The sequence below is a fragment of the Chryseobacterium gossypii genome (assembly GCF_041361455.1).
GTDB lineage: Bacteria > Bacteroidota > Bacteroidia > Flavobacteriales > Weeksellaceae > Chryseobacterium > Chryseobacterium gossypii.
The window spans coordinates 1-57,671 of sequence record NZ_JBGCUR010000010.1 but is presented as its reverse complement, the minus strand read 5'-3'; the positions used below and the strand labels follow the sequence as shown (position 1 = coordinate 57,671).

At 40.0% G+C, this 57,671-nt stretch carries 54 protein-coding genes, 1 tRNA gene and 1 pseudogene; 30 read left to right on the top strand and 26 right to left on the bottom strand.

Annotated elements, in window-relative coordinates:
* Nucleotides 1-72: 72 nt before the first annotated feature.
* On the top strand, nucleotides 73-1,293 hold the full coding sequence (locus ABMQ40_RS07725; protein WP_370898223.1) for a TCR/Tet family MFS transporter: 1,221 nt from the start codon (nucleotides 73-75) through the stop codon (nucleotides 1,291-1,293).
* Between the two features lie 55 nt (nucleotides 1,294-1,348).
* Here ABMQ40_RS07725 and ABMQ40_RS07720 read toward each other — a convergent pair whose 3' ends face one another.
* Complete coding sequence (locus tag ABMQ40_RS07720; protein WP_370898221.1) at nucleotides 1,349-2,296, bottom strand: hypothetical protein; 948 nt, start codon at nucleotides 2,294-2,296, stop codon at nucleotides 1,349-1,351.
* Nucleotides 2,297-2,645: 349 nt separating this feature from the next.
* On the opposite strand from ABMQ40_RS07720, the gene ABMQ40_RS07715 reads away from it, so the two are divergent.
* Nucleotides 2,646-2,816 carry a hypothetical protein gene (locus ABMQ40_RS07715; RefSeq protein ID WP_370898219.1) on the top strand — a complete coding sequence of 57 codons (171 nt, stop codon included), beginning with the start codon at nucleotides 2,646-2,648 and terminating at the stop codon, nucleotides 2,814-2,816.
* Nucleotides 2,817-2,940: 124 nt separating this feature from the next.
* Here ABMQ40_RS07715 and ABMQ40_RS07710 read toward each other — a convergent pair whose 3' ends face one another.
* Complete coding sequence (locus ABMQ40_RS07710; protein ID WP_370898216.1) at nucleotides 2,941-3,648, bottom strand: LytR/AlgR family response regulator transcription factor; 708 nt, start codon at nucleotides 3,646-3,648, stop codon at nucleotides 2,941-2,943.
* A 5-nt stretch (nucleotides 3,649-3,653) separates the two neighbouring features.
* Complete coding sequence (locus tag ABMQ40_RS07705; RefSeq protein ID WP_370898214.1) at nucleotides 3,654-4,688, bottom strand: sensor histidine kinase; 1,035 nt, start codon at nucleotides 4,686-4,688, stop codon at nucleotides 3,654-3,656.
* Between the two features lie 149 nt (nucleotides 4,689-4,837).
* On the opposite strand from ABMQ40_RS07705, the gene ABMQ40_RS07700 reads away from it, so the two are divergent.
* The 7 genes and pseudogenes from ABMQ40_RS07700 to ABMQ40_RS07670 all read left to right on the top strand — a co-directional run bounded on the left by ABMQ40_RS07700 (nucleotide 4,838) and on the right by ABMQ40_RS07670 (nucleotide 11,372).
* The gene (locus tag ABMQ40_RS07700) at nucleotides 4,838-7,642 is read left to right on the top strand and encodes an outer membrane beta-barrel family protein (RefSeq protein WP_370898212.1); all 2,805 of its coding nucleotides are present in this window, start codon (nucleotides 4,838-4,840) and stop codon (nucleotides 7,640-7,642) included.
* 9 nt (nucleotides 7,643-7,651) lie between these two features.
* The gene (locus ABMQ40_RS07695; RefSeq protein WP_370898210.1) at nucleotides 7,652-8,425 is read left to right on the top strand and encodes a GLPGLI family protein; all 774 of its coding nucleotides are present in this window, start codon (nucleotides 7,652-7,654) and stop codon (nucleotides 8,423-8,425) included.
* A 148-nt stretch (nucleotides 8,426-8,573) separates the two neighbouring features.
* Nucleotides 8,574-8,783: a hypothetical protein gene (locus ABMQ40_RS07690; RefSeq protein WP_370898208.1), complete on the top strand. Its 210-nt coding sequence runs from the start codon at nucleotides 8,574-8,576 to the stop codon at nucleotides 8,781-8,783.
* Nucleotides 8,784-8,894: 111 nt separating this feature from the next.
* Nucleotides 8,895-9,180, top strand: a pseudogene (locus ABMQ40_RS07685) (transposase); the annotation flags it as partial.
* A 482-nt stretch (nucleotides 9,181-9,662) separates the two neighbouring features.
* Nucleotides 9,663-9,992, top strand: a complete 330-nt coding sequence (locus ABMQ40_RS07680; protein WP_370898206.1) for a Sec-independent protein translocase subunit TatA/TatB — start codon at nucleotides 9,663-9,665, stop codon at nucleotides 9,990-9,992.
* Nucleotides 9,993-9,996: 4 nt separating this feature from the next.
* Nucleotides 9,997-10,563 carry a phosphatase PAP2 family protein gene (locus tag ABMQ40_RS07675; RefSeq protein ID WP_370898204.1) on the top strand — a complete coding sequence of 189 codons (567 nt, stop codon included), beginning with the start codon at nucleotides 9,997-9,999 and terminating at the stop codon, nucleotides 10,561-10,563.
* The gene (locus ABMQ40_RS07670) at nucleotides 10,560-11,372 is read left to right on the top strand and encodes a tetratricopeptide repeat protein (RefSeq protein WP_370898202.1); all 813 of its coding nucleotides are present in this window, start codon (nucleotides 10,560-10,562) and stop codon (nucleotides 11,370-11,372) included. Before ABMQ40_RS07675 ends, ABMQ40_RS07670 begins: the two co-directional genes overlap by 4 nt.
* A gap of 4 nt (nucleotides 11,373-11,376) precedes the next feature.
* Here the strand turns inward: ABMQ40_RS07670 and ABMQ40_RS07665 are convergent, their stop codons facing one another.
* Nucleotides 11,377-11,850 carry a 23S rRNA (pseudouridine(1915)-N(3))-methyltransferase RlmH gene (locus tag ABMQ40_RS07665; protein ID WP_370898200.1) on the bottom strand — a complete coding sequence of 158 codons (474 nt, stop codon included), beginning with the start codon at nucleotides 11,848-11,850 and terminating at the stop codon, nucleotides 11,377-11,379.
* Between the two features lie 271 nt (nucleotides 11,851-12,121).
* Between ABMQ40_RS07665 and ABMQ40_RS07660 the strand changes: the two genes are divergently transcribed.
* Nucleotides 12,122-13,138, top strand: coding sequence for a YihY/virulence factor BrkB family protein (locus tag ABMQ40_RS07660; RefSeq protein ID WP_370898198.1), 1,017 nt, complete (start codon nucleotides 12,122-12,124; stop codon nucleotides 13,136-13,138).
* Nucleotides 13,139-13,145: 7 nt separating this feature from the next.
* Here the strand turns inward: ABMQ40_RS07660 and nhaA are convergent, their stop codons facing one another.
* From nhaA to ABMQ40_RS07600, 12 genes are all read right to left on the bottom strand, one after another.
* Nucleotides 13,146-14,315, bottom strand: a complete 1,170-nt coding sequence (gene nhaA, locus ABMQ40_RS07655) for a Na+/H+ antiporter NhaA (protein ID WP_370898196.1) — start codon at nucleotides 14,313-14,315, stop codon at nucleotides 13,146-13,148.
* 2 nt (nucleotides 14,316-14,317) lie between these two features.
* The gene (locus ABMQ40_RS07650; RefSeq protein WP_370898194.1) at nucleotides 14,318-16,528 is read right to left on the bottom strand and encodes a RelA/SpoT family protein; all 2,211 of its coding nucleotides are present in this window, start codon (nucleotides 16,526-16,528) and stop codon (nucleotides 14,318-14,320) included.
* Between the two features lie 109 nt (nucleotides 16,529-16,637).
* Nucleotides 16,638-17,003 (bottom strand): hypothetical protein, encoded by a 366-nt coding sequence (locus tag ABMQ40_RS07645; protein WP_370898192.1) that lies wholly within the window; start codon nucleotides 17,001-17,003, stop codon nucleotides 16,638-16,640.
* A gap of 229 nt (nucleotides 17,004-17,232) precedes the next feature.
* A complete protein-coding gene (gene acs / locus ABMQ40_RS07640) occupies nucleotides 17,233-19,143 on the bottom strand; it encodes an acetate--CoA ligase (RefSeq protein WP_370898190.1) in 1,911 nt (636 codons plus the stop codon).
* 56 nt (nucleotides 19,144-19,199) lie between these two features.
* Nucleotides 19,200-21,086: an AMP-binding protein gene (locus ABMQ40_RS07635; protein WP_370898188.1), complete on the bottom strand. Its 1,887-nt coding sequence runs from the start codon at nucleotides 21,084-21,086 to the stop codon at nucleotides 19,200-19,202.
* Nucleotides 21,087-21,237: 151 nt separating this feature from the next.
* Complete coding sequence (locus ABMQ40_RS07630; protein ID WP_370898186.1) at nucleotides 21,238-21,609, bottom strand: response regulator transcription factor; 372 nt, start codon at nucleotides 21,607-21,609, stop codon at nucleotides 21,238-21,240.
* A gap of 8 nt (nucleotides 21,610-21,617) precedes the next feature.
* The gene (locus ABMQ40_RS07625) at nucleotides 21,618-24,320 is read right to left on the bottom strand and encodes an ATP-binding protein (RefSeq protein ID WP_370898312.1); all 2,703 of its coding nucleotides are present in this window, start codon (nucleotides 24,318-24,320) and stop codon (nucleotides 21,618-21,620) included.
* Nucleotides 24,313-24,507, bottom strand: coding sequence for a hypothetical protein (locus ABMQ40_RS07620; protein WP_370898184.1), 195 nt, complete (start codon nucleotides 24,505-24,507; stop codon nucleotides 24,313-24,315). The genes ABMQ40_RS07625 and ABMQ40_RS07620 overlap by 8 nt, the downstream gene beginning before the upstream one ends.
* Before the next feature lie 76 nt (nucleotides 24,508-24,583).
* Nucleotides 24,584-24,811 carry a DUF6814 family protein gene (locus ABMQ40_RS07615; protein WP_370898182.1) on the bottom strand — a complete coding sequence of 76 codons (228 nt, stop codon included), beginning with the start codon at nucleotides 24,809-24,811 and terminating at the stop codon, nucleotides 24,584-24,586.
* 44 nt (nucleotides 24,812-24,855) lie between these two features.
* Nucleotides 24,856-26,436 carry an MFS transporter gene (locus ABMQ40_RS07610; RefSeq protein WP_370898180.1) on the bottom strand — a complete coding sequence of 527 codons (1,581 nt, stop codon included), beginning with the start codon at nucleotides 26,434-26,436 and terminating at the stop codon, nucleotides 24,856-24,858.
* A 49-nt stretch (nucleotides 26,437-26,485) separates the two neighbouring features.
* Nucleotides 26,486-27,865 (bottom strand): porin, encoded by a 1,380-nt coding sequence (locus ABMQ40_RS07605; protein WP_370898178.1) that lies wholly within the window; start codon nucleotides 27,863-27,865, stop codon nucleotides 26,486-26,488.
* Nucleotides 27,866-28,117: 252 nt separating this feature from the next.
* Entirely contained in the window at nucleotides 28,118-28,534 is a 417-nt protein-coding gene (locus tag ABMQ40_RS07600) for an IS1/IS1595 family N-terminal zinc-binding domain-containing protein (RefSeq protein ID WP_370898176.1), read from the bottom strand.
* 161 nt (nucleotides 28,535-28,695) lie between these two features.
* Here ABMQ40_RS07600 and ABMQ40_RS07595 point away from each other — a divergent pair, with 161 nt between their 5' ends.
* The 8 genes from ABMQ40_RS07595 to argH all read left to right on the top strand — a co-directional run bounded on the left by ABMQ40_RS07595 (nucleotide 28,696) and on the right by argH (nucleotide 37,119).
* Nucleotides 28,696-29,373, top strand: coding sequence for a GNAT family N-acetyltransferase (locus tag ABMQ40_RS07595; RefSeq protein ID WP_370898174.1), 678 nt, complete (start codon nucleotides 28,696-28,698; stop codon nucleotides 29,371-29,373).
* The gene (gene argG / locus ABMQ40_RS07590; protein ID WP_370898172.1) at nucleotides 29,345-30,541 is read left to right on the top strand and encodes an argininosuccinate synthase; all 1,197 of its coding nucleotides are present in this window, start codon (nucleotides 29,345-29,347) and stop codon (nucleotides 30,539-30,541) included. The genes ABMQ40_RS07595 and argG overlap by 29 nt, the downstream gene beginning before the upstream one ends.
* A gap of 66 nt (nucleotides 30,542-30,607) precedes the next feature.
* Nucleotides 30,608-31,573 (top strand): N-acetyl-gamma-glutamyl-phosphate reductase, encoded by a 966-nt coding sequence (argC, locus tag ABMQ40_RS07585; protein WP_370898170.1) that lies wholly within the window; start codon nucleotides 30,608-30,610, stop codon nucleotides 31,571-31,573.
* Between the two features lie 63 nt (nucleotides 31,574-31,636).
* The gene (locus ABMQ40_RS07580) at nucleotides 31,637-32,785 is read left to right on the top strand and encodes an aspartate aminotransferase family protein (protein WP_370898168.1); all 1,149 of its coding nucleotides are present in this window, start codon (nucleotides 31,637-31,639) and stop codon (nucleotides 32,783-32,785) included.
* A 45-nt stretch (nucleotides 32,786-32,830) separates the two neighbouring features.
* Nucleotides 32,831-33,808 (top strand): Rossmann-fold NAD(P)-binding domain-containing protein, encoded by a 978-nt coding sequence (locus ABMQ40_RS07575; protein ID WP_370898166.1) that lies wholly within the window; start codon nucleotides 32,831-32,833, stop codon nucleotides 33,806-33,808.
* 52 nt (nucleotides 33,809-33,860) lie between these two features.
* Complete coding sequence (gene argB, locus ABMQ40_RS07570) at nucleotides 33,861-34,658, top strand: acetylglutamate kinase (RefSeq protein ID WP_370898164.1); 798 nt, start codon at nucleotides 33,861-33,863, stop codon at nucleotides 34,656-34,658.
* On the top strand, nucleotides 34,630-35,712 hold the full coding sequence (locus tag ABMQ40_RS07565) for a M20 family metallo-hydrolase (RefSeq protein WP_370898162.1): 1,083 nt from the start codon (nucleotides 34,630-34,632) through the stop codon (nucleotides 35,710-35,712). The genes argB and ABMQ40_RS07565 overlap by 29 nt, the downstream gene beginning before the upstream one ends.
* A gap of 102 nt (nucleotides 35,713-35,814) precedes the next feature.
* Complete coding sequence (argH, locus tag ABMQ40_RS07560) at nucleotides 35,815-37,119, top strand: argininosuccinate lyase (RefSeq protein WP_370898160.1); 1,305 nt, start codon at nucleotides 35,815-35,817, stop codon at nucleotides 37,117-37,119.
* Nucleotides 37,120-37,138: 19 nt separating this feature from the next.
* Here argH and ABMQ40_RS07555 read toward each other — a convergent pair whose 3' ends face one another.
* Complete coding sequence (locus ABMQ40_RS07555; RefSeq protein ID WP_370898158.1) at nucleotides 37,139-37,600, bottom strand: Lrp/AsnC family transcriptional regulator; 462 nt, start codon at nucleotides 37,598-37,600, stop codon at nucleotides 37,139-37,141.
* Between the two features lie 237 nt (nucleotides 37,601-37,837).
* Between ABMQ40_RS07555 and ABMQ40_RS07550 the strand changes: the two genes are divergently transcribed.
* From ABMQ40_RS07550 to ABMQ40_RS07535, 4 genes are all read left to right on the top strand, one after another.
* Entirely contained in the window at nucleotides 37,838-38,737 is a 900-nt protein-coding gene (locus ABMQ40_RS07550) for an aspartate carbamoyltransferase catalytic subunit (RefSeq protein WP_370898156.1), read from the top strand.
* Between the two features lie 79 nt (nucleotides 38,738-38,816).
* Nucleotides 38,817-39,890 carry a carbamoyl phosphate synthase small subunit gene (locus ABMQ40_RS07545; RefSeq protein WP_370898154.1) on the top strand — a complete coding sequence of 358 codons (1,074 nt, stop codon included), beginning with the start codon at nucleotides 38,817-38,819 and terminating at the stop codon, nucleotides 39,888-39,890.
* Nucleotides 39,891-40,044: 154 nt separating this feature from the next.
* On the top strand, nucleotides 40,045-43,227 hold the full coding sequence (carB, locus tag ABMQ40_RS07540; RefSeq protein WP_370898152.1) for a carbamoyl-phosphate synthase large subunit: 3,183 nt from the start codon (nucleotides 40,045-40,047) through the stop codon (nucleotides 43,225-43,227).
* 103 nt (nucleotides 43,228-43,330) lie between these two features.
* A complete protein-coding gene (locus ABMQ40_RS07535) occupies nucleotides 43,331-43,774 on the top strand; it encodes a GNAT family N-acetyltransferase (protein WP_370898150.1) in 444 nt (147 codons plus the stop codon).
* A 117-nt stretch (nucleotides 43,775-43,891) separates the two neighbouring features.
* Here the strand turns inward: ABMQ40_RS07535 and ABMQ40_RS07530 are convergent, their stop codons facing one another.
* Complete coding sequence (locus ABMQ40_RS07530; RefSeq protein WP_370898148.1) at nucleotides 43,892-44,734, bottom strand: hypothetical protein; 843 nt, start codon at nucleotides 44,732-44,734, stop codon at nucleotides 43,892-43,894.
* A 55-nt stretch (nucleotides 44,735-44,789) separates the two neighbouring features.
* On the opposite strand from ABMQ40_RS07530, the gene ABMQ40_RS07525 reads away from it, so the two are divergent.
* Genes ABMQ40_RS07525 through ABMQ40_RS07510 form a run of 4 tightly spaced genes read left to right on the top strand, consistent with a single transcriptional unit; the run spans nucleotide 44,790 to nucleotide 46,853 of the window.
* Complete coding sequence (locus ABMQ40_RS07525) at nucleotides 44,790-45,320, top strand: methylated-DNA--[protein]-cysteine S-methyltransferase (RefSeq protein ID WP_370898146.1); 531 nt, start codon at nucleotides 44,790-44,792, stop codon at nucleotides 45,318-45,320.
* A gap of 27 nt (nucleotides 45,321-45,347) precedes the next feature.
* Nucleotides 45,348-45,953 carry a DUF2911 domain-containing protein gene (locus tag ABMQ40_RS07520; RefSeq protein WP_370898144.1) on the top strand — a complete coding sequence of 202 codons (606 nt, stop codon included), beginning with the start codon at nucleotides 45,348-45,350 and terminating at the stop codon, nucleotides 45,951-45,953.
* The gene (locus tag ABMQ40_RS07515) at nucleotides 45,953-46,495 is read left to right on the top strand and encodes a GNAT family N-acetyltransferase (RefSeq protein WP_370898142.1); all 543 of its coding nucleotides are present in this window, start codon (nucleotides 45,953-45,955) and stop codon (nucleotides 46,493-46,495) included. The genes ABMQ40_RS07520 and ABMQ40_RS07515 overlap by 1 nt, the downstream gene beginning before the upstream one ends.
* Entirely contained in the window at nucleotides 46,482-46,853 is a 372-nt protein-coding gene (locus tag ABMQ40_RS07510; protein WP_370898140.1) for a cupin domain-containing protein, read from the top strand. The genes ABMQ40_RS07515 and ABMQ40_RS07510 overlap by 14 nt, the downstream gene beginning before the upstream one ends.
* 82 nt (nucleotides 46,854-46,935) lie before the next feature.
* Here the strand turns inward: ABMQ40_RS07510 and ABMQ40_RS07505 are convergent, their stop codons facing one another.
* The 3 genes from ABMQ40_RS07505 to ABMQ40_RS07495 form a co-directional block, all read right to left on the bottom strand.
* Nucleotides 46,936-47,679: a dienelactone hydrolase family protein gene (locus ABMQ40_RS07505; RefSeq protein ID WP_370898138.1), complete on the bottom strand. Its 744-nt coding sequence runs from the start codon at nucleotides 47,677-47,679 to the stop codon at nucleotides 46,936-46,938.
* 209 nt (nucleotides 47,680-47,888) lie between these two features.
* Nucleotides 47,889-48,503 (bottom strand): HAD family hydrolase, encoded by a 615-nt coding sequence (locus tag ABMQ40_RS07500; RefSeq protein ID WP_370898136.1) that lies wholly within the window; start codon nucleotides 48,501-48,503, stop codon nucleotides 47,889-47,891.
* 63 nt (nucleotides 48,504-48,566) lie between these two features.
* Nucleotides 48,567-48,998, bottom strand: coding sequence for a type I restriction enzyme HsdR N-terminal domain-containing protein (locus ABMQ40_RS07495; RefSeq protein WP_370898134.1), 432 nt, complete (start codon nucleotides 48,996-48,998; stop codon nucleotides 48,567-48,569).
* Between the two features lie 7 nt (nucleotides 48,999-49,005).
* Between ABMQ40_RS07495 and holA the strand changes: the two genes are divergently transcribed.
* From holA to ABMQ40_RS07475, 4 genes are all read left to right on the top strand, one after another.
* Entirely contained in the window at nucleotides 49,006-50,043 is a 1,038-nt protein-coding gene (gene holA, locus ABMQ40_RS07490) for a DNA polymerase III subunit delta (RefSeq protein ID WP_370898132.1), read from the top strand.
* 174 nt (nucleotides 50,044-50,217) lie between these two features.
* Complete coding sequence (gene trxB, locus ABMQ40_RS07485) at nucleotides 50,218-51,159, top strand: thioredoxin-disulfide reductase (protein WP_370898130.1); 942 nt, start codon at nucleotides 50,218-50,220, stop codon at nucleotides 51,157-51,159.
* Nucleotides 51,160-51,419: 260 nt separating this feature from the next.
* Nucleotides 51,420-51,504: transfer RNA gene (locus tag ABMQ40_RS07480), tRNA-Ser, on the top strand.
* Nucleotides 51,505-51,771: 267 nt separating this feature from the next.
* The gene (locus ABMQ40_RS07475) at nucleotides 51,772-52,983 is read left to right on the top strand and encodes a site-specific integrase (protein ID WP_370898128.1); all 1,212 of its coding nucleotides are present in this window, start codon (nucleotides 51,772-51,774) and stop codon (nucleotides 52,981-52,983) included.
* Nucleotides 52,984-53,303: 320 nt separating this feature from the next.
* Here the strand turns inward: ABMQ40_RS07475 and ABMQ40_RS07470 are convergent, their stop codons facing one another.
* The 5 genes from ABMQ40_RS07470 to ABMQ40_RS07450 all read right to left on the bottom strand — a co-directional run bounded on the left by ABMQ40_RS07470 (nucleotide 53,304) and on the right by ABMQ40_RS07450 (nucleotide 57,593).
* Nucleotides 53,304-55,472: a peptidase domain-containing ABC transporter gene (locus ABMQ40_RS07470; protein ID WP_370898126.1), complete on the bottom strand. Its 2,169-nt coding sequence runs from the start codon at nucleotides 55,470-55,472 to the stop codon at nucleotides 53,304-53,306.
* Complete coding sequence (locus ABMQ40_RS07465) at nucleotides 55,472-56,554, bottom strand: HlyD family secretion protein (RefSeq protein WP_370898124.1); 1,083 nt, start codon at nucleotides 56,552-56,554, stop codon at nucleotides 55,472-55,474. The genes ABMQ40_RS07470 and ABMQ40_RS07465 overlap by 1 nt, the downstream gene beginning before the upstream one ends.
* An 11-nt stretch (nucleotides 56,555-56,565) precedes the next feature.
* Nucleotides 56,566-56,871 (bottom strand): CPBP family glutamic-type intramembrane protease, encoded by a 306-nt coding sequence (locus ABMQ40_RS07460; RefSeq protein WP_370898310.1) that lies wholly within the window; start codon nucleotides 56,869-56,871, stop codon nucleotides 56,566-56,568.
* A 207-nt stretch (nucleotides 56,872-57,078) separates the two neighbouring features.
* Nucleotides 57,079-57,246 carry a hypothetical protein gene (locus ABMQ40_RS07455; RefSeq protein WP_370898122.1) on the bottom strand — a complete coding sequence of 56 codons (168 nt, stop codon included), beginning with the start codon at nucleotides 57,244-57,246 and terminating at the stop codon, nucleotides 57,079-57,081.
* Nucleotides 57,247-57,419: 173 nt separating this feature from the next.
* Nucleotides 57,420-57,593 (bottom strand): hypothetical protein, encoded by a 174-nt coding sequence (locus tag ABMQ40_RS07450; protein WP_370898120.1) that lies wholly within the window; start codon nucleotides 57,591-57,593, stop codon nucleotides 57,420-57,422.
* Nucleotides 57,594-57,671: the final 78 nt, after the last annotated feature.

The window sequence follows — 57,671 nt, the reverse complement described above, 5'->3', positions numbered from 1 at the left end:
TAATTATGAGGTAGGCCTTTTTATATAATTTAGAATCATTATTTTTTCTTATTTCTTTATTTTTGCAGCATTATGGAAAATTCAAAGAAAAAAGCTGCCATCGGCTTCATTTTTATAACATTATTAATTGATATCACTGGATGGGGGATCATTATTCCCGTAGTACCGAAACTGATCGAGGAACTCATTCACAGCGATATAAGTGAAGCTGCCAAATATGGTGGATGGCTGGGATTTGCCTATGCCTTTACACAATTTATATTTTCCCCGGTTATTGGCAATCTGAGTGATAAATATGGAAGAAGACCTATCATTCTGATCTCGCTTTTCGGTTTTGCGGTTGATTATATTTTCCTTGCATTGTCTCCGACCATCTGGTGGCTTTTCCTGGGAAGGGTTATTGCCGGTATTACCGGAGCCAGTGTTACTACGGCCAGTGCCTATATTGCAGATATTTCCACGGATGAGGACCGTGCTAAGAATTTTGGGCTCATCGGGGCTGCTTTTGGATTAGGATTTATCATAGGCCCTGTTCTGGGAGGTGTGCTGGGACATTACGGTTCCAGAGTACCTTTTTATGCCGCAGCAGGTCTTTGTCTGTTAAACTTCCTGTATGGTTATTTTATTCTTCCTGAAAGTTTGGATAAAGACAAAAGAAGGGAGTTCAGCTGGAAAAGGGCTAACCCAGTTGGTTCATTTAAATTCCTGGGGAAGCATCCTGAGATTTCAGGGATGATAGTTGCCCTTATCCTGATCTATATTGCAGCCCATGCCGTACAGAGCAACTGGAGCTTTTTTACCATGTATAAATTCAACTGGACCGAGAGAATGGTCGGGATTTCCCTTGGAGTAGTAGGAGCCCTGGTAGGATTGGTTCAGGGTGGACTGATAAGATGGACCACGCCGAGATTGGGTGAAGAAAAAAGTATTTATTACGGGCTTGCACTCTATGCACTCGGAATGTTACTCTTCGCTTTTGCTTCTCAGGGATGGATGATGTTTGTTTTCCTGGTGCCTTATTGTTTGGGGGGAATCTGCGGGCCGGCACTTCAGTCTGTCATTACAAAGAGTGTTCCGTCTAATGAGCAGGGAGAACTTCAGGGATCCCTGACCAGCCTGATGAGTGCCACCTCTATCATAGGACCTCCACTGATGACCAACTTATTTTACTTTTTTACTCATGATGAGGCTCCGTTTAAATTCTCAGGAGCGCCGTTCTTTTTAGCGTTCATTTTAATGACGATAAGTGTAATCATCACTTATTATGGCTTTCAGAATAAGAAAAAAATCTAGACAATAAAAAACGGGGAATCAAATTTGATTCCCCGCTTTGTTGAAAGAATATAATTTATGGATATAGTGATTTTGTTCCGTTGCTTACAACATTGCTTCCCAGTCCGGAGAAGGATACCGTGAAGTTGCTTGTATTAAAGCTTAGAGAGCCTAACGGCGTACAAAGTCCCAATGCGTATCTGCATTGTCCGTAGGCACCAGTGCTTTTAAGGATCTTACTTTCGCTCTTTGCCTTACCTAGGCTGATGCTTCCCCAGTCGCTCACATCAGTATTAGACACTGTAGATCCGGAATAATAGATAGTGATCTTATAGCCAATCTCACCTCGTTTGGAACCCCACAGCCAGTTTGCTGTCCACCATTGTTTAGACCATTTGGAAGAAACCTTTGCCATAGGATTGCCGGAAGTTGAGGTCTCGGTATTGCCTCTTGTGTCCATCATGATCAATCCTCCCAGAACATTATCCCAGATGATCCCTGAATCATTGAAAAAACATAGGGTGGTGAATTGAGTTTTATTATTTTTCCAGGTAATTTCAATAACACCCATATCAGGTTTGATTTCCTTTTCCGCCAATTCTCTCAGTCCGGACTGAGCGATGGACAGTGCATTTCCCGAATAAAGCTCGTTCATCTTTCCGGTTTTTACAGATGCCGGATCTGTAATATTTCCGAAAGCTATATAACCTTCTTTTTCTGAAATTAATTTTTTTGAGATCTCAATACTCTGAGGTGTGCCTAGCCGGCCTAAAATAGTGACACCGGTGATCTGCAGGTCATTTCGCAGGTATTTTCCAAGGTTCACTTTTGAATCCTCCAATTGTGTCTGAACTACTTTTGGCAGTTCCTGTAAACCCGGGGTAATCTCTTTCTTCAGGTCAGATACAGATACTGTTTTTGAAACCTGATCCTGTGGAATTTCAATGTTTTCATCCTGGCAGCTGTTCAATGCTAAAACGGATAGTACAGCGAACAGCTTAAATGCGGTTACTAATTTTCTCATAATTATATTTAAATGGTTCGCTAAAAATAATAAAAAAAACAATAAGTCATTTTATTGTGAATTAATTATTTGTTAATTAACATCCGAAAGTTTCAAACGAAGTTGTCTAAAGTAAAAAAGAAAGGATGATATTTTGCTTTAAAAGTTGTACTATCCTTTCAAAAAAAGTTTGAAAAGTAAAGACTCGGAAGCTCCCAATCTTTGACTTATTTTTTTATATAATTTTATAAAAACAGTTATGAGAAAGATTATAAAAAGATTATTGAAGAAAGTGGTGTTTTAAAAGAGCTTAAAACTCAAGAAGATGTTAGCCGTTTATTGAAAGATCTCCATTCATTTACAGGAATCGATGCTTTCAGGAGAATTGGAATATCATTCGGGCTATACCAAGAATGGAAAAAAGTCAAGTAATAATGCCCGTAATGAAATCACGACTAAATGGCTGAAAACAGAGCTTGGGGAGTCTATTATTGAGGCCCCAGAGATCGTGAAGGAAGTTTTAGCCTATTATACTCGGTAATTCTATATTCAACAGTAAAATGGAGGAATTATAATTTTACATAAAATTTCTTTGGTTATCTTAAAAGAAGAGGATTTCGGCCAACGTAAAAGTCTTTTATTTTCAAATAAAGGGCTTATCTTTATTACAGTAGCGCCAAAAGTTGTTTGCGATAAGTTATTCCAATTGGAATAGCTCGTTCATCCATTAAATAGAGCTTATTTCCAGCTATTTTCTTTATTTGATTTAATGCTACAATGTAGGATTTATGAATACGTACAAATTTTGATGCATCCAGTTTTTGCTCTAATTCATTGGTGGTTATTGGAGTTAAGAGAAACTTATCACCTGTAAATACTTTTACATAGTTTCCCCAGCTTTGTATATATATAATTTCATTAGGATTAATTCGATGGTAATCTCCGTCAATCTTTAAGGTAATCCGTTCATTTGAAAGAGCTAATTTTTCCGGGATTGGAGAAAAATTGCTTGGTTTGAGTCTGGAAATAGCTTTATCGACAGCGGATAAAAAATTAAGAAGGGAAATAGGTTTGACCAGATAATCCACTACTTGATATTTGTAGCTTTCAAGGGCAAATTCACTATAGGCAGTAGTGAGAATTACCAAGGGAGCCTGATTCATGGTGGCCAGCATTTCCATTCCTGTGAGTCCGGGCATATTAATGTCTAAAAATATCAGATCCACTGAATTTTTATATAGATAATCCATAGCATCTTTTGCATTGAAAAAATTACCACAGAGATTCAGACTTTTTAAGCCATTTAAATGATGCTCAATAACGAGATGGGCACCATCTTCATCATCTACGATAATACAGTTTAAAGGATTCATGGAATTCATAATACGTTTAATTGAATGGTTAAAATAGTTCTATATTCTGCACTTAACCGATAGATTTCGAAAGTATAATTGTCAGGATATAAAAGATCAAGGCGTTTACGGATATTGGCAAGCCCGATGCCTATTGATTCTTTTTTTACGGTTGTTGCCGGTAACGAATTTGAAATATCTACCCTGAGTTCATTAGCGCTGATTTCGAAACGCAAGGATACAAACCAGTTGTTGATGGAACCTGCACTATGTTTAAAGGCATTTTCAACCAGTGTTATTAATATAAGAGGAGCTATTTGATAATGAGAAAGAAGATCTTTATTATCCGGTAATATTAAAGTAATAGTACAGCGTTTGCCACTTCTTTCTTTTTCTATATTAGCATAAGTTTCAATGTATTCAAGTTCCTCTTTTAAGCTGACAACAGCGTTGTTGCCTTTTTCAAGAGGATAGCGCATAAGATTGGAAAGTTGAAGAATGAGTTTAGGGATTCTTTCAGGGTGTGTTAAACTTACTCCATACAGATTGTTGTACATATTAAATAAAAAATGTGGATTTAATTGATAATGAAGAAGCTTTGTGTTCATCTCACTAAGAAGCAATTGATCCCGGGTTCTTTTTTCCAAAGCCTGATAATACTGCCTGACTAAAGCCAAAAAAATGATAAGAATACTACTGATAACACAGGTTGATACATAATAAATGATAAACTTGATTGTTTTACGTTCACCATGATGATATATCTGATTAGGCCAGTATCTGTTCAGACCGGAAAATATCAATACTAAAAATAACAGATAAACCACTGTAATGGAAATAAACTGAATATATTTTTTATTGATTAGTGATGGTAAAGAAATGTATTTGTATAGTTGAGCTTGTATATAAACCGTAAAAAAGAATAGAATAGGACTAAAAAAATACCCAAAAGTATTTGAAGCAATCCACTGATGGAGGACTGTCAGAAATAATACTATTACAAAAAAGACTACTTCATAAGATATTTTTTCTATAGGCCAGTTTATACTTTTTTTCATCATTGTTTTTATTTACAAAGCTCTCCATCTCACTTATCATATCCAAAAATAAATGACAAACTAAGTTGATCATGGAAATAGGAGTGTTGGTCATTTATTTTTTAATTGCAAAAGGTAAGCCGTTATGTTTGTGTCATTAAAAAAACAAACAGATGAATTACCAATCAACATATACTATAGTTTTCTTATTCCTGTTTACATTTCTTATTTCAGGATATAGTAAGGCACAATCCAATTGGAATATTAAAGGAACAGTGACGGATGGTACTTCCGGCTCACCATTATATCGTTCTACGATTACAGCTTTGAAGGTTAAAGATTCTACTTTAGTCAAATTTACCAGAGCTTCTGAAAACGGAAACTTTACTATTTCCGGAAGTCAATACGAAAAAATGTTTTTACTGATTACCTATCCCGGTCATGAGGATCATGTGGTACAATTTAGTCCGGATGAAGAAAAGAAGGATATAGATTTTAATGTGATAAAATTGTTCCGGAAGGAGAAGTTGCTTGAAGAAGTTATTATAAAAGGAAAGGCTGCTGCAGTAAAGATAAAAAAAGATACTACAGAATTTAATGCCTCATCATATACTATTAAACCTAATGCAAAGGTAGAAGACTTACTGAGACAGCTGCCGGGGATACAGGTTGATCAGGCAGGAAAGATTACAGCACAAGGCAAAAAAGTAAATAAAGTCCTTGTGGATGGTGAAGAATTCTTTGGAGACGATCCTACATTGGTTACTAAAAATATCAGAGGAGATATGGTTTCTAAAGTTCAGTTATATGATAAAAAAAGTGATCAAGCTGCCTTTACGGGAATTGATGATAGAGTAAAGGAGAAAACCATTAATATCAAATTAAAAGAGGATGCCAAAAATGGATACTTTGGACAATTTGATGTAGGAGGAGGTACCAGAACGTTTTATAACCTTAAAGGAATGATCAATTATTTTAAAAGGAAACAAAAGCTTTCTGCCTATGGTATCCTTAGTAATACCGGTAAAATAAGTCTTGGATGGGAAGATAACCAAAAATACGGATCAGCAGATGATATTCAGTTTGATGATGCAGGCCGAGGATCTATGACTAAAGATGATGAAAACGGGCTTGATGCACAATCCGGACAATATACCGGAGAAGGGATTCCTACAGTCAAATCAGGAGGATTGCATTATGATACCAAATGGAATGACAATAAGGAATCTGTTAATATCAATTATAAAAATGGTTCTATTGGTGTTGACGGTTCTAAAAATACAATAACTCAAAATAATTTAGTATCGGGAATTATTTCTTCAAATTCGGATCAGTCTTTTTCCAACGGTACATCCAGGCAAAAGTTGGATCTCAGTTATCAGATAAAACCGGATTCTACTTCTAGTATGAAAATCTCTGTAGCCGGAAATTACAAAAAAATCAATAACGAACAATTTTTCAATGGGAAAAGCTTTTCACAAGAGAGGTTGTTGAATACAAGTCTCAGAACAATCACAAATAAAGGATACGATCAATCCTTGAATGCAGATGTATTTCTGACAAAAAGATTGAGGAAAGTAGGGCGAACATTGTCAGCAAATTTCAAACAAAGTTTTGGAGATTCTAAAACTGATGGATATTTACGAACTCATAACGAATTTTTGGGAACAAATGAAAGTTCGGATAGTCTGCAGGTAATTGACCAATATAAAAACAATTCGATTAAAGGTTCCGAATTTACAGGCAATCTAACATATACAGAACCTTTAAGTAGTTCATTAAGTCTTGTATTAAGCTATACATATGGAATAAATAAAAATACAGCAGACAGAAAAACATTTAATCTTTCAGCTGATGGTCAATATACCATTCCTGATGCGAAATATAGTAGTCATTATACATTGACTCAGCGTATGAATGTTGGAGGTGCCATTTTTAATCTGAAGAAAGAGAAAACGACCATTAATTTCGGAACAAAAATAATCAGTATGGATCTTGATCAATTTAATTGGGCGCAACAATCTTCCTTTAAAAGAAATTTTATCAATTGGAATCCACAAGCCAATATATCATATCAGATTAGTCCTCAGAAACAGCTTGAATTCGGATATTTAGGCAGTACGATAAGACCAACTTTTGATCAGATGCAACCTGTAAGGATTAATAATGATCCGTTGAATATTATTACCGGTAATCCGCTCCTTAAGCCCTCTTTCAATAATGGGATAAATATTAGCTATTATTCTTATCGCACATTGATTGAGCAAAATCTTTATGTAGGCGTCAATTTTGGGATGACTTCAAATCCTATCATCAATACAATTGAAATAGATGATGCGGGTAAAAGCATCTACAGGTGGGAGAATCTGGAAGGTAAGAAAACCTATAATTACAGTGTAAATGCCAATTATCGACAAAAATTAAAATTTATTGGAATGACAGGGGGGCTGTATCTTAATGCTACAGGTAATACTTATTACAGCTACGCCAATAATGTGCTTAATAAAATGCAGTCTAATGCCTACTCGGGAAGTTTCACACTATCAAGCTATGATCATGATTCCTATCAAGGTTCAATAACTTTTGGTCCTACTTATACTACGAGCGAATCTTCTCTGCAAAAAGAGGTGAATAATAATGGCTGGGGACTCAATGGAAGTGCTTATGTAAGTGTTCAACTGCCTGGGAAAATTGGGCTGAGTTCAGATGTCCGTTATGAATATAGAGGAAAAACATCCTTGTTTAATATCAATTTTAATGCCTTGATTTTAAATGCTCAAATCAGTAAGAAATTCCTGAAATCAGAGAGTTTAAACCTTAGCCTGTCTGCCAATGACCTGTTGAATCAAAATACCGGTTTTAATAGAAGTATTAATGGAAATGTGATGAGTCAAACCAATTTTACAACAATAAAAAGATACTTTATGTTATCGCTTACCTGGGATGTCAATAAAATGGGAGGAGACAAAAATCCATAAAATAATTGTATGAAAAAAAATATTATCACACAGATGTGTATCTTGTTCATGATCAGTATACAAACATATGCACAAGAAATAAAATTTATAACGGAAGGAGTCATAGAATATGAACGGAGCAATAATATGTATGCATTGATTCAAAAGGGGATTACGAATGATGATGTTGTTTCAAAGATGCGTTTTGAAGAATATAAAAAAAGCTTTCCTCAATTTAAACGGACAAAGAGTACTTTATTGTTCTTAGAAACTGTAAGTCTTTTCACTCCGGAGAAAGAGGCTTCTGTTTCGGATAATTTTTTTGGATGGAATCCTGCTTATAATCAAATAAATACCACTTATATGGATTATAACAAGCAGAAACAAATTACACAAAAACAAGTGTTTGAAGATACATTTCTGATACATGATTCTATTCGGCCTATCAAATGGAAAATAACGGATGAAACTAGAGAAATTGCCGGATTTAATTGTCGAAGAGCGAACGGACTCATTATGGATTCTATTTATGTAGTGGCTTTCTATACGAATCAGATTCCCGTATCAGGAGGTCCTGAATCTTTCAACGGTTTACCGGGGATGATCTTGGGAGTGGCTTTGCCACACGAAAATGTTACCTGGTTTGCAAAAAAGGTTAATAATATTAAAATTGAACCTACGAAGCTTAGCCCTCCAAATAATGGAAAAGCTATGAATAGGGAAGACTTGAAGAAAGTGATTACTGATGTTTTGAAGAACTTTGGAAGTAGTTCCCCATCATCTTTCTGGCCGTTTGATTTATGATGATTAAACTTGATCAACTGTGTTTGTCAAGTAGATAGCATATTGTGAGAATAAAAACACTTTAAAAAAAGAACTGTAGCTTCCCGAACTCTCTGTTTTTTCCAGTCTTTAAATTGATACCCATCTTTATCTAAATGTTCTGAATGATATGGAATGTACAGGATTATTTCTCGATGCAGACTCTGGTTTTGACAGCAAAAAATTCAGGAATATTCTAGATAGAAAAGAAATAATCGGGAATATTAAAGAGAATGATTGGAATGAGGATACAAAACATGAAAAGTATTTTGATCCTCAACTATATAAAAGTTTAAACAGGTTTAAAATTAAAAACTTCAGAATGCACTCAAGGGTGTGAAAGATAGAACATTTTTCCGACACTATCCCACGAAGTGTGTAAGTTAAAAGTTAGGCTTGGATTTATAATCTGAGCTTTTTTCAAAAATAAGCATAAATTGGTTGAGAACGAAAGCCAACAGCCATAAGAACAGATAACGGACCTGAATTTACAAGCTCAGTTTTCACGAATTGGTGTCACAAGCACAGAATTGAGATCCGTTACATTCAGCCGGGAAAGCCTGTACAGAACACATATATAGAAAGATTCAACAGGACCTACCGTACGGAAGTTCTGGATGTGAGAATCTTTAAATCTGGTTGAAGTAAGAGAAATTACTGGGGAGTGGGTGGATCATTATAACCATTACAGACCCCATGAGAGTTTACGGAATGTGCTCCCAAGCAGTATCTGTTGAAAGAGGAAAACTCGCCAACCCCGAATCCCGATGCAGAATTTCCTCCCTTCCAACAAAGCTTTTCGACAACAGCAAAAACGAAATGAAAGATTTTATATTTTTACAAAAACAAAGGGTATAAAACTATCCAACGTTGAGGGAGACTTACAAATCCTTTGATGGGTTCAAGAACAGAATATATCTAAGATAATGGCTCTGACTGTTATACAATGGATTAATAAACTAAGCAATAGAATATTAACAACTTAAAAACTCGAATTGCTTAAATGCACCGCGGGTTATTATTATTTGAAAAACATTAAAACCGGATTGAACATTAAGAGGCTTAATACTTTATCCGGAACCAAACCCTGTCGATTGCAAAAATTAAGTATCTTTATAGGTGGTTTTAAGTGGAAAACAATATATTTTTTAATTCTTAAAATTTGTTTAAAATTTATGTTTACTTATCATATATTTATAATCTTTCGTAATTTTACACCATGGAATTAAGCTTTGGAGAAATGGCACTGATTGCTGTGGCGATCGTTGTATTGTTCGGACCCGATAAACTGCCTCAGATAGCGCGTGATCTGGGAACAGGCATAAGGAAAATGCGTGGTGCGGTAGAAGATATCAAAACTGAGATTATGAAGGAAACGGATAATCCTGTTTCTGAAATAAAGCGTGAGATCGAAAAAGTAAAAGATGCCGCCAAGGATTTCAATCCAATGAAGGATATTGAAAAGGATATTCTTACCGAACCTTCCTCTCAGCCTGCAAAACCTAAGCCTTCCGAAGATGAAACTTATGAGGGCCCTGTAAGCCGATAATCTGATGGAAGAGATAATTCAGGAGGATAAAAGGATCTTTTTGTATCTCAATAATTTGGGAGATCCTTCCTTTGATCAGTTCTGGCTGCTGATTTCCAGCACCTGGATATGGGTTCCGCTTTACATTATATTCCTGTACTTTCTATATAAAAATTATCAGCTGAGATCGCTGGTATTTATTCTGATATTCATAGCTATCGGTGTTACGGTCTCTGATCAGCTGGCCGGTGTTTTCAAATATGGGGTTGCAAGGCTGAGGCCCTGCCATGATCCCGCCCTGGAACATCATATGAGGTCCGTAAAATGTGGCGGACAGTTCGGGTTTTATTCTGCCCATGCTTCCAATACATTCTTTCTGGCAACTTATTTAAGTATTTTGCTCAAAAAGAAACTTAATTGGTTTCCTTATGCTATATTTGTATGGGCAGCAGTAATTGCTTATAGCCGTATATATTTAGGAGTACATTTCCCGATAGATATCTTGGTGGGGGCGTTTGTTGGACTTTTATTGGGAGTGGCCTTTGCTGCGCTTGCCAGAAAAGTAATCAACAAACAAAATATAACCCCATGAGAAAATATTTATTTTTTGTAGCAGTAGCTTTTATTTCATCTGATTTTTATGCCCAGGATTTAAAGACCGCAGAGGAGTGCTTTAAAAAAGCAAATTATACCTGTGCAGAAGAACAATATTCCAAACTGGCTGAAAAAGAGCAGATCCAGAAGCTTCAGTCCGAATATTACAATAATCTGGGAACAGCACAGAGAAGGCTGGGTAAAACGGCTCAGGCTTTTAAATCCTATGAATCTGCCTTAAGGTCTAATCCGTTGTCTCCCTCGGTATATGCTAATCTGGCTTCCCTGCACAGCCAGAAAGGAAGCAAGACGAAAGCTCTGGAATATATCAATAAAGGTCTCCAGATTAATGATGAGAATGCAGATCTCTACCTTACAAGATCTAAAATCTATGAGAGCCAGGGAAAAAGAGATCTGGCCATTAATGATTTGAATCACATCTTAAGCTTTGCACCGGATAATATATATGCCAGAACCGACTTGGCTAACCTCAAGAAAAATAGCAGAGATCTGGAAGGTGCACTGAAAGATTATAATCAGCTTATCTCCGAAAAACCAGAATCATTGCTGTATAACGGACGGGCTGACGTCTACCTTAAAATGAAAAAGACGAAGGAAGCACTCGCTGATGTTAACAAGGCCATTAGCGTTGATCCGAAGTTCGCCCAGTCTTACGTAACCAAAGCTCTGATCTTATTCGATACTTCCAAGCCGAAAGAAGCCTGTGCCAGCCTGGACAAAGCGGTAAGTCTCGGGTATGAAAAGACGGTTTTGGAGGATTATTATTCTAAATGCGTAAAAAAGTAGCCCGTTAGTCATTATGATAAGGCTTTCCCTGTAAAATCTGGTCTGCCCGGTATAATTGCTCCACGATGAAAAGCCGGATCATCTGGTGAGTGAAGGTCATTTTGGATAAAGATATTTTTTCATTGGCCCTGCCATAGATTTCCTCCGAAAAGCCATAAGCTCCTCCGATTAAAAGATGTACCTTTTTTACCGAAAGATTCATCCAGGCATCTATTTTCTGTGAAAATTCCCTGCTGGTATATTGCTTTCCCTTTTCATCCAGGAGTATGACCAGATCATTTTTATCAATCAGATTCAGGAATAACCTGGCTTCTTCCTTTTTTAAAAGATCAGGGGACAGGTTTTTGGCGTTCTTCACATCCGGAATCTCGTTTATTTCAAAATTCCAATGCTTGGGGAGGCGGGTAAGATAATAATTGATCAGAGAAATAATTTCCTTATCGTCCGTTTTACCGATACAAAGTAGATTGATTCGCATATGCTTAAAAAAGCAAAGATATTGATAATAGCGGAAATGGCTGACACCGGAAGGGGAATGGTTTCGGGCTGATTTTAATCCTGAAACTTCCCGTTCCGTCCATATTATAAAAAATCTGTACTTTTACAGCCAACAGCGCAAGAATGATGAAAATTTGTTGATTCCTCTTTAAATCCTGCCTTTCATACGGCAACTCAGATTGGGAATTGATTCAGGGATCGGTGCGCCTCAGTTTTGTAAAGATTTTGATAATTGATCATATTTTAGTAGAATGGCTATAAAGGTTCCTAAATTTATCTTGAAAATTCAAGATTTTTTTGATGGTATACATATTCCTGTTCTGGGGATATCACTCTGGGAGATGTTCCAGATCTACATTAAAGGGATTTTCAAAGGGAAAATAGGGAGAAAGGCGGCTGCCATCTCATGGAGCTTTACTATAAGTTTGTTTCCGCTTATTCTTTTCCTGCTGTCGGTCTTACCATATATGCCCCATTATGACAAGCTTCAGTTCTATATATTTGAAGTCTTGCTGCATAATGTTATTCCAACCAATATGGAAGCCGATGTGAAAGGATATATCGAAAACAATATTATTCCGAACATGAAAGGGCTGAGCAATTTGACGATTATTCTCGCTCTGGTCTTCGCTACTAACGGTACTTTCTCTCTCATCAACGGATTTAATGAGAACAGTGAGGAGAAGCTTTCTGACGTCAAAGAGTTTATCCTTTCCTTTTTTATCACCATAGGCTTTATCACCATTGTTTTCCTGGCTCTTTTCGGGGTGTATTATTCAGAGGTGGTGCTGAAGCTGTTTACTCCGTCCAATAATATTTCATGGCTGGTAAACAATCTTTCCAAGATTATTGGTTTTGTTTCTTTTCCTCTGTTTTATTTTATCCTTCTTGCGTTATTCTACTGGCTGGGGACCGTAAAGATTACCAGGTTCAGGCAGGCTGTTCCCGGAGCGGTACTCACAACGGTTTTATTTGTAGTTACCACTTATTTTTTTGCTATCTATGTGAAGAATATCGCACAGTACAACGTGCTGTATGGCTCCATCGGGAGTATGATTCTCTTAATGGTCTGGGTAAACGTCAATGTATATCTTCTCCTATTCGGAAATGAACTTAATATGGCGATCAGGAAGCTCAGGGTAGAAAAACTTCTCTCCGATGAGCTTAAAAAAGAGGCCGGACATTACCATTTCCAGACTTCGGAGCCGGAGCTCAAAAGTGATCAGGAGAAAAAACAACAGACAAAGCCTGGAAACCAGAAAAAATAAATATTTTCTAATTCTCATAATTTTTTCTGGCACTAAGCTTCAGTACAATGAATCCCAGAAAAGCAGATAGAAAAGAAGCTGCCAGAATGGCCAGTTTAGCTTTTTCCTGGATATCGATATTTTCTTTAAAAGAAAGCAGGGCGATGAAAATAGACATGGTAAAACCTATCCCGGCCAGGAAACCTACACCCAACATCTGCGGCCATGAGCTGTTTAAAGGCAGGGAACTTATTTTCAGTCTGATAGCGATATAAGAAAAAAGATTGATACCGGCCAGTTTTCCAATCACCAGCCCTGCAACAATGCCGATGCCTAAGGTGCTCGTTAATCCTTCGGCCATCCCGCTACTGAATGCAATATTGGTGTTGGCCAGTGCAAAGATGGGCATAATGAGAAAATTTACGGGAAAATGAAGTTTATGCTCCAGTTTTTCCAAAGGGGAAATTTCCACATCCGAAACATTCGTGGGAATGGAAAAAGCAAGCAAAACCCCCGCAATGGTAGCATGAATCCCGGAATGATGCAAAAAGTACCATAAGAAGAGACCAGGAATAATATAATAAACAATTCTTGTTACTTTCAGAAAGTTTAAAACAAACAATAAGGAAGTCACCCCTAAAGATAACAGCAGATAGACCCAATGAACCTGCTCGGTATAAAACACTGCAATGACCAAGATAGCTCCGAGATCATCCACAATGGCCAGGGCTGCGAGAAAGATCTTTATAGAGTTCGGGATTTTGTTTCCCAGCATAGAGATGATGGCAAGTGAAAAAGCAATGTCTGTTGCCATAGGGATTCCCCAGCCGTTACTGTATTCCGTTCCTGTATTGAAGACCCCGTAGATAGCGGCGGGTACAAGCATTCCTCCGATTGCTGCAAAGATAGGTAATGAAGCATTTTTAAAGGATGAGAGTTCACCTTCGATCAATTCCCTTTTGATCTCAAGCCCCACCAAAAGGAAAAATATGGCCATCAGCCCGTCATTGATCCAGATGCTTACAGGATATTTCAGATGGAATATATTGAGACCAGCCTCAGTATTAAGAATTTCTTGAAAATTTTCTCCGGCAGACGAGTTGGCAATAATCAGGGAAATTATCACACAAAAGATAAGGATGATTCCGGAAGACTGGCTGCTGTTGAAAAATTTTTTAAAATATAAAGTCAAGTTCATAATTAAGATTGTAATCGTCTCACCTTTGAAACCCCGTTAATTTCGCTTAGCTTTTTAAAGGTCTGTTCCAGCTGGCTTTTATTTTTCACTTCGAGGTTAATGGTTCCTGTAAATATACCGTTGTTTGATTCTATGGACATACTCTTCATATCCATTTCCATAGAGTTGCTGATAACCGCTGTGATATCGTTTATCATTCCTATTCTGTCCAGTCCCTCAATTTCGATTTTAACTCTGTTTTTAAAGCTTTCCGCATTTACCCATTTTGCGGGGATCACCCTGTAATCATACTGAGCTCTGAGATTAATGGCATTAGGGCAATTATCGCTGTGGACTTTAATGCCTTCTGAAATGGTAATGAAACCGAAAATTTTATCTCCCGGAATTACGGTACAGCATTTGGCGTAAGTATAATTCAGTTTTTCTTCATCCTTCCCAAAGACAATCATGTCAAGGTTCTGCTCTTTAGGCTCTTCAAAGTACTGGCTTTTGGATGGCGATTTCCTGAATCTTGAAAGCAGGTTGTTGAATACGTTCTTGCTTTCGATATATTTTCTCAGGCTGCTTGCATCCAGCTCATTGCTCTGGAATTTCAGGAACAGTTCCTGTGAGGTTTTAAGGTTAAAGAATTTCTGAAGCTTATTGACCTCATCATCATTAAAGTTGATCTTCGCATGGCGGAGCTTTCTTTGCAGAATTTCCTTTCCTTCCTCTACGAGCTGATTTTTCTGTGAGTTTAAGTAGCTTTTGATCTTGGACTTGGCTTTTGAGGTCACTACAAATTCCAGCCAGTCGGATTTGGGTTTTTGGTTCTGAGAGGACAGGATCTCCACCTGGTCGCCATTTTGAAGGACATAGGAGATGGGAACCAGCTTGCCGTTGATCTTAGCTCCCAGGCATTTCATTCCCAGATCAGAGTGAACGGAGAAGGCGAAGTCCAGAGCTGTGGCATTAGTGGGCAGAATCTTGATTTCACCTTTTGGAGTGAAAACAAAAACTTCTTTGGAATATAAATTAAGCTTAATATTGTCCAGAAGCTCCGAAGTACTGAGGTTTTGCTGCTGTTCAAGGACCTCCCGGATTTCTGTTACCCATTTTTCAAAATTACGGTCTTCAGAACTCTGTTTATAGCCTTCTTTGTACTTGTAGTGAGCAGCTACTCCTTTTTCAGCGATTTCGTCCATTCTTTCAGAACGGATCTGAACCTCGATCCATTTTTTATCCGGGCCCAGAACGGTCAGATGCAGGCTTTCGTAGCCTGTGGAACGGGGCTGGGTGATCCAGTCACGCATCCTGGACGGATTACTGTGATAAACATCCGTTACGATAGAGTAAATCTTCCAGGCCAGGAACTTTTCATTTTTAGCATCAGATCTGTAAATGATCCTGATCGCGTAATTGTCATATACTTCCTCAAACGAAACCCCCTGCTTAAGCATTTTCCTGTAAATTGAGGAGATCGCCTTCGCACGGCCTTTTATTTTAAAGTTTAGCCCTTCCTCATGCAGCCTTTCCGAAACCTCTTTTTTAAATTCCTCGATATATCTTTCACGGCTTTCCTTGGCCAGCTCTAATTTTTCTGTGATCTCATGAAAGACCTCAGGATTATTATATTTCAGGGACAGGTCCTCAAGTTCGGATTTAATATTGTAAAGTCCTAAACGGTGAGCCATAGGGGCATAAATATAGACCGTTTCGGAGGCTATTTTTTTCTGTTTATCCGGGGCCATGCTTTCCAGAGTCCGCATATTGTGAAGACGGTCCGCGATTTTGATCAGGATCACCCTGAAATCTTCAGAAAGGGTCAGAAGCAGTTTCCTGTAGTTTTCAGACTGTACGGAGATATTCTGATGATTCATGATGGATATTTTGGTTAATCCGTTCACGATATTGGCTATTTTTTCACCAAAGATCTTTTTCAGATCTTCATAGGTGTAGTCAGAATCCTCTATCACATCATGCAGGAGGGCACAGGCAATGGAAGTAGCGCCCAGCCCGATTTCGGTAGCCACGATTTTGGCTACGGCGATGGGGTGGTAAATGTAGGGTTCACCGGTTTTTCTCCTCTGGTCCTTATGAGCATCCAACGCAATATCAAATGCCTTTCGGATAAGTTTATTATTCTCCTCATCTAAAGTCCTGTATGTATTCGAAATCAGATCCTTGTATCTCGCAAGAATCTCTTTATTTTCCTGTTCTAAGTCGTAACTCATTCGTGTAAAGTACCTATGGTCAAACGAAAATACGAAAATTTCCACACTTTTCAAATAACAAAAATCCGTAGAACAATCTACGGATTCCGGTTATTAGGTTTTATAGCTATTAAAATTTTACTTCAGAATCAATACCATTGGTTGCTGCTCTTATTTTAACGTCCGGGCAGTTGTGGATCTCTGCCCTGTTCCTGGCATCAATGAATTTTCTGATGGTATTGTAGTTAGCCTGTTCAATATTCATATTTTCAAAAAGATAGGTTTTCAAAGCGGCATTTTGCCTGAAAACATCTTTGGCGTTGTCTATTTGAGAATGATCCGTTACGGCTACACTTGCCATGTATTGTGAATCGGTATGGTTATTATCCAGATATACAATGTAATCCGAGCTCTCAAATCCTAAGCTTTCCAGGTCAGCCTCAAGCTTCTTGTAGTCGCTGTGATGTGCAAATAGTCCAGCTAATATATTTGACATAGCAGTAGTTTTAAAATTGTACTTAAAGATAGTAATTAATCTTTAAATATTTTAATAAAATCGCAATAAATTTTACATTATATTATTTTATCTATAAATAAAAAGAGAAAATTTTGAAAATATCTATTAAACTATTGTTTAAAATTAGAAAGGTCCCAAGCCTGAACCGCACCGGTTCAGGCAATAAAAAAACGGGCAAAAGCCCGCCATCCTTATTGTTTAAATTACCTTACTGTATTCTTTCGTTTTTGATTTCTTCCACAATTTCAGGATTCAGCAATGTGGTGATGTCACCAAAGTTACTGAAATCTCCTTCCGCAATTTTCCTCAGGATCCTGCGCATGATTTTTCCGGAACGTGTTTTTGGGAGTCCGGAAACAAACTGAATCTTATCGAGTTTGGCAATTGGCCCGATCTGATCAGAGATCAGCTGATTGATCTCCTTTTTCAGATTTTCCTTATCACGTCCTTCGCCGCTTTCTTTCAGGATGACAAAACCATACAAGGCATTTCCTTTGATATCATGGGGATATCCCACAATAGCGGATTCTGCAACGGCAGGGTGTTCATTGATGCTGTCCTCAATAGGTGCCGTGCCCAGGTTATGGCCTGAAACAATGATGACATCATCCACACGTCCGGTGATTCTGTAATATCCGACCTCGTCTCTTAGCGCCCCGTCGCCGGTGAAATACTTACCCGGAAATGCGGTGAAATAGGTATCCTTATACCGCTGGTGATCACCCCAGATGGTCCTTGCGATCCCTGGCCATGGAAAACGGATACAAAGGTTCCCGGTAACCTGATTTCCGCTGATCTCGTTACGTTTGTCATCCATCAATACCGGCTGTATCCCGGGCAGGGGCAGCGTGGCATAAGTAGGCTTTGTTGGAGTAACGAATGGAATAGGGGAGATCATGATGCCACCCGTTTCCGTTTGCCACCACGTATCCACAATCGGGCATTTTTTCTTCCCTACATGGTCGTTGAACCAATGCCAGGCTTCATCATTGATAGGTTCACCCACGGATCCTATTACCTTTAGTGTGCTCAGGTCATGTTTATCCACCCACTCCGTGGATTCTTTTGCCAATGAGCGGATGGCCGTGGGAGCCGTATAGAACTGGGTGATTTTATGCTTCTCAATAACTTCCCAGAACCGGTCCGGTTCAGGATAGGTTGGGATTCCCTCAAAAATTACGGTTGTGGCACCATTTAGAAGAGGTCCATAAAGAATGTAGGAATGTCCTGTGATCCAGCCAATATCCGCGGTACACCAATAAATGTCATTTTCCTGATAATTGAAAACATTTTTGAAGGTATAGGCGGTATAGACCATATATCCCGCACAGGTATGAAGCATTCCTTTAGGTTTGCCTGTTGATCCCGAAGTATAAAGGATAAAAAGCGGGTCCTCAGCATCCATGATTACCGTAATGAAATCGGCGGAAGCCTTTTCGTACAGATCATGCATCCAGAAATCCCTTCCTTCCTTCATGGTAATCTCATTGTTGGTCCTTTTTACTACCAGAACCTTTTCGACACTTGGTGTTTTTTCCAAGGCTTCATCTACAATACTTTTAAGGTCTAAAACCTTATTTCCCCTATAGCTTCCGTCTGATGTGATGACCATCTTTGCTCCGCAGTCATTTACCCTTGAAGCTACGGCCGAGGAAGAAAACCCTGCGAAGATCACGGAATGAACGGCACCCAGCTTTGCACAGGCAAGCATGGTGACAGCCAGTTCCGGGATCATGGGCAGGTAAATGCAGACCCTGCCGCCTTTTTCTATACCCATATCACGCAGGACATTGGCTGTTTTATTGACACGGGTATATAATTCATTATAGGAAATATGCTGTGCCTGCTCCTTAGGATCATTGGGCTCCCAGATAATGGCTGTTTTTTCACCTCTTACGGCAAGATGACGGTCCAGGCAATTTTTGGTGATATTTAATTTGGCATTCTTAAACCAGGTGATTTTAGCTTCGCTCATATCATATTTAACGACCTTGCTCCATCTCTGATACCACACGAAATTCTGATCGGCTATCTTGTCCCAGAATTTTTTAGGATTTTTGATTGATTTTTTATATTCCTCAAAGTAGTGGGGTAGATCTTCTATTAGATAATTTCTCATATACCTTCGTTTTGTAATTGAATTTTTATTGTTTTTTGTAAATATGTTTATTTGTTTTACATCCTGTACTCTTTGATTTTTTCCTGGATCTCATCAATGATTTTCTCGTCATCAATGGTGGACGGCACCTGGAAATCTTTACCATCCAGCAATGTTCTGATAAGCTTTCTCAGGATTTTCCCCGAACGGGTTTTCGGCAGACGTCTGACGGCCATTACGTTTTTCAGACAGGCAACAGCTCCTATTTTTTCCCGGACTGCCTGGACAATCTCCTTTTCCAGCTGTTGTTCGGAAATCGTGGAGCCATTTTTCAGGACTACAGCCGCAAAGGGAATCTGGCCTTTAAGCTCATCATTGATCCCTACAACAGCGCATTCCGCAACTTGGGGATGGGCTGAAACAATCTCCTCCATTTCTGAGGTTGAAAGCCGGTGCCCAGCCACGTTAATGACATCGTCGACTCTTCCCGTAATGAAAACATATCCGTCTTCATCTTGAATCGCCCCGTCCCCTGAAAAATAATAGCCCTTATACTGTGATAAATAGCTGTTCTGAAAACGTTCACGGTCATTCCATATCCCTGTGAGAGCTCCCGGCGGAAGCGGAAGCCTGATGACAAGGTAACCCTCATGATGGGGGCCAAGCTCAAGCCCGTTTTCGTCAAAAATTTTAATGTCATATCCCGGAATCGGCTTTCCTGCAGATGCCCGCTTGATCTTATAATTGCCGTCGAAAGTCAGCAAGCCCAGCATCGGCCAGCCGGATTCCGTCTGCCACCAATGATCAATGACGGGAACCCTGATGTGCCGGGTAAGCCAGTCCAGGGTCGCTACATCACATCTTTCCCCGGCCAGAAACTGTTTTTTAAAGTTACTCAGATCATATTTTTTTACCAGGTTTCCATCAGGATCCTCCTTTTTGATTGCCCTGATCGCTGTTGGGGCAGTAAACATTACGGATACCTTATATTCTGAGATGATCCTCCAGAAAGTACCGGCATCCGGTGTCATTACCGGTTTCCCTTCAAAGATGATCGTAGTATTTCTGTTGATCAAAGGGCCATAAACCGAGAAGCTATGCCCCACTGCCCAGCCAAAGTCTGAAGCGGCCCAGTAAGTTTCTCCCGGTTCTACTCCGTAAATATATTTCATGGAAAACTTCAGTGCTGTTGCATACCCGCCCGTATCACGGGTAATGCCTTTAGGTTTCCCTGTAGTCCCTGAAGTGTAAAGCAGGTAAAGGGGATGAGTGGATTCTACGGAAACACATTCTGCAGGATTTGATTCCCGGACTAAGGTTTCGTAATCGATCAGCCCTTCAAACATTTCGTGCCGGTTGTCAGCCAGCTTTCTGTTGAAAACGATGATATTGTCAACTTTATCCTGCGCCAGTTCTATTGCTTTTTCCACAAGGGGCAGATACGGGATCCTTTTGGCAACTTCCATGCCTGCGGTGGCCGTGATCAGAGCTTTAGGTTTACAGTCATCAATTCTTACCACCAGTTCATGAGGGGCAAAGCCTCCGAAAACAACATTATGAATGACACCTATTCTGGCGCAGGCAAGCATGGCAAACAGGGTCTGTGGGATCATCGGCATATAGATCACTGCAGTGTCACCCTTCTTCAGCCCTAAAGAAACCAGACCTCCGGCCAGTTTTGAAATCTCTTCCCTGGCTTCGTTGAAAGTATAGGTCGTTTTCTGGCCGGTAACCGGTGAATCATAAATAATGGCAATTTCGTTCCCAAAACCGTCCTCTATATGTTTATCGATACAGAGATAGCACATGTTCAGCTTTCCGTCGGCAAACCATTGAGGATAGTGGCCACCGTTTTCGGAAAGGATCTGCCTGGGAAATTCAGACCATTGGATTTCCCGGGCCTGCTCCTGCCAGAAGCTTTCCCTGTCTTCCATGCTTCTTTTAAATAAGGTATCTGCATTCATAACGCCTTTTATATTTTCATGTTATTGATCATTGAGAAAAGCGAGGCGACACCCGCCCTGAGGATTAAAAAACAGGTTCAGGACAATAGGCCGTAGAATGTTGCCGCTCCTTCTTTACTCTTATTTTTATGTTTGTTCTTATCCTTTATTCTTATTTACCCTGCTCAAGCATTTCCTCAATCTGCTGTATCAGCTTCCTGATTGAATAAGGTTTTGTTACATAGGCATCAGCACCCATACTCAGGCCTTTTTCAATATCTTTCGGGTTATTTTTTGCACTCAGGAAAATAACTTTAGTGTCCTTTAGTCTCTCTTCTTTCTTAATGATTTCCAGGGTGCTGTATCCGTCCAGATTCGGCATCATGATATCCAGCAGGATGGCATCAGGAACCATTGTTTTCAGAAAATCCAGAACTTCGGTTCCGTCCCGGGCAATATAGACGTCATAGCCGTTCTTTTTAAAGCTATATTCCAGTGACATCAATATTTTGTGTTCATCATCTGCAATAATTATCTTTTTCATAATGGTTCTTAATGGTGTTCAACTTCATTTTTGATCTTTTTTATTACTTTTTCAGGAATACTTATGGTAAAGGTCACACCCAGCCCGCTGTTTTCAGCTTTTATGGTCCCGCCATGAGCCTGCACGATTTTTTTGGAGATTGCCAGCCCGAGTCCGCTTCCTGTAGGTTTTAAAATATTCTGGTTTCTGGATTGGTAAAACTTGTCAAAGATCATTTCCAGATCCTCCTCAGGGATAAGTTTGCCTGTATTGAAGATCTTGATGATCAGCCTGTTTTCCTTTTCGGATAATTTGGTCTGTATGGTTCCCTGTTCTTCGGTAAATTTCAGGGCATTTCCTATAATATTCTGAAACAGCTGAATCATTCTTGCTTCGTCATATTCAAATAAAGGCTGGCTCAGGAGGTTGACCTCGCTCAGATGGATATTTCTCTGCTGTATCAGGTGGAGCAGAGGCTTTAATGCTTTTTTATAGGTTTCAATAATATTATTTTGCTGAACATGCAGGGCAATCTCCCCGTGCTCCAGCTTGTCAAGGTAAAGGATATCGTTGATGATTTCACTTAACCTGTCGGATTCTGTAATGATATTATTTAAAAACTCTTTTTTGATCTCCAAAGGAATATCATCGTCATCGGCCAGGATTTCCCCTGCGGACCGGATGGCGGTGATCGGGGTTCTCAGTTCATGGGCAACGGAATCCAGGAAGTCATCTTTTTGGCGGTCCTTTATCATTAGATTTTCGTTGGCCATTCTCAGGTCGCTGGAAAGCTTCTGCAATTCCTGAGACTGTTCCGTAAGCTTTTTATTAAGAATAATATTTTCTTTGGATTCTTCCAGAATATTTAAAACCTCTTTTAAAGAAATTTTATCCTCCTTGGTAACGCCCTCGATTAGAATTTTAGCGGAAGCGGTACCGATCCTTCCTGCTAGAAGATTTTCCGAGAATTTGATGAATCTTGAATCGGCGGTGTCTGTCTGAGAATCAATGTTATATTTCAGGTTGAAGATCCTTAGGGCCTGTTCCGTCTTGTTTTTACCTAAAAAACGTTCCAGAATGTTTTTGATATCCGAGATATAAGCTGTTCCACGCCAGATAAAGGCGTTCTCATGGTTCTGGATATATTGATCAATATCCACATACAGCTCGGCGAAATTCCTTTCGCGGTAATTCCCCTTCGTGCTTACGGAAATAATGGCAAATAAGCCTGTATTAACGAGCATCGACCAGAAGAAGATCTGAGAGATCCTGCTCAAATAAGGGATTGTGAAAAAATCAAAAGTGTCATACATATCTCTTAAAATCCCTTTAAATTCCTGGTTATAAGAGAAATAGTACTGGGGGATGATCAGCCCGAAATAGCAGATGACAAGCCCCGTCACCAGCCCCGTAACAGCTCCTTTATAGCTTCCCCTTCTCCAGAATAATGCTCCAAAAAAGGCCGGAGCGAGCTGCGAAATCACTACAAAAGAGATCAACCCTACTGAATTTAGTGAAGTTTTCAGAATAAAGTACTTATAGAAGACAAAAGCCATGATAATCAGGGCGAAAATGCTGATTTTCCTGATATTGGTAATATTCCGGGTATTCTGAACCTCATTTTCGGATTTGAATTTTCCCAGCAGGCCGTAAGGGATGACCAGATTATTGGAAAGCATGATTGATAAGGTGATCGCTGAAATAATGATCATCGAAATGCAGGAACTTAAGCCTCCCAGGAATACGCAAACAGTGATGAAAGTATTGTTGAAATGCTGCGGGATCAATATAGAATAAAATTCGGGATTCACTTTATGCCCGTCAAAGATCAGTCTGCCACCCCAGGCAATCGGAAAAATAAAGATGGTGAAAATCAATAGATAAAGCGGGAAAAACCAGATAGCTGTTTTGATATGCTTTTCCTGTCTGTTTTCTACTATTGCAGTATGGAACTGCCGTGGAAGGATACAGATGGCCGTGGCCGAGATCATGCACATTACCATCCAGTTCAATGCCCCTTCAATTCCGTTGAACGTATTTTTCTCCTTAAAATCCTCAAATCGGCTTGCTTTCTCATAGATGTCCGAAAATCCGTTGAATACAAAATAGATCACAAATATCCCAAGAATAATGATAAAGAAAAGCTTTAGAAAGCTCTCCAGTGCAATTGCAGAGATAATGCCCAGTCGCTTTTCGGAGGCATCCACGTATCTTGTCCCGTAATATGAGGAAAACAATGCGATCAAAACAACCACAAAGGTAGCGTTGTCGGTAAGGATATTTTGTGACATTGAGGTTTCCGTTACCAGATGGAAGGTTTCGGAAATAGCTTTGATCTGCATGCTGATATAGGGAACGATGGCCAGCAGGCATACTATCGTAATAATGGCGCTGAGGCTTCTGCTGTTTCCGTATCTCAGCGAGATAAAATCCGCCAGGCTGCTTATTTTGTTGATCCTTGAAATTCTCACGATCCTGGTATTAATATAGATCCATGCAGGAATAATCATGGCAGGGCCGATATAAATCGGCAAATAGTTCAACCCGCTTGTGGCCGCAACGCCAATGCTTCCGTAATACGTCCAGGCTGTACAGTATACGGCCAGAGACAGAGCATAGATATAAGGATTATTGATCCAAAGCTTGCTTTTCTTCTTTTCTGCCAGGTAAGCAACCAGGAACAAAAGTGCCAGGTAAAATAAGACTACAAAAAATAACACGAAACTACTCATCATACTTTTTTACGATTACAAAAGTGATAATGATAGAAACCATCCAGACAGCGAACATATAGATCAGGATCATCGGATATCCGACAATCTCCTTTTCACTATTGAATAATAATGAAACGGGGATACTGAATGCCACCATCATTCCGATACTCAGGATGATCAGTTTTTGTTCGTGTCTTTTTTTCATAGATGATCATTGATTAAAGATAATTGATGAACAGATATCAGATCATTCATCAATTATCAATAATCTTTATAAATAATTATACTTTGTCGTCAGAATATTCCCCCGTTAATGAGTAATAACCGAAAACTGCCATTCCCCCCGAAATAATCGGCATTAATACAAACAGGATAATGATCCCGAATACCAGATCTTCCTGCTTCCCGGAGGTGATTTTCGGGATCCCCAATACGGTTATTCCGAAATATCCCACTACCAGAGCAATGGCGATCCAAACAAAACCTAATATTTTTTTTAGTCCGTTCATTTTTAATTGTTTTAAAATTAATAAAAAATTAAGTGATTTTATGCTTAATCGTGGATATTATTGTTCTTATTTTTAAGATAGAACAATCCGATGATCAAGCAGACGGCGGCCACACCAATGGGATACCAAAGCCCCTGAAGATACCAGGTGGGATGTCCCGCATCCTTTCCTTCCGTAACAAGATAAGTGGCCACTGCCGGAAGAAGTCCCCCGAATACCCCGTTCCCGATATGGTATGGAAGAGACATTGAGGTATACCGGATCCGTACAGGGAACATTTCCACGAGGAATGCGGCAATAGGTCCGTATACCATTGTCACAAAGATCACCTGGATAAATACCAGGAATATCAGGTACCACTTGGTATTATCAGCTAGTTTGATAGATTGTGAAACTTTTGGTTCTTCCACTTTTCCATCCTTTATCACGGGCCCGGATGGCGACCAGTGTACAATACTGTCTTTTTTAATTAAAGTTCCGTCTGTATAAAGACTTTCCTTATGGAAGGTTATCAAGCTGTCCGTTGTAACCTTATCATGGATCTTAGCGGTCCTTTTTTCGGTAATTCCGTTGGCAGCCAGGGTTTTGCCTTCAATGTTGATGCTTTTGAACATACTGTCGTAAATGGGTCTGTAGGCTAAAATTGCGATCAGCATTCCCGTCATCATCACCGCCTTCCGTCCGACCTTGTCTGAAAGCCAGCCGAAAAACACGAAGAAAGGAGTTCCTAAGAATAATGCTGTAGCCATTAGGGAATCTACCTGTGCAGATTCCACGTTCATTACCTTTTGAAGGAAGCTCATGGCATAGAACTGCCCGGTATACCATATTACCCCTTGCCCCATGGCGGCTCCGAAGAGAGCCAGCAATACAAATTTAAAATTATACTTATGTCCGAAACTTTCCTTCAAAGGGTTTTTAGAGGTTTTCCCTTCGCTTTTGGCCTTGGCAAAAAGTGGTGATTCCTTCATGTTTTTTCTGATGATATAGGAAACCCCAACCATCAATATCGAAATCCAGAACGGGACTCTCCATCCCCAGCCATCAAATTCTTCTGCGGAAAGAGTGGTTTTGGTTACCAGGATTACGATTAATGAAATGAAAAGTCCGGCCGTAGCGGTAGTTTGGATCCATGAAGTCCAGTAGCCTCTTTTGTGGGGTTGTGCGTATTCAGCAACATAAGTTGCAGCGCCTCCGTATTCCCCTCCCAGAGCCAGCCCTTGCAGCAATCTTAAAATCAATACCAGGACCGGAGCCAGAAATCCGATTGTTTCATAGCTTGGGATGCAGCCTATAAGAAATGTGGAGAATCCCATGATTAATAAAGTTACAAGGAATGTATACTTTCTTCCGATAAGGTCTCCCAGTCTTCCGAAAAACAGGGCTCCGAAAGGCCTGACCACAAACCCGGCCGCAAAGGTGGCCAGTGTGGATAAAAAGGCGGCGGTGGGATTATCCGCAGGGAAAAATTTAGTTGCCAAAACAACGGCCAGACTTCCGAATATATAGAAGTCATACCATTCTATCAATGTACCAAGTGATGAGGCAGTGATCACACTCCAGATGGTGCGGTTTTTTTGCCTGTTGGTCATATTCTCGTAGTTTTCGTAGTGCTTTTCGCTCATATTTGCTTGATTTTGCTATTGATTAAACTGATATTGTCATCCTGTGTTTTTAAAGATAAATTTGAAACTGAACAATAAATTCTCCTTTTGATGAAGGGCTATCTGCGGGGCTGGTATAGACCGGCCTTGTTGAATACTGGGTCGTGATTTTTGCATGATGTCCATCGATGAACCAGTTGGCGCCCACATCAAATTGTGAGGAGGATTTGTCAAACGCTTCAAAGTTTTTATAAGTATAGGCCGCGAAAGGTTGTATCCTGATTTTAGGCTTCTCTGCCTGGTTAGGCAGTAGCAGACCTGCCTGGGCATAGATAATATTACCTGTTCCTATGGTGGGCTGCAGATTCCCGGGCCCTGCAAGCGCTTTGTTACCCGTAAAGTTAGGATCAGCAGAAGCGATATTCATAATTCCGAGGTTTCTTACGTAGTTGGGCCCGAACTGGTAATTGTAATAGCCTGCATAAGCTGTAACTGCCATCTTGTTCCTGGCATTGCCCAAAGGAATATCGGCGAAAGCATCCACTGCGACAAGAGTAATGTCGTGTTTCTCAATATTGGAATTGACGGAAGTCCTTGTTCCGTCCGCCTGATGATAGAATCCTGCGCCGATGTTGAAAACCTTTTTTGTTCCCAGATAAGAACCAACTTTAAAAGGAAGCGTATTGGCTTCTTCATCAAAGAACTGATATTCAACGTATCCTGCCTTTGAAAAACTTGGATTTCCGTTGTTGTCTACGGCTACGGCTTTTGCCGGATCCGTCACATTGGCAGGAACCAGATCTGTAGCGAATGGTTTATTTAAGCTGAAACGGTATTCCAGCTTTCCGTATTTCCCTTTGGCGAACATCCCAAGCTGTCTGGCAAACTGATCTGAGTTGTCTATCAGCGGCCAGGTGAAAATAGGAGAATCAACAGTAAGGAAATTCAGGGTGGAAGCCATGGTCATACGGGAAAGCCCCATGTAATAATGGAGCCCGGCTCCTAAGGACAGACTGAATTTTCCGGCTTCTCCGGGTAAAACAACAGCATATTCATTCCAGGCATCATGGAAAAACATCTGTGGCTTTTTACCATTTCCGTAGCCTCCGGTCCCGGAAGTTCCCGAACCACCCCCGTTAATAAATGTCTGATTATTAATACCAAAATGCGCCAGGATCATATATCTTTTGGAGATCTGTGCATAGGCTAAAGCCCGGAGTCTCCGGTTTCCCAGACTCCAGGAATTGTCTGTGGCTTCGCCTCCCACCATGCTTCCCGGATTCATTTCCGTATTCCGTAACCAAAACTGATCCCATAAAATAAATCTGACGTATTTATCACCCTGCTGGTTGAGGTTTAGTTTCAATCCGCTTCCATAATCAGGAGAGCCCTGGGAATATAAAGAATTGCTGATTAGAGACAATCCAATAAATATTAATATTTTCTTCATAAATTATTAATTATTTGGCTGTTGTTTTATGAATACCAAATTGTAACTAATAGTTTTATTTAGAAAATTTAATATATATTTATGGTAAGAATATAGTTTTTTTAGTTATAAGTTATGAATTATGAGTTATGAATTTAAAATTATTGAGAGATCTGAATCAAAATTAAAGATGTATATCATGCATAATAAATTGACTATCATGTTTCTATAACTCATAACTCATATTTATAACTTATAACCCTCTCACTCCTCCTATTTTTTAAACCTTTCCCATTTGATCAGCATATACTTGTCTGCAAACTGAGTGATGATAATTCCGGAATTTCTGATGTTTTCCTCCTGGGACATATATTCGATCAATTCATTTTGTTTTAAAATTTTGTAAACCGGATGAAATCCGGAATGAGGTGGCCTGGTGATGTTGTATTTCTTGATCCAGGAGCTTATGGTAACATGGGAAACCCCGATGATCCTTTCTATTTCACGATAGCTTAGTCCTTCAAGGTGGAGCTGTAAAGCTTTTGTTACATAGTAGTCATTAATCTGTTTTCCAAGCTTTTTAACGGTGAAATAATAATTGCAATCCTTGCAATGGAAGCGTTGTTTTTCATTAACGATCCCGCTTTTTACAATTCTGTTGCTGTTACATTTCGGGCAATTATTTTCCATAGCTATACATATTTAGCAAATATATAATTATTTAGCAAAATAATAAAACTAATCAAAGATAATTTTACCTGATTATTTTTTTAATCCAAAAAAAATATCTTTTTAATTTGTTTTTTAAAGAAATTATATTTTAAATTTGCCGCAAAATTTAGATAAATCAAATGGAAATAGAAGTTTCCTCATGCCAGCATCTGGTGTATGTAAGTGAAATACAGCAGGAAATGTATGATTCTGCACAGCGGAGAGGGACAGGGATCGCGAAACGTTCGCTGGAATATCTGAGCAAGAAGATTTCAGAAGGCAATGCCGTAGTGGCCACTGAAAATGGCGAATGGGTGGGATTCTGCTACATAGAGACCTGGTCTCATGGGCAGTTTGTGGCCAATTCAGGATTAATAGTATCCCCGAGATTCAGGAACAAGGGAGTTGCTACCAGGATTAAACATAAGATCTTCCAGCTGTCCAGAGAAAAATATCCGGATGCGAAAGTATTCGGGCTAACAACAGGCCTTGCCGTAATGAAGATCAACAGTGATCTGGGCTATAAACCCGTAATATATTCTGAACTGACGCAGGATGAGGAATTCTGGAACGGCTGTAAGAGCTGTATCAATTATGATATTCTTACACAAAAGGAACGTAAGAATTGTCTGTGTACGGCAATGCTTTTTGTTCCTGAAAAGTTGAATAAACATGAGGAAGGGCATCAATGGCCACAAAATGAATATAACAATGAAATAAGCAAGGCAGACACCGGACACCTTACACAGGATTCTGCCGGTGAGTGTAAAAACAATAAAAGGAGATCAGATGAAAAAGAAAGTCGTCTTAGCGTTTAGTGGAGGTTTGGATACCTCATACTGTGCCAAATATCTCAGTGAAGTACTGGGGTATGAGGTGTATGCAGTAACTGTGAATACCGGAGGTTTTTCTAAGGAAGAGGAAAAGGAGCTGGAGAAAAGGGCCTTACAGCTTGGGGTGAAAGAATACAGGTGTGTAGACGCTCAGGAAGATTACTACAATTCTTGTGTGAAGTATCTGATTTTCGGGAATGTGCTTAAAAATAATACCTATCCGCTTTCCGTAAGCGCTGAGCGAACTGTCCAGGCGCAGGAAATTGCGAAATATGCCATTGAAGCGGGAGCCGATGCCATTGCCCACGGAAGTACCGGGGCCGGAAATGATCAGGTTCGTTTTGACCTGATCTTCGGGGTCATGTGTCCGGATATAGAAATCATCACACCGATACGTGATATGGCTTTATCCAGGGATGAAGAGATAGGGTTTTTGAAAAGCCATGGTTACGATATGGAGTTCCGGAAAGCAGAATATTCTGTGAATAAAGGCCTTTGGGGAACTTCAGTAGGGGGAAAGGAAACCCTGACCTCGGGAAGCTACTTACCTGAGGAGGCGTTTCCGTCCAGAGCAGAGGCCACCCGGCCTTCAGACCTGGAAATTGAATTTAAGAAAGGGGAAATTGCAGCTGTAAATGGGAAAAGCTTTAAACATCCTGTCAATGCCATTCAGGAAATTGAAAGATTAGCATCCGCTTACGGGATCGGGCGGGATATCCATGTAGGAGATACCATTGTTGGAATCAAAGGAAGGGTAGGTTTTGAAGCAGCAGCCGCTACCGTGATCATCAAAGCGCATCACCTGCTTGAAAAGCATACGCTTTCCAAATATCAGCAGATGATGAAATCCCAGTTGTCTGACTGGTATGGTAACTGGCTGCATGAGGCTCTTTTCCTGGATCCGGTAATGAGAAATATAGAGGCTTTTTTGACAGATTCCCAAAAAACGGTCACCGGAAAGGTCTTTGTAACTCTTTATCCGTACAGGTTTATTCTAAACGGAATTGAATCCCCTCATGATCTGATGTCTGACAGATTCGGGAGCTACGGTGAGGCCAACAGGGCCTGGACCGGAGAAGATGTGAAAGGATATACGAAGATTATAGGCAATTCTTTAAACATATATCATCAGATCAATCAGGGGATCAAATAATGTCAATTAAGATGGAACAGAATGCCATCAAACAGTTCAATAAAGACAGGGCATGGCCCAACATATATGAAAAAAACAGTAGGAATTGTAGGCGCGAATGGTTATACCGGGAGTGAGCTGGTGCGCCTGCTGGCCTTCCATCCTTTTGTAACGTTGAGTTTTTTATATAGCCGTTCTCATCCGGGGATGAAAATTTCAGATTTGTACCCGGATCTGACGGCGGTTTGTGAAAAGGCTTTAACAGATGAACCCGGGGACGTGGATATTCTTTTCCTTTGCCTTCCCCATAAGGAAAGCCGGAACTGGCTCAGCCAAAACCGTATCGGAAAAGAAACTTTAGTGATTGATCTGGGAAATGATTTCCGCCTTGATGGAGGCTTTGGAGACAGGGATTTTATCTACGGATTGCCGGAAATCAATAAAAAACAACTGCAAGAAGCAAAGAGCATTGCAAATCCCGGATGTTTTGCTACCGCGATACAGTTAGCATTACTGCCGTTAGCGGAAAAAGGAATATTGGATGAGGTCTTTACAACCGGAATCACAGGCTCCACAGGGGCAGGACAATCTCTTCAGGCAACGACGCATTTTACCTGGCGGAATGATAACATTTCAGCATACAAAACCTTGAAACACCAGCATGCGGATGAAATTCTGAATCAATTGACGCGATTGAACCATAAAAATATCGATCTGAATTTTGTACCGTGGCGAGGAGATTTTGCAAGAGGTATTTTTACAAGCTCTACCCTGAAGACAAGCCTGGAACTTTCCTCCCTGGAGCAGCTGTTTCAGGATTTTTATGAGGATGAACCTTTTGTAAAGGTAAGCGGTAATGCAATAGATCTGAAACAGGTGGTCAATACCAACCGCTGTGTGATACAAATTGAAAAAAACGGAAATGTTGCAGTGATCCACTCGGCTATTGATAATTTACTGAAAGGGGCTTCCGGACAGGCAGTACAGAATATGAATATTGCTATGGGATGGGACGAATATTTAGGGTTAAACTTAAAGCCGGTCGCATTTTAAATTTTAGCGGAAGTCTATTATGCACTTATTACCGGGGAACAGAAGAAATCAATTAAAATAAAGATGAATTTATTTAACGTATATCCATTGTTTAATATAAATCCTGTAAAAGCCCGGGGATCGTTTCTCTGGGATGATAAAGGACAACAATATCTTGATTTCTACGGAGGTCATGCGGTGATCTCCATCGGGCACAGCCATCCGTACTATCAAAATAAACTGAAGGAGCAGCTGGAAAAGATCTCTTTCTATTCCAATTCTGTTCAGAATGATCTGCAAACGGAGCTGGCAGAAAAGCTAGGCAGGCTTTCAGGATATGCGGATTACAGTCTTTTTCTGTGTAATTCCGGTGCTGAGGCCAATGAAAATGCCCTTAAGCTCGCTTCATTCCATAATAGAAGAAGTAAAGTGCTTTATTTTTCGGGCTCATTCCACGGAAGAACTTCCGCAGCGGTTTCCGTGACTGATAATCCCAAGATCGTGGCTCCTGTAAACCATTCCGAAAGGTTTATCAGGTGTGAATGGGATGATGCCGAAGAGCTTGAAAGGATTTTTAAAGCCCGGGGAAATGAAATTTCATCCGTTATCATTGAAGGGATCCAGGGTGTAGGAGGAGTCGTCATCCCCGCAGCAGGATTTTTATCCCGGATTAAAGCATTGTGTGACGAATACAATACGCTTTTGATCTTAGATGAGGTTCAGTCGGGGTATGGAAGAACCGGACATTTTTTTGCTCATCAGGAATTTGGGATCAGGCCGGATATCATTACCACGGCAAAAGGTATGGGGAACGGTTTCCCGGTGGGAGGGGTATTGATTCATCCGAAATTTCAGGCCAGCAGCGGTTTATTGGGAACAACCTTTGGCGGAAATCATCTGGCCTGCGCAGCGGCAATTGCAGTGCTGGATGTGATGGAAGAAGAAAACCTTATTGAAAACGCCCGGAAAATGGGAGATTATATCGAAAATGAGATAAAAGCCTTTCCGCACATTGCCTCGATCAGGAGGAAAGGGCTGATGATCGGGATCGGGCTGGACAGGGACTGCTCGGAAGTAAGGAAAAGCCTGTTATATGATCATCATATCTTCACAGGAAACTCTAATGATAAAACTGTTTTGAGGGTTCTCCCGGCCCTTAATATCGGGAAAAAGGAAGCGGATATTTTCATCCTTGCGTTGAAAACCGTTCTGGATAAAATTAACGGTCAATAGGCAGTGAGCGCATAGTTGCCATATTGCCAGAAAAAAAATCAATCAATGAAAAATTTTACCTCTGTGAGTGATGTTGAAAACTTGCAGCAAATCATAGAAAAAGCATTATATATTAAAGATCATCCGCTTTCCGGACAGGAAAAAGGAAAGGGGAAAACCATAGGGCTGGTATTTTTAAATTCAAGCCTGAGAACGCGTCTGAGCAGCCAGATTGCAGCCCAGAACCTGGGCTTGAATGTTCTGACCTTAAATGCGGCGCAGGAAGCCTGGAACCTGGAGTTTGCAGACGGGGCTGTGATGAACGGGGATACGGTGGAGCATATCAGAGATGCCATTGAAGTACTGAACCAATATTGCGATATTATTGCCGTCCGGTGCTTTGCAGGTATGAAGAATAAGGAAGATGACGTCAATGAAAATATACTGAGCCAGTTCCTGAAATATGCCAGAGTACCGGTTGTTTCACTGGAATCTGCTACCCGCCACCCCCTGCAGAGCCTTGCGGATTGTATCACCATCACCGAAAACTGGAAAGAACGGCGCAAGCCGAAAGTTGTGCTTACCTGGGCCCCACATATCAAGCCGATTGCCCAGGCGGTTGCCAACTCCTTTACGGAATGGATGCAGCAAATGGATGTCGACTTTATCATTACCAATCCTGAAGGATATGATCTTGATAAAAGCTTTACCAAAGCTACGCCGGTAATCCACAACCAGGAAGAAGCCCTGAAAGATGCTGATTTTGTTTATGTAAAAAACTGGTCCTCCTTTGATGAATACGCGGCAATGCCTGAAGTAAAAGAAAACTGGATGCTGACCAATGAAAAGCTGACCAGAACCTGTCAGGCCAAAGTAATGCATTGCCTTCCGGTGCGAAGGAATGTGGAATTAAGTGATGAAGTGATGGACAGTGAAAACTCCGTTATTTATCAGCAGGCGAAGAACCGGATCTTTTCCGCCCAGGCCGTGTTCAGTGAGATCTTAGATGAAATCTGCTCAGCTGAAAATGGTAGCGGATCTTAAAACGGGAACCGGCCGGGATCTTACAGGAATCAATGTTTAAACGATTAATAAAATGAAATCCAAAATATACATCGTAAAAATAGGAGGAGCCCTGATTGATGATGAGGTGCTGCTGGACCGGTTTTTAGAGCAGTTCTCAGGGATCAGAGAGAGGAAAATACTTATACATGGCGGGGGAAAGCTGGCAACGACCTTAGCTGATAAACTGGGGATAGAGCAAAAAATGATAAATGGAAGGAGAATTACGGATAAGGATACCCTGGATATCGTAACAATGGTATATGCAGGAAGCATCAATAAAAATATTGTGGCCAGGCTTCAACAGAAGGACTGTAACGCCATAGGGCTTTCCGGTGCGGACGGGAATATCATCCGGGCCGGAAAAAGGAAGCATCCTGATATTGATTTCGGATTTGTAGGAGATATTGACAGGAAAGATGTCAATGTTGAACTTATTTCAGCGTTGACAGGCCTTGGCCTGGTGCCAGTCTTCTCTGCAATCACACACGATAAAAAAGGGAATCTGTTAAACACCAATGCAGATACCATTGCTTCCGTCATTGCACAGGCCCTGGCAGGGTTCTATGATGTGGAATTGCTATACTGCTTTGATAAGGCAGGGGTATTACAGGATGTGAATGACCCGGGATCTGTTTTAAAAGCTGTTTCAGAGACGGGATTTATTGCTTTAAAAAAAGAAGGAAAACTGCATAAAGGGATATTACCCAAACTGGAGAACGCACTGGAAGCCGTAAAAAATAATGTAAATAAAGTATTCCTGATTAAGGAGACACAATTGAAGAACCATATAGAAGATCATCATGAAGGAACTGAAATCCGTTTACAGTAGGGAAGAGATGCTGAATAATGCGGTCGGGCTGCTTAAAGCATTGATCGGTATACCTTCATTTAGCAAAGATGAATACCATACCTCTGTGGAGATTGAAAACTTTTTCAAAAGATACAACATTCCCACGAAGCGTTTTAAGAACAATATCTGGGCGGTGAACAAAGCTTTTGATATTTCCAAACCGTCCATCCTGCTGAATACCCATCACGATACGGTAAAACCGAATAAGGCATATACCCTGGATCCGTTTTTACCGGTTGAAAAAGACGGGAAACTATACGGATTGGGAAGCAACGATGCAGGAGGTTCTCTGGTTTCCATGGTGCAGGTTTTTCTGTACTTTTATGAAAGAGAAAATTTAAAGTATAACTTAATTATTGCCCTGACAGCCGAAGAAGAGATTTCGGGGTTTAACGGGATTGAAGCTTTGTTCCCACAGTTACCGGATGTGGAGCTTGCCATTGTGGGAGAACCCACACAGATGCATCTTGCCATTGCGGAAAAAGGACTTCTGGTGATTGACGGGGAGATGAAGGGGACGCCATCCCATGCCGCTCATCCTAATGATGATCATTCAATTGTGAAGTGCATGGAAGATCTGCAGCATATCCTGAATTTTAAGTTTCCAAAAGTTTCGGAATACCTGGGAGAGGTTAAAATTACCCTTTCGGGAATCCATGCAGGAGTGCAGCACAATGTTGTTCCCGAGTCGTGTACCTTTACCCTCGATGTGAGGGTTACAGATGAATATTCTAATAAGGAGGTGTTTGAAATTATAAAGTCGCAAATGAAATCAACGCTTACGGCAAGGTCTTTCAGGCTGAATTCTTCAAAAATTGAAATGGAGCATCCTTTCGTACAGGCAGGGCTGGAAGCCGGGAGAACGGTTTACGGATCTCCTACTTCATCGGACCAGGCCATTATCCCCTGTACCTCAGTGAAACTCGGCCCCGGGGACAGCACACGTTCCCATACGGCGGATGAATACATCTATATAAAAGAAATAGAAGAAGGAATTGATATTTATATTCAGATTTTGGAGAAGGTTTTATAAAATATGAAAGTTCAGACCATATCTGATCCGACATCTGAGACCGGCTTTCAATCTTCAGGTTGATCTGACCTTTTAACAATAATACCTTAATAATAAATAAGCATGAAAAAAATATGGCAGAAAGATGATCTTGCCACCAATACATTAGTAAACCGATTCACAGTAGGGAAAGACCTTGATTTTGACATACGCCTCGCCAGATATGACGTCCGGGGCTCTATGGCACACTGTAAAATGCTTGCGGAAACCGGGATTATTTCTGCGGAAGAATCGGAGCAGATGTTGTCTGTGTTGTCCGGAATCCTGAAAGATATAGAGGAAGGGACCTTTAAGATAGATAAGGAAGCAGAGGATATTCATTCCCAGGTTGAGGCTATTTTAATTCAGAACCTGGGAGATACAGGAAAAAAGATCCATACGGCCAGGTCCCGCAATGATCAGGTCTTGCTGGACATTAAGCTCTACCTGCTGGATGAGATCCGGGAGATTACGGCCTTAACAGATGGCTTTTTCGGTATTTTGATCGGTCTTGCAGAACAGCATAAAAATATTCTGCTGCCGGGATATACCCATTTGCAGATAGCAATGCCCTCATCTTTCGGGCTATGGTTCGGGGCATATGCGGAAGCTTTGCCCGATGATCTTGAAATCCTTCTTGCCGTTAAGAATATCATCAACAAAAATCCTTTAGGATCTGCGGCCGGCTATGGTTCATCATTCCCGATTGACCGGGAAAGCACGACCGGCCATCTGGGTTTTCAAGCCATGAACTATAATTCAGTATATGCCCAGATGACCCGCGGGAAATCTGAGAAGCTGCTGGCCATGGCCATGGCGGCCTTAGGCGGAACACTTGGAAAATTTGCGTATGACATCTGCTTGTATTTAAGCCAGAATTTCGATTTCATCAGCTTCCCGAAAGAATTCACAACAGGCAGCAGCATAATGCCTCATAAGAAAAATCCAGACATCTTTGAACTGGTGCGTGCACGCTGCAACCGGATCCAGGCCCTGCCCAATGAGCTTATCCTTCTTACGGGGAACCTTCCCTCAGGCTATCACAGAGATGTCCAGCTCACAAAAGAAATACTCTTTCCTGCCATTGATTCTTTAAAGGAATGCCTTGAAATTTTAAACTATACTTTACCCCATATCCGGGTGAAAGAAGGTATTCTGGAAGATGAGAAATATAAATACCTTTTCAGCGTGGAGAAAATCAATGAGGAAGTGAAAAGGGGCAGCTCATTCCGGGACGCCTATGTAAAGATCGGAAATGAAATTGAAAATAATGCGTTCGACTTTGAGATCAGAGATCTCGATCATACCCATCAGGGAAGCATAGGTAACCTTTGCCTGGATAAAATAGAATATCAGTTTAACAAGCTTAAAAACAAACTATTAGGCTGATCAGTAAGGATTAGGACCATTAATCCATATCAAGTTTGAATTTAGTGGTCTTTTTCACTTCATGTAATACGATGGAGCTGTGGTATTGCCCGATATTAGGGATATTTGAAATTACATTAACGGCAAAATTATTATAAGAGTTAATGTCTTTCGCAATAATCTTCAGCATATAGTCATATTCCCCGGAAAGACTGATGATTTCCTGCACTTCATCATATTTGCCGATGTTTTTTTCAAAAGTTTCAAGGACTTTCTGGGACTGCTCCTTGAGACGGACGTTACAATAGACTACAATATTCAGCCCAAGCTTTTCACGGTTCAGAAGGCCTACATATTTCTCAATAATGCCTTGCTTCTCCAGCTGCTTGATCCGCTCATAGGTGGGAGTAAAGGTAAGACCGATCCTTTCCGATATCTCCTTTACAGATAAAGTGGAATCTTCCTGAATAATATTGAGAATCATTTTGTCCTTGGAATCCATATGATTTGAATTTTAACAAAAATATTAAGAAAAAATGAAAATAAGGACCTATTAAATTTTTTTTAGTTTATTAAAATTTGGTTTTGCCAGTTTACGAAATTGTTGTATCTTTGCACCTAATGAATAAAAGAGTATTTATATCATTAGATTTACCGGGCGACAGCGCCCTTTACGATATTTATTGTTATTAAGCGAAGATGTGGTCTTCGCTTTTTTTATGTCAAAAATTTAGATATTATGTTTACGATAACAGAACTAAGCACGGAGAAAATCAACAGTATACTGACAGAAGCTTTGGCTTTCGCGAATGGAAAGACCGCTAAAATTGAAGGAGAGGTTTTCTGTTCAAATCTCTTTTTTGAAGACAGTACAAGAACAAAGACCAGTTTTGATATTGCCGAAAGAAAGCTCGGCCTTCAGGTAGTGCCTTTTGATGCCTCCCACAGTTCTGTAAATAAAGGTGAAACATTATATGATACGGTAAAAACCATTGAAAGCCTGGGAGTAAACCTGGTAGTGATCAGGGATAGAAAAGACAGGTATTATGAAGAGCTGAAAAACATCACGATTCCTGTTATCAACGGTGGCGACGGAACAGGAAATCACCCGTCGCAATGTATGCTGGATCTGATGACGATCTATCAGGAGTTCGGAAAGTTTGAAGGCCTGAAAGTAGGGATTGTGGGAGATGTAAAGCACAGCAGGGTTGCCAATTCAAATGCAGAGGCACTGAGAAGATTAGGAGCCAAAGTATACTTTTCGGGGCCTGAACAATGGTTTGACGAAGGAGCCCTGATCAACGGGACCTACCTGGCTTTGGATGAACTGATTGCAGAAGTGGATGTTTTAATGCTTTTAAGAATCCAGCACGAAAGACATGATGCAAAAATGAGCTTTTCAGCGTCGGAATATCACAGGAAATATGGTCTGACGAAGGAAAGGGAGAAAGCCATGAAAAAAGGAGCCATCATCATGCATCCCGCCCCGATCAACAGGGGAGTAGAGATTGATACTGATCTTGTGGAATGTGAACGGTCAAGGATTTTCAAACAAATGCAGAACGGGGTTTTCGCAAGGATGGCCATTCTGAAGGAAGCATTGGAAGAGAAAGGATTTACCTTTAAACAGGTACAATAAAGTAAAAGAATAAGACAATAATATGGAATAAAGAAGTCCCTGACTTCTGATTCTAAAAATCTAATACTAATTTTTAAAAATGAAGAAAAAATTAATACTGGAATCCGGTGAAGTGTTTCATGGAGAAGGTTTCGGAGCAGAGTTGGAAACCGCAGGAGAAGTGGTTTTCAATACCGGAATGACGGGGTATCAGGAGCTGATCTCAGATCCGTCTTACTGCGGTCAGATTGTTTGTATGACCTATCCGCTTATCGGGAATTATGGTATTAACCGTGATGATTATGAAAGTATAGAGCCGGCAATTAAAGGCCTTATCGTGAAGGAGCTTTGCGATTTCCCTTCCAATTTCCGTACTCAGCTTACTTTGGATGAATTGTTCAAAAAGAAACACCTTTCCGGAATTGCAGGAGTTGATACCAGAAGATTGACGAGAGTTATCCGTAACCGGGGAGTGGTGAAAGGAAAAATTGTGAATGCCGATGCAGATGAGCATGCAGTGGTGGCAGATCTTAAATCGACCAGTTTTCCTACCAATCAGGTAGAAACCGTTTCTACCAAAACAGCCTATGCCAATCCGGGAAGAGGCTTCAAGGTAGTATTGGTGGACTTCGGTTCCAAACTGGGGATAATCAGGGAATTATCCCAAAGAAACTGCGATATCACAGTGGTTTCTCATGATACAACAGCAGAAGAGATCTTATTGATGAATCCGGACGGGATCATGCTGTCAAACGGTCCCGGGGATCCGGAGGATAACCCTCAGGCTCTTGAGATGATCCGCGGATTGTTAGGTAAAGTTCCTATTTTCGGGATTTGTTTAGGGCACCAGTTGATCGGGTTAGCCTGCGGGGCAAAAACGTTTAAATTAAAGTTCGGACACCGGGGAGGAAACCATCCGGTCCTGGATCTGGAGAAAAACAGAGTTTCCATCACTTCCCAAAACCATGGCTATGCAGTGGATCAGGAAAGCCTTAAAGGAACAGACCTGATTGAAACACACATTGCTTTGAATGACAGGACGAATGAGGGCTTAAAACATAAGATTCACCCTTGTTTCTCGGTACAGTACCACCCGGAAGCAAGCCCCGGTCCTGAAGATGCGAACTACCTGTTCGATGAGTTTATCGCATTAATGGAAGACTTTAAGAAATAATTTAGATTTCAGATATTAGAAAACGACTGACAGTTTAATATCAATCTGAAAGAGATCCTACGAATGATCCATACATTCAAATCTAATATAAAAGTAAAACACAATGCCGGACAGTCTGATATCTGACACCTGGCATCTCATATCTAATTAGAAAATGGCAAAACGTACAGATATAAAAACAATTTTAGTAATCGGTTCAGGACCTATAATTATTGGTCAGGCGGCAGAATTTGATTACGCGGGAACGCAGGCCTGTCTGTCTTTGAAGGAAGAAGGCTATAGAGTGATCTTGATCAACTCAAACCCTGCTACGATCATGACGGATGTTGAAATCGCGGATAAAGTGTATATCGAGCCGATTTCACTTCCATTTGTAAGTCATATCATCAGAAAAGAACGTCCGGATGCGCTTCTACCAACCCTTGGAGGACAAACCGGGCTGAATATGGCGGTAGAGCTGGAAAAATCAGGAATCCTTGAAGAATGTAAGGTGGAAGTTCTGGGAACTAAACTTTCAGCCATCAACAGAGCTGAGGACAGAGATCTGTTCCGTGAGTTGATGAGAGAATTGAATGAGCCCGTTCCTGAGTCTGACATTGTGAATACAGTGGATGCGGCATTAAATTTCGCCGACAAGATCGGATATCCTGTGATTGTTCGTCCTGCTTTTACGATGGGAGGCACAGGTGGCGGGATCGCTTCCAATGAAGCGGAGCTCAAGGAAATTGCTGAACTGGGATTAAAGCATAGCCCTGTTACCCAATGTCTGATCGAAAAATCAATTGCAGGCTTCAAAGAAATCGAATACGAGGTAATGCGTGATGCGAACGACAATGCGATTGTGGTTTGTAACATGGAAAATATAGATCCGGTGGGAGTTCATACAGGGGATTCCATCGTTGTAGCTCCTTCCCAGACACTTTCGGACAGGGAATACCAGTTGCTGAGAAACGCTTCACTAAAGATCATCAGAGCTTTGGGAATCGAAGGTGGATGTAACGTACAGCTGGCTTTGGATCCGGATTCATTCAATTATTATATCATTGAGGTGAATCCTAGGGTTTCCCGGTCATCAGCTTTGGCAAGTAAGGCGACAGGTTATCCGATTGCGAAGATCGCAGCGAAAATCGCGGTAGGATTGACCCTGGATGAGATCATGAATCCGGTTACAGGAAAGACCTATGCCTGCTTCGAGCCGGCTCTGGACTATGTAGTGACCAAATTCCCGAGATTCCCGTTTGATAAATTTGAAACGGCCGACCGAAGATTATCTACCCAGATGAAAGCAACCGGTGAGGTAATGGCGATCGGAAGGAATTTCGAGGAATCCTTGCAAAAAGCCATCCGCTCACTGGAAACGGGAATAAGACATATCGGCCTGAAAACCAAGCAGGCGCAGGCCCTTACAGCAGAAGAAATAGAAAGAAGGATCAGGGTTTGCGATGATGAAAGACTGTTCATCATTGGAGATGCCCTGAGACGGGGATACGACTGGGAGCAGATCGTGGAATGGAGCAAGATTGACAAGTTTTTCATCTGGAAGCTGAAAAAGCTGATTGATTTTGAAAAAGTTATCGCAGATAATAAATTCGATAAAGAAGTATTAAGGGAAGCCAAGAAGCTAGGCTTTGCAGATTTGAATATCGCCCACCTCTGGGAGACAACACAAAGAGAAGTCTTCAATTTCAGGAAAGAAAACGGCATCATGCCGGTATACAAAATGGTAGATACCTGTGCGGCTGAATTTGAAAGTGAAACCCCATATTTCTACGGAACCTATGAAGAAGAGAACGAAAGTGTGGTTTCAGATAAAGAAAAGATCATTGTTCTGGGTTCAGGACCCATCAGGATCGGGCAGGGGGTTGAGTTTGATTATGCTACGGTACATTCGGTTTGGGCGATCAAAGAAATGGGCTATGAAGCGATCATCATCAACAACAATCCCGAAACGGTTTCCACGGATTTCTCGATCTCTGATAAGCTTTACTTTGAACCGCTTACAGAAGAAGATGTAATGAATATCATCGAACTTGAAAAACCAAAAGGAGTGGTGGTTCAGTTCGGAGGGCAGACGGCCATTAACCTGGCAGACAAGCTGGCTGCTCATGGGGTACAGATCCTTGGAACATCACTGGAAGACCTTGACAGAGCTGAAAACAGGGATAAATTTGAAAAAGCCCTTCAGGAGCTTGGAATTCCCCAGCCGAAAGGGAAAACTTCAACATCCAAAGAAGAAGCGATAAAAATTGCCAACGAAATCGGCTATCCGGTTCTTGTCCGTCCTAGCTATGTTTTGGGAGGAAGGGCAATGGAAATTGTATATACCGAAACGGAACTGGCCTATTATATGGAAAATGCCGTGGAGGCAAGCCCTGAGCATCCGGTACTGGTTGATAAATACATGGTGGGGAAAGAAGTGGAAATCGATGCCATCTGTGATGGTGAGACCACAGTGATCCCGGGGATCATGGAGCATATTGAGAGAGCGGGTGTGCATTCGGGAGATTCCATTGCAGTATATCCGCCACAGAATATTTCACAAAAAGAGATCGAAACGCTGGTTGATTACACGAAAAGACTGGCCAAAGGGCTGAATGTTGTCGGATTAATGAATATCCAATATGTTCTTTTTGAAGGAAATGTGTATGTGATTGAGGTGAACCCGCGTTCATCCAGAACCGTTCCTTTCTTATCCAAGATTACGGAGGTGCCGATGGCCAATCTGGCGACAAAAGCAATCTTAGGGCAAAAGCTGAAAGATCTGGGGTATGAAAGCGGGCTGGTACCGGAAAAAGAAGGTGTGTATGTAAAAGTTCCTGTATTCTCCTTCTCGAAATTGACGAAGGTAGATGTCTCTCTGGGCCCTGAAATGAAATCTACGGGAGAAGTAATGGGAAAAGACACTACCCTTGAAAAGGCCCTTTACAAAGGATTGGTTGCTGCTGGAAGAAAAGTCCCGATGCACGGATCCATTTTATTTACCGTGGCCGATAAACATAAAGAGGAAGCGGCAGCCCTGGCGGCAAGGTTCCATGAAGTAGGTTTCAGGATCTGGGCCACGGAAGGAACAGCCAAATTCTTCGAAGAAAAAGGGATTCCTTGTAAAATAGGATACAAGATCGGAGAGGAAGACGTGAACCTGATCGACCTTATCCAGAAAGGAAAGGTACAATACGTTGTAAATACCACTACAAAAGGAAAACAGGCTGAAAGAGACGGTTTCCAGATCCGGAGAATGAGTGTGGAAAACGGAGTTCCTTGTTTAACCTCCATGGATACGGTAGAGGCCATCCTCAAAGTGATCGAAAGCATGAGCTTCAAAATGGAGACGATGTAAGATTCTTTAAATATCTGACCCCCGTAAATAATTGCGGGGGTTTATTATATCTTTACATTGAGACCTGTTACAGATCAGAAAAAAATAATCAAACCGGAAAAATATGAAAGATATCGTTTTATACAAAGATGAGTTTTGTATCTCGACAGACAAAACAAGGCTGGACATTGATTCCATTCATGATTTTTTATCAACAAAAGCATATTGGAGCCTGAATATTCCAAGAGAAAGGGTGCAAAAAGCAATAGGGAATTCACTTTGCTTTGGGGTTTTCCATAATGAAAAGCAGATCGGTTTCGCCAGAATAATTACTGATTTTTCTACAGCTGCGTATTTGTGTGATGTTTATATTCTGGAAGATCACCGTGGAAAAGGATTATCCAAATGGCTGATGGAAGCCGTTATGGGCCACCCGGAGCTGCAGGGTTTAAGGCGTTGGATGCTGGTTACAGGAGATGCACACGGGTTATACCGTCAGTTCGGATGGGCCGATATCGCGGAACCTTCCAAATGGATGGAGCTGCATAATAAAAACGTTTATTCATGATTTAATATTTATAGATTATAAAATTTGTGCATATTATAGGTGCGGACGAAACAAGCCGGAGCTTGGAAACCGGCCGTTAAAGGATTTTAAATGCCACATTCAAACTTTTTGCAGAGTTTAGTTGATCTTATAATAAGGCTCAGTAAAATAGCGGCTTGGCTTTATATAGGCAGTCTGCCTTTCAGCATCAAAGATCCAGTTGAACCTCCTCAGCAGATCGGCACCGAAATAGCTTACCTTCTGGGTTTTAAGGTCGCCGGCAAAAAAGCCTGCGGAAACATTTTTCAGCACCAGGCCCGCCAGGTCGAAATAAGGCAGGATCCCCTGTCTGGTGATAACGCTCTGCCCTGAGGAGTTCTTTAAGACCTTTTCACCTGTAATTTCCAGCTTTTCACCTAAACCTTTTTCATCCGCAAACCGGTTGCTGTAAAGCAGTCCCCCTGAATATCCGGACTGTAAAAGTAAACGGGTTTCCTGCCGGGTGCCATTAATAATGCTGATTCCGTCGATAAACAGCTGGCCCCTGTCAGAAAATAAAGGGACTTTCCGGTAGTCCGTTACATCAGGCAGTTGGTCATAGATCACAAACTGGCTTCCATCATAATCGATCTTAAAAACTTTTCCTGTAAAAATACCGGTACCAACTTTCCCATCCGCCTCATGTCCGGTAAGCTCATTGTCGAAAAAGCGGATATTGTTCCTGATCAGCTTTCCTGCTTTTATCGTATTGTTTTCGCTGATCCCGTCTCTGAATATGATATGATCAGCTTTTCTCTGCCGTTCAGGGGAAACAGAGGCGTCTTCCATTGCGATCTGGAACATAAGGTCGAGGGAATCCCGGTCATTTACCAGGGTTTTTACAATGATGTTATTGTGTTTTGTGATCCTGAAAGGAATGATTTCCTGGGCTTTTACTACAAAACAGCAGAATAAGAGGAATATAAGACCTGGCTTAAGCATAACGACTGATTTAAGACCTAAATTTAGGAATTAAACAACTTAAATAAGGAGAAAAATGATTAATTTTAACTCAATGGAAACCGTACATCTTAAAACCATAGAAACCCCTCTCGGACCAATGTTCGCCTGTGCCGTGGATCAGGGGATCTGCCTGCTGGAATTTACTGACCGGAAAAATATGGAGAAGCAATTCAAGTCATTATCAAAAACCCTGAATGCAGAGATCACGGAACAAGAGCATCCTCATTTTGAGCAGCTGGAGAATGAGCTCAAAGAATATTTTGGAGGCAAAAGGGATAGATTTGGGGTACCCTTATTCACTACGGGAACGGAATTTCAGGAAAAAGTATGGCAGCTTTTAAGAGAAATCCCGATGGGAGAGATCAGAACTTACAGGCAACAGTCTGAGCTATTGGGAAATCCTAAAGCGATCCGTGCTGTAGGAACTGCCAACGGGATCAATAAAATTGCGATCCTGATTCCCTGTCACCGCGTGATCGGCTCAAACGGTGAGCTGGTAGGCTATGCGGGAGGGATCTGGAGAAAACAAAAATTGTTGGAATTGGAGAAGGCTATTTTGTTTTGATTTCGTATTTTTAAAAAAAATTTAAACGTGAAAAAAATACTATTTGCATTTAGCATATCAGCTTCAGCATTAAGTTTTGCACAGGATTATTCAGTGCCGGCAGCAAGTCCGCGCCAAAGGGTGGAACAGCAGTTTTCAATGTCCAAGATCACGGTAGACTATGGAAGACCGGGAGTGAAGGGGCGTAAGATCTTTGGAGAGCTGGTTCCCTACGGACAGGTTTGGAGAGCGGGGGCCAACTCATCAACAAAAATCACCTTCGGACAATCTGTAAGCTTCGGAGGAAAGATTGTACCTGCGGGTACTTACGGGCTGTTCATCGTTCCTACGGAGAAAGAATGGAAAGTGATCCTGAACAAGGATTTCCAGCAGTGGGGAGCCTATACCTATGACCCGAAGCAGGACGTCGTAGACATTACGGTGCCTGTCAATAAGCTGGCAGATAAACAGGAATGGTTTGAAATTACCCTGAACCCTATTGATGAAAATTCTGCTAACCTGGTATTGAAATGGGATTTTGCCCAGGCTGAAGTTCCCGTGAAGCCTTCAAAGCCTGATGCGGTGATTAAAATTACAGACAAGCTGAAAGAGATCAAGAAAATAGAATCAGATGCTGCTAAAACCAAAAGCTAATGAACTTTTCAATTCAACCTGTTCTGGAAAACAATGAATATCAGCTAATCCCCTTAAAGCAAGGGGATTTTGAGTCTCTATACGAAGTGGCCTCAGATCCTGAGATATGGGAACAGCACCCACATAAAAACCGCTATCAGAGGGAGGTTTTTGAAAATTTCTTTAAAGGTGCCCTGGAAAGCAAAGGCGCTTTCAAGATCGTGGAGAAATCTTCCGGTGAAGTATTGGGAAGCACCCGTTATTATGATTACAACGAAGAAGACAACAGTATCTTTATAGGATACACCTTCTATGGTAAAAAATCCTGGGGCAAAGGTATTAATCCGCAGGTCAAAAAGCTGATGCTCGATTATATCTTCCGGTTTACCGATAAAGTGTACTTCCATGTCGGGAAGCAGAATTACCGCTCACAGATCGCCATGGAGAGGCTTGGCGGACAAAAGATCGCGGAAGAAGAGGTGGCTTATTTCGGGGAACCCTCCAGGACCAATGTTGTTTATGAAATCCAAAAAGAAAACTGGCATACAAATGAAAAAATTTAAAATTCAACAGTCTCCCTTCGTAGTTCCTACTACAGACGGAAAGCTAATAGAAGAACATTGGGGAAACTCCACAGGCAATTCCAACGTTTCCATTGCCCATATGGTGGCTCCTCCGGATTGGAGTGAGCCCTATCAGACCCCTGATTTTGATGAATTTACCCTGATCATTTCCGGGAAGAAACAATTGGAAATAGACGGTGAGACGGTAATTCTGGAAAAAGGACAGAGCATCCTGGTAGAAAAAGGGGCAAGAGTGCGCTACAGCAACCCGTTCCCGGAGCCCTGCGAATATGTATCCGTTTGCCTGCCTGCCTTTTCTTTAGAGCTGGTGCATAGGGAAGAGGAAGGAGTAGACTGAGACAGTCCGGCAATATAAACAGATTATAATAGGTTAATGCATTCAGCAATAGAATAAGCTGCTACATTAACCCATTATCAGATCATTTCAAAATTTCTTTCAGGAACATCAGCGTATGGTTCCAGGCCCTTTTGGCCATCACTTCATTATAATCCTGTGATTTAGGGTCTGTGAAGGTATGCCTGGAGTGGGCATATGTAATAATCTGCCAGTCGGCATTCCCTTCATTCATTTCTTTGATGAGGTTATCATAATCCTGTTGGGTAACACTTTTATCATCAGCAGGGTTTTCAATTAAAATCTTAGCGGAAAGCGGGCCGTTTTTCCGGGTCTGGTCTTTCGCCAGACTCCCGTGAATGGAAACTACACCAGCCACAGGCAAATTGCCTCTCGCTGCTTCCAAAGCTCCTGTTCCACCGAAACAATATCCGATCACGGCAATTTTATCCGGGATCGCACCACTTTTCTTAAGCTGGTCCAATGCCGCAGAGATACGTTTCTGATAAGCTTCATAATTCTGTTTGTAGTATCCTGAAGCTTTGGCTGCTGAGGTATTGTCTGCGGGGATATTGCCTTCCCCGTAAATATCGGCGATGAAAGCGATATAACCCTGTTTTTCAAGTTCCAGGGCAGAATTTTTTGCTTCATCATCTATTCCTTTCCAGGCCGGAAGGATCAGAACTCCCGGCAGCTTTTTCCCCACATTGGAAGTTACCATCCCATTGAGCTTCTGCGGACCGTCCTGGTATGAAACGGAAGAAAGCTTTTGACTGAAAATTGTTCCTGAGGTCATTAGAAATGCTGTTAATAAAATTGAACGTATCATATTTTGTAATTTAGTTTATAAAAGTATCGTCCCGGATCGGAAGCGTAATGAGATCAGACCCTATCTTAAGCCTGAACTGATAAAGGACGATCAATGGTCTCCTGTTTTCTAAGCCAATCTCATCATATTGAGGTAGGGCAGGGTACAAAAATCCTCATCTAAATTAATAAAATAACTTATAATGAGGAATAGCGGAATTATAATAATCTTTATTCCAGCCTGATGCCCAGGCCGATCAGTTCTTCTTCCAGATCGGTTTCCGGTTTTACATGAACGGTATTGAAGCCTAATGACCGTGCCATTTCGATATTCCTGTAATTGTCATCAATGAATACGGACTCCTGTGCCCGGAGATCATATCTTTCTAACAGCACCTGCCAGATTCTTGGATCGGGCTTGATCAGCTTTTCGGTCCCGGAAACCACAATTTTTCCGTTAAAAAGCTGAAAGAAATCATAATTTTCAAGCGCATACGGAAAAGTCTCTTCCGACCAGTTGGTTAACCCGAAAAGCTCATAAGAAGTGTTGCCCAGTTTTCTCAGTACCTCCACATTGTGGGGAATATCGCTTTTGAGCATAACGGTCCAGTTATCGTAATAGGCTCTGATCTCCTTTTCCCATTCCGGAAATTTCCTGACCTGAATTTCCGTGCCTTCCGAAAGGCTTCTTCCCCGGTCCTGCTCCTCATTCCATTCTGTCTGGGCGATATGAGTAAGGAAATATTCCATTCTTTCATCATCATTAAAATAATCTTTGAAGAAATACCTCGGGTTCCAATCCATTAAAACGCCTCCGAAATCGAAGATGATGTTTTTAATTTCCATATAAATTAGTTGTTATTTAAAAAATGTGTTCAATAATGTTAAAGATAAGGCAGTTTGCAGAATTTACCCATTTCTGTAAAACTGGTACTGCTCATTTTCATAAAAAGCGCTGATGTGCTGCAAACCGTTCGTAAGGACGATTTCCCTTGCCCCGATGATGGAATTATACCTTGCAGTCTGCTCAAAAGTTTTTTCGGTAAGCTTCACATGCGGGGCTTTGCATTCTACCAGAATCTTCGGCAGGGTTTTCTCCGTGATCAGAAGGTCGACCCGCTTGGTGAGGCCGTTCAAAAGGATTTTCTTTTCAGTGACGATAGCCGAGGCAGAGTAGCACTTTACCGTAAGATAATAATGTATCCAATGCTGGCGTACCCATTCTTCAGGAGTGAGCAAAAGATAAGTTTTACGGACCAAGTCATAAATAAAAAACTTATCTTTGTCTTTCTTGAATTTAAAATCAAAAGTTTCCTGAAAATTCAGTTTTGGAAGTTCCATTAGTAAGATGAAAGAATTAGATTTAATCCTCAAAAATATTAAAAATAAAGAAGTTTTACCTATTTATTTTTTCCACGGAGATGAACCTTATTTTATTGATGTTGCGGTAAAAGCCCTGGAACACGACTTTTTGGAGGAAGATGAAAAAGCTTTCAACCAGACCGTAGTGTACGGAAAAGACACTTCTTATCAGGAGATCCTTTCCCTGGCCCGGCAGTTTCCCATGATGGGGGACAAGCAGGTGATCATTGTAAAGGAGGCTCAGGACCTGAAGCTGAACGAGGAAGAAAGCAGGATTCTTGAGGCCTACGTGGAAAATCCCGTTCCGTCTACCGTGCTGGTTTTTGCCCATAAGCATAAGAAACTGGACAGCCGTAAAAAGGTAGCTAAGGCTCTGGATAAGGCTAAGGCACTTTTCCTGAGTGAATCCGTAAAAGAAAATAACCTTCCGAAATGGATCGCTGATGAATGTGTCAGGCTAAATATAAAAACAGCTCCGAATATCTCTCATCTTCTTGCGGAGTATCTCGGAAACGATCTTTCAAGGATTGCCAATGAGCTGAACAAGCTGAAGATTATTCTTAAGGAAGGTGAGATCTTAGACGGCTCCATTATAGAAAACCATATCGGGATCAGCAAGGAATACAATGTTTTTGAACTTCAGAAGGCTTTGGGGACCAAAAATGCCAATGCCGCATTCAAAATTGCCTACTTCATGGGCAAAAATCCTAAAAACAACCCTTTTGTCATGATGCTGGCGAGCCTGTACAATTATTTCTCCAATGTCATTATCTATCAGACCATGGCAGGGCAGCCGCCACAGGTTATTGCCTCACAGATGGGCATCAACCCTTATTTTATTAAAGATTATGCAGAAAGCGCAAGGCTTTATCCGCTGAAGCACGCCACGAGGGTGATTTCTATTTTAAGGGAATTTGATATGAAAGGGAAAGGCCTTGGTGCCGTAAACATGACGGAAGCAGAGCTGATCAGGGAGCTGGTGTACAAGATCATTAATGTGGATAAGATCAGGATGAAAATGTAATAATCAGGAATTATAAGTTATTGAGTTGAGGCAGGATTTGGATTTCAACTTTAAGAATACAACATTGACAATTGATATATTTGTTATTGACAACTATCATTAAAATAACTTTAATAAAACATTAAAAATTACGAAATTAGCGGACTTTAATTTAAATCTTTTGAAAAAGTAATTATGGAGCAAAATATTTTAGATTGTGTAATCATAGGATCCGGGCCTTCCGGCTTTACGGCTGCCATCTATGCGGCAAGAGCAGACCTGAAACCTGAGCTGTACACAGGGCTGGAGCCGGGCGGACAATTGACAACAACAACGGAAGTAGATAACTTTCCCGGGTATCCGGCAGGGATCACGGGTCCGGAAATGATGATGGACCTGCAAAAGCAGGCAGAAAGGTTTGATACCAAAGTCCATTATGAAATGATTACCAAAGTTGAGCTTTCCAAAGAAGTTGGAGGAATCCATAAGCTGTATGCCGGTAACAAGGAGATCCTGACCAGAACGGTTATAATCTCTACGGGGGCTACTGCCAAATATTTAGGGCTGGAGGTGGAGAAGAAATATGCCGGAGGCGGTGTTTCGGCGTGTGCTACCTGTGACGGCTTCTTTTACAAAGGTAAGGACGTGGTAGTGGTAGGTGCAGGTGATACGGCGGCCGAAGAAGCTACATATCTAGCCAAGCTTTGCCGTAAGGTTACCATGCTGGTGAGAAGAGATGTTTTCAGAGCTTCAAAAGCGATGATCCACAGAGTGGAAAATACTCCGAATATCGAAGTAAGATTTCACCATGAGCTGATCGGTATAGAAGGAGAGAATAACCTGGTTGAAAAAGCCATCGTTATTAACAATCAGACCCAGGAAACCTCCGTTATTGAAGTAGACGGAATCTTTATTGCCATCGGCCATAAACCGAACACCGATATCTTTGCAGGACAGGTAGACCTTGACGAAAACGGATACATCATCACCGAAAAGGGTTCTTCGAGAACCAATCTTCCGGGAGTTTTTGCAGCAGGTGATGTTCAGGACCATATCTACAGACAGGCGATTACAGCGGCAGGAAGCGGATGTATGGCGGCCATGGATGCTGAAAAATATCTGGCAGAATTACATTAATGTTAAGCCGATAAATTAAATACGATATGAGAACTGCTTCAGAGAGGCAGTTTTTTTATGGCTAAGAATAGTGAAACCATATATACCGACCGAGGCAAGCCGGATCCGGATAAAAATATAGGAATCATATCCGGAAAATAATTTGTCTGATTCTTAGTCTTTTATTAAGCAATGTTAAAATTTCTTCATAAAATGTTTGGCAGAAAATAAAAAACATTCTATATTTGCACCACTGAAAACGACGGTATAGTCGGAGTTCAGGAGAGATGGCAGAGTGGTCGAATGCGGCGGTCTTGAAAACCGTTGACTGTAACAGGTCCGGGGGTTCGAATCCCTCTCTCTCCGCAACTATTCAGACAAAATAGTACAAAATGCTGTAAAATAGATGTTTTACAGCATTTTTTGTTTTATGTCGGTTCAAAAAAGAGCTAAATAATCACAATCTGAAAGTGACCTATTCAGTGACCTGGTAAAAAGGGAAGTTAAGAGGTCACTAGAAAGTTGGGAAATAGCCTGTTCATTGGCTTGTTCAGAAATTGAACATCTTGTGGCAGGTTTATGATCAGATTAACTTGGAATTATTAAAACCGATATTATGAACAAGACATTAATTTGCTTTTTTATATCAAAAAAGCTAAAATCAATGCTCAGGGAGAGGCGCCCATCTATATGAGAATTACTATTGACGGTAAAATTTCAGAGATTAGTACAAAACGTACCGTGCAGCCTTCCAAATGGAATTCCCAGGCTCAAAGTGTAAAGGGATCTTCAGAAGAATCCAAATCCCTCAACTTTTACCTTAAAACATTTGAGCAGAAAGTTTATGATACGTATTACGAGTTGATACGGGAAAAAGAGATAATTAGTTGTGAAGTTCTTAAAAACAAGCTCTTGGGAAGAGATCAGAAGAATCGAATGCTGATTCCTATTTTTCAGGATCATAATGACAGGATAGAAAAATTAGTCGGAAAAGAGTTTGCAAAGGGGACTTTAACCCGTTATAAAACCTGTCTGAGCCATACTAAAGAGTTTATACGTTGGAAATATAAAGTTTCGGATATTGATATCAGGAAAATTGATTATGCGTTTCTTAATGATTTTGAATTGTTCCTAAGAACAGAAAGATTATGCAATAACAATTCAGCGGTAAAATATATCAGGAATTTCGGAAAGGTAATCAAGATTTGTATTGCCAATGGTTGGATTCAGAAAGATCCGTTTGTAAACTATCACTCTAAAATTAAGGAAGTAACAAGGGTTTTTCTTAATGAATCCGAGATGTCAGCTATTTCTTCTAAAAATTTCAACAATGAAAGGTTATCAGTGGTGAGGGATATTTTTTTGTTCAGCTGCTTTACCGGGTTAGCTTATATTGATACCAAAAAATTAACTGCTCAGAATATAGGTATAGGGCTTGACGGAAGTAAATGGATTTATACGAATCGCGAAAAAACGAAAACAACTTCAAATATACCTTTACCTGCCCAAGCCGAAAGCATTATAGAAAAATATAAAAATCATCCGGCTTGTATACATGGTGGCAAGTTGCTTCCTGTTCTCAGCAATCAGAAAATGAATGCCTATATGAAGGAAATCGCTGATTTATGCGGTATTAAGAAAGAATTGACCTATCATATAGCACGTCATACCTTTGCCACCACGGTTACCTTATCAAATGGAGTTTCCATTGAGAGTGTAAGTAAAATGCTTGGCCACAAAAATATGAGGACAACCCAGCACTATGCTAAAATTTTAGACAGCAAAGTGAATGAAGATATGATTTCCTTAAAACAAAAATTTCGTAATAGGTTGGTTTATATATAATTATATTAGATAACGAGACTCGATGTAAATTAATAAAGGGCGAAAGATATTATGCCATTTTATACTGTACAACACATACAACTTAAATCAGAAATATGACAAAAATAGATACTAAGCCGATATAATAACAAATTACTGCTGTCATTATTGACAGCATTTTTTTTAGCATGAGTTCGATATAAGAAAGGAGCTATTTTTTCGGAGGGTTCCGAACTGTCTCTTTAAATCTCTTTATTTATCAACCTTTTTAAAAGATGAGGCTTCTGCTACTCACCGAATTGCTCACTTTGAAAATGTAGGTTTTTGATTCGTTTTGTATGTCAAATATAATAACTTAATCGAGTACTTTGTTTTTCCCACATAGATTTATAAATAGAATCTTTATTTAGAAGTTCGTTGTGGTTTCCTTTTTCAATAATCTGCCCGTCCTTCATTACCAAAATAGTATTTGCATTAGCGATAGTGCTCAATCGGTGAGCAATAACAATCATAGTTTTTCCTTGATTTCTGAACTCCTGTAATGTGTTTTGAATAACCATTTCGGATTCTGTATCCAAAGAAGAAGTGGCTTCATCTAAAATTAATATTTCCGGATTTTTATATAAAGCCCTGGCAATGGCAATTCTCTGCTTTTGACCACCGGAAAGCAAAGCTCCGTTTTCACCTAAATAAGTCTGAAAACCATTGGGTAACTTTTCAACAAAACTTAATATCCCCAGTCTTTTTGTAATATCTAAAATCCTTTGTATATCCGGAAACTCTTCTCCTAAAGCAATATTTTCAATCACATTTCCTGAAAATAAATCTATCTGCTGTGGAACTACAGACACTAAATTTCTTAAAGAATAGTTGGAAATATAATTGATGTCATAATCTCCAATCATAATTTTTCCTGCCTTAAGCGGATATAAATTTTGAACTAATGAAGCTAGAGTGGTTTTACCACTGCCACTTTCTCCAACAATAGCCGTTGTTTCTCCTTTTTTTATCAGACAATTGAAGTTTGTAAATACTTCGGTTCTGCTGCCATAGCTGAAACTTACCTCCTTAAACTCAATATCTCCAATATTTTCTTTTGTTAATTCTAATTTATCTGTATTTTCCTCACGCTCCAGATCCATGATTTCAAAAAGTCGGTCGGCGGCTATCAAAGCATTCTGAATAGTTTTGTTCATTCCAATTAGTTGGGATACCGGGCTTGTAAAATATCCGATCAAAGCATAAAAAGACAGTAATTCTCCGGGAGTGATCACTCTGTCAATCACATACCCTGAACCTGCCCAAAGCAACACAATCGTAAATATTCTGGATAAAAACTCTGACGAATTTCCTGAAAATAAGGCATTCATCACCGAAGCATAAATGGTTTTTAATAATTTTGAAAATGCATTATCCGTTTTATTATTAGCAAAAGTTTCTACCCCAAATTGTTTAATGGTTTTTACAGAAGTGATGGATTCTACCAAATGAGATTCCAATTCGGCACTTTCTTCCATTAATTGTCGTTCTGCTTTTTTATTCAATTTATTGGTGATCCAGTAGACTAAAAAATAAAATGGAATGACCAATGCTGTAATCAGAGCCAGTTTCCAATAATAGGTAAACATTAAGACAAATGAAAAAATAATGATAAAAATATTGACAAAAATCTGTATGGAAACATCATTGATAAACGTTCTTATTTTGACGGCATCATTCACTCTTGAAATAATTTCCCCGACTTTCATGGTATCGAAAAAACGCTGCGGAAGTTTCAGCAAATGTTTATAATAACCGAGAATGAGGTGCTTATCCATTTTTTGCCCGGTTTGTAAGACCAAAACACTTTTCATGGCTCCAATAAAAATTTGAAACAATAATATGACAATCATTCCCACAGAAAGTAGGTTTAAAAGCCTTTTATTTCCGTCTATCAGAACATAATCTGTGATTTTCTCAATGTAAATAGAGGTTGATAATCCTAAAATAGTATATACCAAAGCTCCCAATAAAGCTTGGATTAAAATACTTTTGTGTGGCTGAACTAAGTTCCAGAACCTTTTATAAAGACTTGTTTTTTCATCTCTCTGTTCAAAATATTCATTAGGTTCTAAAAGTATTAAAACTCCGGTCCAGGTTTTTGAAAAGTCCTCTATTTTATAATCTTCCAGTTTTCCTCTTGCGGGATCCATTACTGTAACCTTATCCTTTGCCACTTTGTAAATGACCACATAATGATGCATTTGCCCGTTAACAATAACATGGGCGATAGTCGGCACTGGAAGTTCCGGTAAAGCATCAATGCCGCCTTTTACGCCTTTAGCATTAAAGCCCATCTGTTCCAAACCTTGTATTAAGCCTAAAACATTGGTTCCCCTTGTATCAGTATGGCAGATCTGCCTGATCTTAGCAATCGGCATTTTTAATCCGTAATGAATAGCTACGGAAGCAAGACAAGCAGCACCACAATCTTTAATATCATGCTGTTTTATCAATATATTTTTTTTCATCATTTCAATTTTGGATTAAACCAATCATCTACACGGTCAAATAATAATTGCCATAATGTGCGGTCAATTAAATGGAAACGTGCTGTGAAAGTCATTCCTTTATCAACTTGTCCTTTGTAGCCGTTTTTCAATTGTAAATAATTTTTATCCATTTGGCAGATAACTCTAAAGAAAGCTTCTCCAGTTTGTTCATTAATTTTAATATTCTGATCGATTTCAGAAACCTTGCCTTCCAATAATCCCCATTGGTTGTAATTATAAGTGTCGATTTGGTATTTTACATTTTGACCTTTATGGATAAAACCTATGTCTTTTGGTGAAACCAAACATTCAGCAACTAATGAAACTTCCGGAGAAATTTCTCCTATGTCTTGCCCTTGTGTCAGAAAATTATTTTTCTGTATTCCGGAGAAATTAACCAGTCTTCCAGAAGTGGGAGCTGTAATAATGTAATTTTTTTGTTCCTGATTAATACGTTGCACTTCTGAACCTAAAGAACGGATTTGTCGTTCTACTTCTCTTTTCTGCGTTTGCCATTGAGCAATTTGTTGTTCTCTTATTCCGGCAATCTGATTTTTAAGTCCTTGAAGATTGTAGAAAAATTTATCATATTCTGCTTTGGGGATTACTCCCTGGTTATAAAGGGTAGCTGCCCTGTCAAAATCTTTTTGAGCTAAAGACAATTGTGTTTGTACCTGAGCAGTTTTTTCCTGCATAGCAGATAACTCTCTTTGGTATTGCCCGGTATGTAAGCCTGAAGTTTGTCCTCTTGTCAGTTTATTTAAGTCCTGCAATTGTGCTGAATAATCTGAACTTTGGCTGTTTTGTAAATTCTTTTGAGTATCCAGTTGCTCTGCTGTTACGATGAGCAAAGTATCACCTTGTTTTATTCCCTGATTATTTCTTTCTAGTTTACTATAAATAATTCTCCCTGTAACAATAGCAGAAATTTTAGTGTTCTCCTGAACAGATCGTATCACACCTCTTGAAGAAGAGGAAATGGGAACGGAAATGATCGGTAAAGTGCATATGAAGGCAACTATAAGAATTAAAATTCCTATATAAATTGATTTTTTGAACATTGGAAATTAAATTAGTTTACAAATAGAAACCCATATAAATTATAGAGTGAATGTAGAAGAACTGTTAATATAAATGCTATAAGTTCATTTTTAAGTTTAAATACTTTGACGTATAAATAGTTAAGAGCAAGACTGCTGAAAAAAACCATTACTACATAATTCCAATGGAACCAATGGAGTTGTGAAAAAATGAAACTCATAATAAAAATATTTAAATTATCATTTTTAATTTTAATCACTCTTAAAAATTTATATAATAAGAGTTGACAGAAAATAGTTTCCATAACTGGAGCAAATACAACAGAGATAAAAAACATTTCGTTTTTGGAAAAGTCATCATATTTTTTATTCTCAAAATGAATAAAATTGTCATTTATAAAATTGAAAAAATATCCATTTAATATTGCGTAAAGTAAAGAAAAAAAAAATATTTTGAATATTTTTTTGTCTTGTGATAAAAACATATTTCACCATTATAAGTATTTAAGGCTAATTCAGTAAAGAAATAGCCTTATTTATATTAGTTAGAATCCAACGTGGCTAGCTGAACTTGCACCCGCTACTTGCGTTTGATACCATTTGACTGCACCTCCTACGGCATACATAACCCAATACCATCCAGATTCCCCACCAGAAATATTTCTCGTTTGAGCTTCATTTAGCTCAATGAATTTTCTATCGTTTAAATTCATTTTTCTTTATTTTAATTGATTAATTAGAAATTTAATAATTGAAGGAGAATATTTCATGATAGAAACTGTTAATATGAAAATAAGTAAAAATATCATAACCTTTTTTTTAGTAATATTACTGTTGTTTCCTTTTAACATCTCCTTTATTTTAATAGTTTATAAATAATTTAATATTAATGTCTTGGCTTTACACCATTATAGCCATCACTGAAACCTTCTCTGATATCTCCAACGTTTTCCCAAGCTGACCATGCAAGACCAACTAAAACTGGGATAATCCAACCTCCTTCAGTTTCTTTTAACTCTTGAGCATCAAGCTCCGCTACATTTAAATTTTTTAAATTCATTTTAATAAGATTTTAAATTTAGTAAATAACCCGAGTTCGGGATAAGAATAAGAAATAAATTTGTGATAAAAAGTAATA

Bases quoted from the DNA above. Each gene is read 5' to 3' on its own strand.
- ABMQ40_RS07690 (WP_370898208.1), top strand. From the start codon at position 8,574: ATGGAATGTACAGGATTATTTCTCGATGCAGACTCTGGTTTTGACAGC.
- ABMQ40_RS07680 (WP_370898206.1), top strand. From the start codon at position 9,663: ATGGAATTAAGCTTTGGAGAAATGGCACTGATTGCTGTGGCGATCGTT.
- ABMQ40_RS07460 (WP_370898310.1), bottom strand. From the start codon at position 56,871: ATGTTTTTTATCTCTGTTGTATTTGCTCCAGTTATGGAAACTATTTTC.
- ABMQ40_RS07500 (WP_370898136.1), bottom strand. From the start codon at position 48,503: ATGGAAATTAAAAACATCATCTTCGATTTCGGAGGCGTTTTAATGGAT.
- ABMQ40_RS07625 (WP_370898312.1), bottom strand. From the start codon at position 24,320: ATGAGTAGTTTCGTGTTATTTTTTGTAGTCTTATTTTACCTGGCACTT.
- argH (WP_370898160.1), top strand. From the start codon at position 35,815: ATGAAAAAAATATGGCAGAAAGATGATCTTGCCACCAATACATTAGTA.
- ABMQ40_RS07510 (WP_370898140.1), top strand. From the start codon at position 46,482: ATGAAAAAATTTAAAATTCAACAGTCTCCCTTCGTAGTTCCTACTACA.
- ABMQ40_RS07465 (WP_370898124.1), bottom strand. From the start codon at position 56,554: ATGTTCAAAAAATCAATTTATATAGGAATTTTAATTCTTATAGTTGCC.
- ABMQ40_RS07725 (WP_370898223.1), top strand. From the start codon at position 73: ATGGAAAATTCAAAGAAAAAAGCTGCCATCGGCTTCATTTTTATAACA.
- ABMQ40_RS07630 (WP_370898186.1), bottom strand. From the start codon at position 21,609: ATGAAAAAGATAATTATTGCAGATGATGAACACAAAATATTGATGTCA.
- ABMQ40_RS07615 (WP_370898182.1), bottom strand. From the start codon at position 24,811: ATGAACGGACTAAAAAAAATATTAGGTTTTGTTTGGATCGCCATTGCT.
- ABMQ40_RS07450 (WP_370898120.1), bottom strand. From the start codon at position 57,593: ATGAATTTAAAAAATTTAAATGTAGCGGAGCTTGATGCTCAAGAGTTA.
- ABMQ40_RS07455 (WP_370898122.1), bottom strand. From the start codon at position 57,246: ATGAATTTAAACGATAGAAAATTCATTGAGCTAAATGAAGCTCAAACG.
- ABMQ40_RS07715 (WP_370898219.1), top strand. From the start codon at position 2,646: ATGCTTTCAGGAGAATTGGAATATCATTCGGGCTATACCAAGAATGGA.
- ABMQ40_RS07555 (WP_370898158.1), bottom strand. From the start codon at position 37,600: ATGGATTCCAAGGACAAAATGATTCTCAATATTATTCAGGAAGATTCC.
- ABMQ40_RS07635 (WP_370898188.1), bottom strand. From the start codon at position 21,086: ATGAATGCAGATACCTTATTTAAAAGAAGCATGGAAGACAGGGAAAGC.
- ABMQ40_RS07650 (WP_370898194.1), bottom strand. From the start codon at position 16,528: ATGAGTTACGACTTAGAACAGGAAAATAAAGAGATTCTTGCGAGATAC.
- ABMQ40_RS07595 (WP_370898174.1), top strand. From the start codon at position 28,696: ATGGAAATAGAAGTTTCCTCATGCCAGCATCTGGTGTATGTAAGTGAA.
- ABMQ40_RS07605 (WP_370898178.1), bottom strand. From the start codon at position 27,865: ATGAAGAAAATATTAATATTTATTGGATTGTCTCTAATCAGCAATTCT.
- ABMQ40_RS07530 (WP_370898148.1), bottom strand. From the start codon at position 44,734: ATGCTTAAGCCAGGTCTTATATTCCTCTTATTCTGCTGTTTTGTAGTA.
- holA (WP_370898132.1), top strand. From the start codon at position 49,006: ATGAAAGAATTAGATTTAATCCTCAAAAATATTAAAAATAAAGAAGTT.
- ABMQ40_RS07720 (WP_370898221.1), bottom strand. From the start codon at position 2,296: ATGAGAAAATTAGTAACCGCATTTAAGCTGTTCGCTGTACTATCCGTT.
- ABMQ40_RS07610 (WP_370898180.1), bottom strand. From the start codon at position 26,436: ATGAGCGAAAAGCACTACGAAAACTACGAGAATATGACCAACAGGCAA.
- carB (WP_370898152.1), top strand. From the start codon at position 40,045: ATGGCAAAACGTACAGATATAAAAACAATTTTAGTAATCGGTTCAGGA.
- ABMQ40_RS07700 (WP_370898212.1), top strand. From the start codon at position 4,838: ATGAATTACCAATCAACATATACTATAGTTTTCTTATTCCTGTTTACA.
- ABMQ40_RS07675 (WP_370898204.1), top strand. From the start codon at position 9,997: ATGGAAGAGATAATTCAGGAGGATAAAAGGATCTTTTTGTATCTCAAT.
- argC (WP_370898170.1), top strand. From the start codon at position 30,608: ATGAAAAAAACAGTAGGAATTGTAGGCGCGAATGGTTATACCGGGAGT.
- ABMQ40_RS07600 (WP_370898176.1), bottom strand. From the start codon at position 28,534: ATGGAAAATAATTGCCCGAAATGTAACAGCAACAGAATTGTAAAAAGC.
- ABMQ40_RS07695 (WP_370898210.1), top strand. From the start codon at position 7,652: ATGAAAAAAAATATTATCACACAGATGTGTATCTTGTTCATGATCAGT.
- ABMQ40_RS07565 (WP_370898162.1), top strand. From the start codon at position 34,630: ATGAAGGAACTGAAATCCGTTTACAGTAGGGAAGAGATGCTGAATAAT.
- ABMQ40_RS07660 (WP_370898198.1), top strand. From the start codon at position 12,122: ATGGCTATAAAGGTTCCTAAATTTATCTTGAAAATTCAAGATTTTTTT.
- ABMQ40_RS07580 (WP_370898168.1), top strand. From the start codon at position 31,637: ATGAATTTATTTAACGTATATCCATTGTTTAATATAAATCCTGTAAAA.
- ABMQ40_RS07710 (WP_370898216.1), bottom strand. From the start codon at position 3,648: ATGAATCCTTTAAACTGTATTATCGTAGATGATGAAGATGGTGCCCAT.
- ABMQ40_RS07535 (WP_370898150.1), top strand. From the start codon at position 43,331: ATGAAAGATATCGTTTTATACAAAGATGAGTTTTGTATCTCGACAGAC.
- ABMQ40_RS07470 (WP_370898126.1), bottom strand. From the start codon at position 55,472: ATGAAAAAAAATATATTGATAAAACAGCATGATATTAAAGATTGTGGT.
- ABMQ40_RS07575 (WP_370898166.1), top strand. From the start codon at position 32,831: ATGAAAAATTTTACCTCTGTGAGTGATGTTGAAAACTTGCAGCAAATC.
- ABMQ40_RS07665 (WP_370898200.1), bottom strand. From the start codon at position 11,850: ATGCGAATCAATCTACTTTGTATCGGTAAAACGGACGATAAGGAAATT.
- ABMQ40_RS07515 (WP_370898142.1), top strand. From the start codon at position 45,953: ATGAACTTTTCAATTCAACCTGTTCTGGAAAACAATGAATATCAGCTA.
- ABMQ40_RS07505 (WP_370898138.1), bottom strand. From the start codon at position 47,679: ATGATACGTTCAATTTTATTAACAGCATTTCTAATGACCTCAGGAACA.
- nhaA (WP_370898196.1), bottom strand. From the start codon at position 14,315: ATGAACTTGACTTTATATTTTAAAAAATTTTTCAACAGCAGCCAGTCT.
- ABMQ40_RS07620 (WP_370898184.1), bottom strand. From the start codon at position 24,507: ATGAAAAAAAGACACGAACAAAAACTGATCATCCTGAGTATCGGAATG.
- argB (WP_370898164.1), top strand. From the start codon at position 33,861: ATGAAATCCAAAATATACATCGTAAAAATAGGAGGAGCCCTGATTGAT.
- ABMQ40_RS07645 (WP_370898192.1), bottom strand. From the start codon at position 17,003: ATGTCAAATATATTAGCTGGACTATTTGCACATCACAGCGACTACAAG.
- ABMQ40_RS07525 (WP_370898146.1), top strand. From the start codon at position 44,790: ATGATTAATTTTAACTCAATGGAAACCGTACATCTTAAAACCATAGAA.
- ABMQ40_RS07550 (WP_370898156.1), top strand. From the start codon at position 37,838: ATGTTTACGATAACAGAACTAAGCACGGAGAAAATCAACAGTATACTG.
- ABMQ40_RS07545 (WP_370898154.1), top strand. From the start codon at position 38,817: ATGAAGAAAAAATTAATACTGGAATCCGGTGAAGTGTTTCATGGAGAA.
- argG (WP_370898172.1), top strand. From the start codon at position 29,345: ATGAAAAAGAAAGTCGTCTTAGCGTTTAGTGGAGGTTTGGATACCTCA.
- ABMQ40_RS07705 (WP_370898214.1), bottom strand. From the start codon at position 4,688: ATGATGAAAAAAAGTATAAACTGGCCTATAGAAAAAATATCTTATGAA.
- acs (WP_370898190.1), bottom strand. From the start codon at position 19,143: ATGAGAAATTATCTAATAGAAGATCTACCCCACTACTTTGAGGAATAT.
- trxB (WP_370898130.1), top strand. From the start codon at position 50,218: ATGGAGCAAAATATTTTAGATTGTGTAATCATAGGATCCGGGCCTTCC.
- ABMQ40_RS07670 (WP_370898202.1), top strand. From the start codon at position 10,560: ATGAGAAAATATTTATTTTTTGTAGCAGTAGCTTTTATTTCATCTGAT.
- ABMQ40_RS07495 (WP_370898134.1), bottom strand. From the start codon at position 48,998: ATGGAACTTCCAAAACTGAATTTTCAGGAAACTTTTGATTTTAAATTC.